The 57,671-nt window shown below is 44.7% G+C and carries 54 protein-coding genes (2 of these 54 cut by a window edge); 25 read left to right on the top strand and 29 right to left on the bottom strand.

The features are described 5' to 3' along the window. Positions 1 to 182 carry the 3' portion of a phosphatidylserine decarboxylase family protein gene (locus AC5WJX_RS02505; RefSeq protein WP_440428689.1) on the top strand. The gene continues 478 nt to the left of window position 1, outside the view, so the window shows 182 of its 660 coding nt (coding positions 479-660); the start codon falls outside the window, past its left edge; it ends in the stop codon at positions 180 to 182. 158 nt (positions 183 to 340) lie between these two features. Here the strand turns inward: AC5WJX_RS02505 and AC5WJX_RS02500 are convergent, their stop codons facing one another. From AC5WJX_RS02500 to AC5WJX_RS02480, 5 genes are all read right to left on the bottom strand, one after another. After that, entirely contained in the window at positions 341 to 1,567 is a 1,227-nt protein-coding gene (locus tag AC5WJX_RS02500; RefSeq protein WP_494483214.1) for a Glu/Leu/Phe/Val dehydrogenase dimerization domain-containing protein, read from the bottom strand. A gap of 87 nt (positions 1,568 to 1,654) precedes the next feature. Continuing rightward, a complete protein-coding gene (rplS, locus tag AC5WJX_RS02495) occupies positions 1,655 to 2,002 on the bottom strand; it encodes a 50S ribosomal protein L19 (RefSeq protein ID WP_440428691.1) in 348 nt (115 codons plus the stop codon). Between the two features lie 170 nt (positions 2,003 to 2,172). Next, on the bottom strand, positions 2,173 to 2,853 hold the full coding sequence (gene trmD / locus AC5WJX_RS02490; protein ID WP_440428692.1) for a tRNA (guanosine(37)-N1)-methyltransferase TrmD: 681 nt from the start codon (positions 2,851 to 2,853) through the stop codon (positions 2,173 to 2,175). A 1-nt stretch (position 2,854) separates the two neighbouring features. Then, positions 2,855 to 3,382, bottom strand: a complete 528-nt coding sequence (rimM, locus tag AC5WJX_RS02485; protein ID WP_440428693.1) for a ribosome maturation factor RimM — start codon at positions 3,380 to 3,382, stop codon at positions 2,855 to 2,857. A gap of 68 nt (positions 3,383 to 3,450) precedes the next feature. After that, positions 3,451 to 3,999 (bottom strand): 30S ribosomal protein S16, encoded by a 549-nt coding sequence (locus tag AC5WJX_RS02480; protein ID WP_494483213.1) that lies wholly within the window; start codon positions 3,997 to 3,999, stop codon positions 3,451 to 3,453. A 176-nt stretch (positions 4,000 to 4,175) separates the two neighbouring features. Here AC5WJX_RS02480 and AC5WJX_RS02475 point away from each other — a divergent pair, with 176 nt between their 5' ends. Continuing rightward, complete coding sequence (locus AC5WJX_RS02475) at positions 4,176 to 4,694, top strand: 5' nucleotidase, NT5C type (protein ID WP_494483212.1); 519 nt, start codon at positions 4,176 to 4,178, stop codon at positions 4,692 to 4,694. A gap of 295 nt (positions 4,695 to 4,989) precedes the next feature. Here the strand turns inward: AC5WJX_RS02475 and pfkA are convergent, their stop codons facing one another. The 4 genes from pfkA to AC5WJX_RS02455 form a co-directional block, all read right to left on the bottom strand. Beyond that, positions 4,990 to 5,973, bottom strand: coding sequence for a 6-phosphofructokinase (gene pfkA / locus AC5WJX_RS02470; protein WP_494483211.1), 984 nt, complete (start codon positions 5,971 to 5,973; stop codon positions 4,990 to 4,992). Beyond that, the gene (locus tag AC5WJX_RS02465) at positions 5,966 to 7,693 is read right to left on the bottom strand and encodes a protein-disulfide reductase DsbD family protein (RefSeq protein ID WP_494483210.1); all 1,728 of its coding nucleotides are present in this window, start codon (positions 7,691 to 7,693) and stop codon (positions 5,966 to 5,968) included. The genes pfkA and AC5WJX_RS02465 overlap by 8 nt, the downstream gene beginning before the upstream one ends. A gap of 144 nt (positions 7,694 to 7,837) precedes the next feature. Further along, positions 7,838 to 8,287 (bottom strand): protein-disulfide reductase DsbD domain-containing protein, encoded by a 450-nt coding sequence (locus AC5WJX_RS02460; protein WP_440428700.1) that lies wholly within the window; start codon positions 8,285 to 8,287, stop codon positions 7,838 to 7,840. Further along, positions 8,284 to 9,063 (bottom strand): biotin--[acetyl-CoA-carboxylase] ligase, encoded by a 780-nt coding sequence (locus tag AC5WJX_RS02455; protein WP_494483209.1) that lies wholly within the window; start codon positions 9,061 to 9,063, stop codon positions 8,284 to 8,286. Before AC5WJX_RS02455 ends, AC5WJX_RS02460 begins: the two co-directional genes overlap by 4 nt. 42 nt (positions 9,064 to 9,105) lie before the next feature. Between AC5WJX_RS02455 and rsfS the strand changes: the two genes are divergently transcribed. The 4 genes from rsfS to AC5WJX_RS02435 all read left to right on the top strand — a co-directional run bounded on the left by rsfS (position 9,106) and on the right by AC5WJX_RS02435 (position 13,436). Beyond that, positions 9,106 to 9,480 (top strand): ribosome silencing factor, encoded by a 375-nt coding sequence (gene rsfS, locus AC5WJX_RS02450; protein ID WP_440428702.1) that lies wholly within the window; start codon positions 9,106 to 9,108, stop codon positions 9,478 to 9,480. Between the two features lie 23 nt (positions 9,481 to 9,503). Beyond that, positions 9,504 to 11,600 carry an ATP-dependent zinc metalloprotease FtsH gene (ftsH, locus tag AC5WJX_RS02445; RefSeq protein ID WP_494483208.1) on the top strand — a complete coding sequence of 699 codons (2,097 nt, stop codon included), beginning with the start codon at positions 9,504 to 9,506 and terminating at the stop codon, positions 11,598 to 11,600. Between the two features lie 32 nt (positions 11,601 to 11,632). Next, positions 11,633 to 12,277 carry a LutC/YkgG family protein gene (locus AC5WJX_RS02440; protein WP_494483207.1) on the top strand — a complete coding sequence of 215 codons (645 nt, stop codon included), beginning with the start codon at positions 11,633 to 11,635 and terminating at the stop codon, positions 12,275 to 12,277. 76 nt (positions 12,278 to 12,353) lie between these two features. Continuing rightward, on the top strand, positions 12,354 to 13,436 hold the full coding sequence (locus tag AC5WJX_RS02435) for a 3-oxoacyl-ACP synthase III family protein (protein WP_494483206.1): 1,083 nt from the start codon (positions 12,354 to 12,356) through the stop codon (positions 13,434 to 13,436). Positions 13,437 to 13,541: 105 nt separating this feature from the next. Here the strand turns inward: AC5WJX_RS02435 and AC5WJX_RS02430 are convergent, their stop codons facing one another. Genes AC5WJX_RS02430 through AC5WJX_RS02415 form a run of 4 tightly spaced genes read right to left on the bottom strand, consistent with a single transcriptional unit; the run spans position 13,542 to position 16,060 of the window. Next, positions 13,542 to 14,285, bottom strand: coding sequence for a zinc ribbon domain-containing protein (locus AC5WJX_RS02430; RefSeq protein ID WP_440428706.1), 744 nt, complete (start codon positions 14,283 to 14,285; stop codon positions 13,542 to 13,544). Continuing rightward, on the bottom strand, positions 14,285 to 15,382 hold the full coding sequence (locus AC5WJX_RS02425; protein WP_494483205.1) for a Nif3-like dinuclear metal center hexameric protein: 1,098 nt from the start codon (positions 15,380 to 15,382) through the stop codon (positions 14,285 to 14,287). The genes AC5WJX_RS02430 and AC5WJX_RS02425 overlap by 1 nt, the downstream gene beginning before the upstream one ends. Before the next feature lie 2 nt (positions 15,383 to 15,384). Further along, entirely contained in the window at positions 15,385 to 15,744 is a 360-nt protein-coding gene (locus AC5WJX_RS02420; RefSeq protein ID WP_494483204.1) for a TM2 domain-containing protein, read from the bottom strand. Beyond that, a complete protein-coding gene (locus AC5WJX_RS02415; protein WP_440428711.1) occupies positions 15,737 to 16,060 on the bottom strand; it encodes a DUF2752 domain-containing protein in 324 nt (107 codons plus the stop codon). The genes AC5WJX_RS02420 and AC5WJX_RS02415 overlap by 8 nt, the downstream gene beginning before the upstream one ends. A 73-nt stretch (positions 16,061 to 16,133) precedes the next feature. On the opposite strand from AC5WJX_RS02415, the gene mfd reads away from it, so the two are divergent. Both mfd and AC5WJX_RS02405 read left to right on the top strand, forming a co-directional pair. Further along, positions 16,134 to 19,475 (top strand): transcription-repair coupling factor, encoded by a 3,342-nt coding sequence (gene mfd, locus AC5WJX_RS02410; RefSeq protein ID WP_440428987.1) that lies wholly within the window; start codon positions 16,134 to 16,136, stop codon positions 19,473 to 19,475. 47 nt (positions 19,476 to 19,522) lie between these two features. Further along, positions 19,523 to 19,750 carry a DUF3820 family protein gene (locus AC5WJX_RS02405; RefSeq protein ID WP_494483203.1) on the top strand — a complete coding sequence of 76 codons (228 nt, stop codon included), beginning with the start codon at positions 19,523 to 19,525 and terminating at the stop codon, positions 19,748 to 19,750. A 69-nt stretch (positions 19,751 to 19,819) separates the two neighbouring features. Here the strand turns inward: AC5WJX_RS02405 and AC5WJX_RS02400 are convergent, their stop codons facing one another. The 3 genes from AC5WJX_RS02400 to AC5WJX_RS02390 are packed head-to-tail and all read right to left on the bottom strand — an operon-like array spanning position 19,820 to position 21,741. Beyond that, complete coding sequence (locus AC5WJX_RS02400; RefSeq protein WP_494483202.1) at positions 19,820 to 20,626, bottom strand: phosphatidate cytidylyltransferase; 807 nt, start codon at positions 20,624 to 20,626, stop codon at positions 19,820 to 19,822. Then, positions 20,616 to 20,831, bottom strand: a complete 216-nt coding sequence (locus tag AC5WJX_RS02395; RefSeq protein ID WP_440428714.1) for a putative signal transducing protein — start codon at positions 20,829 to 20,831, stop codon at positions 20,616 to 20,618. The genes AC5WJX_RS02400 and AC5WJX_RS02395 overlap by 11 nt, the downstream gene beginning before the upstream one ends. After that, complete coding sequence (locus AC5WJX_RS02390; RefSeq protein ID WP_494483201.1) at positions 20,770 to 21,741, bottom strand: CPBP family intramembrane glutamic endopeptidase; 972 nt, start codon at positions 21,739 to 21,741, stop codon at positions 20,770 to 20,772. Before AC5WJX_RS02390 ends, AC5WJX_RS02395 begins: the two co-directional genes overlap by 62 nt. A 53-nt stretch (positions 21,742 to 21,794) precedes the next feature. On the opposite strand from AC5WJX_RS02390, the gene dusB reads away from it, so the two are divergent. Together dusB and apaG are read left to right on the top strand one after the other, a co-directional pair. Then, positions 21,795 to 22,802: a tRNA dihydrouridine synthase DusB gene (gene dusB / locus AC5WJX_RS02385; protein ID WP_440428717.1), complete on the top strand. Its 1,008-nt coding sequence runs from the start codon at positions 21,795 to 21,797 to the stop codon at positions 22,800 to 22,802. A 32-nt stretch (positions 22,803 to 22,834) separates the two neighbouring features. After that, complete coding sequence (gene apaG, locus AC5WJX_RS02380; RefSeq protein WP_494483200.1) at positions 22,835 to 23,221, top strand: Co2+/Mg2+ efflux facilitator ApaG/CorD; 387 nt, start codon at positions 22,835 to 22,837, stop codon at positions 23,219 to 23,221. A gap of 3 nt (positions 23,222 to 23,224) precedes the next feature. On the opposite strand, the gene AC5WJX_RS02375 is transcribed toward apaG, so the two are convergent. Beyond that, the gene (locus AC5WJX_RS02375; protein ID WP_494483199.1) at positions 23,225 to 23,920 is read right to left on the bottom strand and encodes a zinc metallopeptidase; all 696 of its coding nucleotides are present in this window, start codon (positions 23,918 to 23,920) and stop codon (positions 23,225 to 23,227) included. Between the two features lie 224 nt (positions 23,921 to 24,144). Between AC5WJX_RS02375 and AC5WJX_RS02370 the strand changes: the two genes are divergently transcribed. After that, positions 24,145 to 25,503 carry a DNA recombination protein RmuC gene (locus tag AC5WJX_RS02370; protein ID WP_494483198.1) on the top strand — a complete coding sequence of 453 codons (1,359 nt, stop codon included), beginning with the start codon at positions 24,145 to 24,147 and terminating at the stop codon, positions 25,501 to 25,503. 183 nt (positions 25,504 to 25,686) lie between these two features. Here the strand turns inward: AC5WJX_RS02370 and thiL are convergent, their stop codons facing one another. Together thiL and nadA are read right to left on the bottom strand one after the other, a co-directional pair. Further along, positions 25,687 to 26,727, bottom strand: a complete 1,041-nt coding sequence (thiL, locus tag AC5WJX_RS02365; RefSeq protein ID WP_440428724.1) for a thiamine-phosphate kinase — start codon at positions 26,725 to 26,727, stop codon at positions 25,687 to 25,689. 130 nt (positions 26,728 to 26,857) lie between these two features. Beyond that, entirely contained in the window at positions 26,858 to 27,850 is a 993-nt protein-coding gene (gene nadA / locus AC5WJX_RS02360) for a quinolinate synthase NadA (RefSeq protein WP_494483197.1), read from the bottom strand. Positions 27,851 to 28,248: 398 nt separating this feature from the next. Here nadA and nadB point away from each other — a divergent pair, with 398 nt between their 5' ends. Both nadB and AC5WJX_RS02350 read left to right on the top strand, forming a co-directional pair. Beyond that, complete coding sequence (gene nadB / locus AC5WJX_RS02355) at positions 28,249 to 29,835, top strand: L-aspartate oxidase (RefSeq protein WP_440428726.1); 1,587 nt, start codon at positions 28,249 to 28,251, stop codon at positions 29,833 to 29,835. Between the two features lie 12 nt (positions 29,836 to 29,847). Beyond that, positions 29,848 to 30,357: a gamma carbonic anhydrase family protein gene (locus AC5WJX_RS02350; protein WP_494483196.1), complete on the top strand. Its 510-nt coding sequence runs from the start codon at positions 29,848 to 29,850 to the stop codon at positions 30,355 to 30,357. On the opposite strand, the gene AC5WJX_RS02345 is transcribed toward AC5WJX_RS02350, so the two are convergent. The 5 genes from AC5WJX_RS02345 to cobA all read right to left on the bottom strand — a co-directional run bounded on the left by AC5WJX_RS02345 (position 30,332) and on the right by cobA (position 37,011). Beyond that, positions 30,332 to 31,984 (bottom strand): Ig-like domain-containing protein, encoded by a 1,653-nt coding sequence (locus AC5WJX_RS02345; RefSeq protein ID WP_494483195.1) that lies wholly within the window; start codon positions 31,982 to 31,984, stop codon positions 30,332 to 30,334. The genes AC5WJX_RS02350 and AC5WJX_RS02345 overlap by 26 nt on opposite strands. Before the next feature lie 147 nt (positions 31,985 to 32,131). Beyond that, a complete protein-coding gene (gene mnmG / locus AC5WJX_RS02340) occupies positions 32,132 to 33,994 on the bottom strand; it encodes a tRNA uridine-5-carboxymethylaminomethyl(34) synthesis enzyme MnmG (RefSeq protein ID WP_440428729.1) in 1,863 nt (620 codons plus the stop codon). Between the two features lie 72 nt (positions 33,995 to 34,066). Beyond that, positions 34,067 to 34,306: a CBU_0592 family membrane protein gene (locus AC5WJX_RS02335; protein WP_494483194.1), complete on the bottom strand. Its 240-nt coding sequence runs from the start codon at positions 34,304 to 34,306 to the stop codon at positions 34,067 to 34,069. 3 nt (positions 34,307 to 34,309) lie between these two features. Continuing rightward, complete coding sequence (locus AC5WJX_RS02330; protein ID WP_440428731.1) at positions 34,310 to 36,178, bottom strand: ABC-F family ATP-binding cassette domain-containing protein; 1,869 nt, start codon at positions 36,176 to 36,178, stop codon at positions 34,310 to 34,312. Between the two features lie 77 nt (positions 36,179 to 36,255). Next, the gene (gene cobA, locus AC5WJX_RS02325) at positions 36,256 to 37,011 is read right to left on the bottom strand and encodes a uroporphyrinogen-III C-methyltransferase (RefSeq protein WP_494483193.1); all 756 of its coding nucleotides are present in this window, start codon (positions 37,009 to 37,011) and stop codon (positions 36,256 to 36,258) included. Positions 37,012 to 37,355: 344 nt separating this feature from the next. Here cobA and nirB point away from each other — a divergent pair, with 344 nt between their 5' ends. Genes nirB through AC5WJX_RS02305 form a run of 4 tightly spaced genes read left to right on the top strand, consistent with a single transcriptional unit; the run spans position 37,356 to position 41,515 of the window. Next, positions 37,356 to 39,869 (top strand): nitrite reductase large subunit NirB, encoded by a 2,514-nt coding sequence (nirB, locus tag AC5WJX_RS02320; RefSeq protein WP_494483192.1) that lies wholly within the window; start codon positions 37,356 to 37,358, stop codon positions 39,867 to 39,869. A gap of 36 nt (positions 39,870 to 39,905) precedes the next feature. Continuing rightward, positions 39,906 to 40,262, top strand: coding sequence for a nitrite reductase small subunit NirD (nirD, locus tag AC5WJX_RS02315; RefSeq protein ID WP_440428734.1), 357 nt, complete (start codon positions 39,906 to 39,908; stop codon positions 40,260 to 40,262). A gap of 11 nt (positions 40,263 to 40,273) precedes the next feature. Beyond that, positions 40,274 to 41,101, top strand: coding sequence for a formate/nitrite transporter family protein (locus AC5WJX_RS02310; RefSeq protein WP_494483191.1), 828 nt, complete (start codon positions 40,274 to 40,276; stop codon positions 41,099 to 41,101). Positions 41,102 to 41,104: 3 nt separating this feature from the next. Further along, entirely contained in the window at positions 41,105 to 41,515 is a 411-nt protein-coding gene (locus AC5WJX_RS02305) for a hypothetical protein (protein ID WP_494483190.1), read from the top strand. Positions 41,516 to 41,525: 10 nt separating this feature from the next. Here AC5WJX_RS02305 and AC5WJX_RS02300 read toward each other — a convergent pair whose 3' ends face one another. Continuing rightward, positions 41,526 to 42,212: a Crp/Fnr family transcriptional regulator gene (locus AC5WJX_RS02300; RefSeq protein WP_494483189.1), complete on the bottom strand. Its 687-nt coding sequence runs from the start codon at positions 42,210 to 42,212 to the stop codon at positions 41,526 to 41,528. A gap of 498 nt (positions 42,213 to 42,710) precedes the next feature. Between AC5WJX_RS02300 and AC5WJX_RS02295 the strand changes: the two genes are divergently transcribed. After that, entirely contained in the window at positions 42,711 to 43,520 is an 810-nt protein-coding gene (locus AC5WJX_RS02295; RefSeq protein WP_494483188.1) for a putative outer membrane beta-barrel protein, read from the top strand. On the opposite strand, the gene ybeY is transcribed toward AC5WJX_RS02295, so the two are convergent. From ybeY to AC5WJX_RS02275, 4 genes are all read right to left on the bottom strand, one after another. Further along, a complete protein-coding gene (ybeY, locus tag AC5WJX_RS02290) occupies positions 43,513 to 43,956 on the bottom strand; it encodes an rRNA maturation RNase YbeY (protein ID WP_494483187.1) in 444 nt (147 codons plus the stop codon). The genes AC5WJX_RS02295 and ybeY overlap by 8 nt on opposite strands. A gap of 78 nt (positions 43,957 to 44,034) precedes the next feature. Beyond that, positions 44,035 to 44,226, bottom strand: coding sequence for a cold-shock protein (locus AC5WJX_RS02285; protein ID WP_188625455.1), 192 nt, complete (start codon positions 44,224 to 44,226; stop codon positions 44,035 to 44,037). 104 nt (positions 44,227 to 44,330) lie between these two features. Then, positions 44,331 to 45,278, bottom strand: a complete 948-nt coding sequence (locus tag AC5WJX_RS02280; protein WP_440428740.1) for a hypothetical protein — start codon at positions 45,276 to 45,278, stop codon at positions 44,331 to 44,333. 51 nt (positions 45,279 to 45,329) lie between these two features. After that, on the bottom strand, positions 45,330 to 46,679 hold the full coding sequence (locus tag AC5WJX_RS02275) for an aspartyl protease family protein (protein ID WP_494483186.1): 1,350 nt from the start codon (positions 46,677 to 46,679) through the stop codon (positions 45,330 to 45,332). A gap of 206 nt (positions 46,680 to 46,885) precedes the next feature. On the opposite strand from AC5WJX_RS02275, the gene AC5WJX_RS02270 reads away from it, so the two are divergent. The 7 genes from AC5WJX_RS02270 to glpT form a co-directional block, all read left to right on the top strand. Continuing rightward, positions 46,886 to 48,493 (top strand): glycerol-3-phosphate dehydrogenase/oxidase, encoded by a 1,608-nt coding sequence (locus tag AC5WJX_RS02270; protein WP_494483185.1) that lies wholly within the window; start codon positions 46,886 to 46,888, stop codon positions 48,491 to 48,493. Positions 48,494 to 48,607: 114 nt separating this feature from the next. Further along, positions 48,608 to 51,847, top strand: coding sequence for a SusC/RagA family TonB-linked outer membrane protein (locus AC5WJX_RS02265; RefSeq protein ID WP_494483184.1), 3,240 nt, complete (start codon positions 48,608 to 48,610; stop codon positions 51,845 to 51,847). A gap of 16 nt (positions 51,848 to 51,863) precedes the next feature. Then, positions 51,864 to 53,336: a SusD/RagB family nutrient-binding outer membrane lipoprotein gene (locus tag AC5WJX_RS02260; protein WP_494483183.1), complete on the top strand. Its 1,473-nt coding sequence runs from the start codon at positions 51,864 to 51,866 to the stop codon at positions 53,334 to 53,336. A 16-nt stretch (positions 53,337 to 53,352) separates the two neighbouring features. Beyond that, on the top strand, positions 53,353 to 54,633 hold the full coding sequence (locus AC5WJX_RS02255; RefSeq protein ID WP_494483182.1) for a DUF5689 domain-containing protein: 1,281 nt from the start codon (positions 53,353 to 53,355) through the stop codon (positions 54,631 to 54,633). Between the two features lie 7 nt (positions 54,634 to 54,640). Next, positions 54,641 to 56,053 carry a calcineurin-like phosphoesterase C-terminal domain-containing protein gene (locus AC5WJX_RS02250; RefSeq protein WP_494483181.1) on the top strand — a complete coding sequence of 471 codons (1,413 nt, stop codon included), beginning with the start codon at positions 54,641 to 54,643 and terminating at the stop codon, positions 56,051 to 56,053. 1 nt (position 56,054) lies between these two features. Beyond that, the gene (locus AC5WJX_RS02245) at positions 56,055 to 56,960 is read left to right on the top strand and encodes a glycerophosphodiester phosphodiesterase (protein WP_494483180.1); all 906 of its coding nucleotides are present in this window, start codon (positions 56,055 to 56,057) and stop codon (positions 56,958 to 56,960) included. Between the two features lie 16 nt (positions 56,961 to 56,976). Next, positions 56,977 to 57,671, top strand: partial view of a glycerol-3-phosphate transporter gene (gene glpT / locus AC5WJX_RS02240; protein ID WP_494483179.1) — the 5' portion only. The gene runs 649 nt beyond the window's last position; only the first 695 of its 1,344 coding nucleotides appear in the window; it begins with the start codon at positions 56,977 to 56,979; its stop codon lies beyond the right edge, outside the window.

Raw genomic sequence — 57,671 nt, 5'->3', positions numbered from 1 at the left:
CATTGGCCCGACGTATTGTATGGTACGTAAAAGAGGGTGATGTGGTAGAACAAACCAAGGAGTTTGGCTTTATCAAATTCGGATCCAGAGTGGATCTTTTCCTGCCAATCGGCACCAAGGTTGATTTGGAACTTAACCAGATCGTACGTGGCGGAATCACCGTATTAGGTGAGCTTCCATAAGCTTCAATGTGATCAGCGTTCAATAGTGCATCATCAGAAAAAATAAGAGATCAAACACGATCAGAACACAACATAACAAAAAAGCCTGCAATTCAACGTTGCAGGCTTTTTTGTTATGTTATTTCGCTGCTACTTACAAAGCAACAGCGAAACGATGTTTATATCAGCTGTTTTAAAGCGATCTCGAAGGCTGTTTTCGAAATACCTGTACGAGCTTCGGAAGCTACATAAACGGCTTTCAGTGCCTTCTCAATGGTCTGAGAAGCATCAGTAAAGATGGCCTCATCACTCATCTCCACGTTTTTCTCCATCAGGTAAGCAAAAACGCGGGCCATACCGCAGTTTGCAATGAAATCCGGGATCACGGAAACGTGCGCATCTGCATGCTCCATAATTGGTCCGAAGAAGATCTCTTTATCCGCAAAAGGCACGTTAGCACCGCAGGCAATCACTTCTAAACCTCCAGCGATCAGCTGGTCCACTTCCGCCTGTTTTACCAGCCTGGAAGCAGCAGCAGGCACGAAGATCTCCGCATTCAATTTCCAGATCTGTTCACTAGCCAGATCAAATGGAATTAAAGCATCCGCAACAAGCGTGTTTCCTGCACGGTTGTTAAACAGATCAGTGATCTCCTCCAATGAAAACCCCTCCGGTCTGATCAAACCACCCACCCGGTCGATGATACCAATTACTTTAACACCGTTTTTAGCCAGGTAATAACCTGCAGCAGCAGCCACATTACCCCAACCTTGTATAACCGCACGTTTCTGACTCAAATCGCCGCCCCAGATGTTATAATAATGGCGGATCGACTCAGATACCCCGTAACCGGTGATCATGTCTGCAACCACGTATTTACGCTTGATATTTGGCGTATATTCAAGATCTTCCAGCACTTTGGAAACGCCATAACGCAACTGGCCGATCTGATGGATCCTTTCATTCTCCCTTGCACGGTAATGACCGTTGATCACACCCTCTTGCGGGTGCCATAAACCATAATTCTCCGTGATTGGAATCACCTCGTGGATCTCATCAATATTCAGGTCGCCGCCAGTACCATAATAGCTTTTCAAAAGCGGCATTACTGCTTTATACCAACGTTGAAGCACTTCTTTCTTCCTGGGATCTGCAGGATCGAAGTTGATGCCCGATTTTGCACCACCGATCGGCGGACCGGACACGGTAAATTTAACTTCCATGGTTTTCGCCAGGGATTCTACTTCCCGTTTATCGAGGCCTTTGCGCATGCGGGTACCGCCACCGGCAGCACCACCGCGCAGTGAATTGATCACCACCCAGCCTTCGGCTTCAGACTCCTTGTCCTTCCATTCGAATACAATTTCCGGTTGTTTTTCTTCGTAAATCTTTAATAGCTCCTTCATTTGTGTGTTTGTTCTTTGGCGAATATGGAAAACAAAAAAACCCTCCCGAGGTGATCGGGAAGGTTTAAATATCTTGGTTGCGTGAAATTAAACTCTTCTGGATTTAATACGCGCAGCTTTACCAGTTAATGCACGTAGATAGTAAAGTTTAGATCTACGAACTTTACCGTAGCTGTTAACTTCAATTTTTTGAATGTTTGGAGAGTTGATTGGGAAAATACGTTCCACACCAACGCCGTTAGACATCTTACGAACAGTAAAGGTTTCGCTTGCACCAACGCTGTTACGTTGCAATACAACACCTTGGTAAATTTGAACACGTTCTTTATTACCTTCGCGAATTTTATAGTGTACACTCACTGTATCTCCTGATTTGAATGCAGGAACTTCATTTTTTGCGATTACCTGCTCTTCAACAAATTTTACTAAATCCATGATTTTAAGCTATTAAGCCGATCTTTTGTTGTATTAAAATCGGACTGCAATATTAAGAATAATTTTTAATTAATAAAAGCGATTTTTATTTTTTTCCACATTAGTTGATAATTCCACATTTGACGCTGTTGAAGCCGTTTTTTTGGTGGAAAGATCTGGCCATATGGTATTTACTCATCGCCAAGTAAATCGGGTCTGCGCTGCTGTGTCCGCAATAATGCCTGTTCATGGCGCCACTCGTTGATCTTTGCTTCATGTCCGCTTAACAGAATGTCTGGCACCTTATGTCCGTTCCAATCTGCCGGCCGGGTATACACAGGCGCATCCAGTAATTCGCCCTGAAAGCTATCCGATAAAGCCGAAGTTTCATCATTGAGCACACCGGGAATCAAGCGCACCACGCTATCCACAAGCACCGCTGCAGGAAGTTCCCCTCCAGACAATACATAATCTCCAATAGAGATCTCACGGGTTACATAAATGTCGCGAATACGCTGATCTATGCCCTTGTAGTGCCCACAAAGGATCATCACATTGCCCAGGCTCGAAAGCTCATTAGCCATGCTCTGATTCAACGTTGGGCCATCCGGTGTCATAAAGATGATCTCATCATAGCTACGTTCTGCTTTTAGCGCCTCTATACATTTCGCAAATGGCTCTATAGACATCACCATGCCACTGCCACCACCATAAGGATAATCATCTACGCTTTTCTGCTTGTTTGTAGCATAATCCCGTAGGTTGTGCACCACGATCTCCGCCTTGCCCTTCTTCTGTGCACGCTGTAAGATCGAATGTGCAAATGGACTCTCCAATAAACCCGGAAGTACGGTCAGAATGTCGAAACGCATCTTAGGAGTTTAAATAAAGGTCTAACAAGCCATCAGGCAAATCTACCAGGATGGTTTCCTCATCCAGATCAATCTCCAGGATCATGTCCTCATTCAAAGGGAAAAGCACTTCTTTTTCCTTGTAATTCATGGTGGCCACAAAATGCTGCGGATACTCATTCACATCCAGGATCTCTCCCAGCTCCCCAAGTGTTTCATCACTTACCATAAAGCCGATCAGGTCATTGTAATGAAAATCATCATCCGAACGGTCCGGCATCTTTTCTAAAGGCAGGTAGATCTTCTTTTTAACCAAGATCTGCGCCTTGTCGATATGATCGATGTCATCGAAGTAGATGTTCCCGGTCTGGTTGTTCTGAAGCTTGCAGGAGGATACGAAATATGGAACCATTTTGCCGTTAATTTCGGCAAAAACCACATCCAGGTCCAGTAATTCCGGACTATCGTATTCGAAGTACAGCTGCACTTCCCCTTTAAGTCCTTTGGTTTTGGTAATATACCCGATGTAAAATGCTTCTTCTAATTTCATAATGTCTGTAAATGAAAATAGCGAAGCGTTCTTTTACAGAAGCTTCGCTATTTTGCAGGATAACAATCTTAAGCGTTGTTTTCCGCTGTTTCTTCTGAAGTACCTTCAGCAGCAGTTTCAGCAGTTTCATCAGCAGCTGGTTCAGCTACTTCTTCAACCGGTGCATTTTTAATTGCTAAAGCAGCAGCACGGTCCTGGTTTTTCTTGCTCTCAGCAGCTAAAGCAAGTTTTCTTGCTTCTTCTTTCGAAGAAGTAAGGCTTTCTTTTTTGCCAGCAATCTTACCACCTTTTGCTTCTAACCATTCCGCAAATTTAGCATCAGCTTGTTCTGCAGTTAAAGCACCTTTTTTAACACCACCTTCTAAGTGCTTTTTGTATAAAACACCTTTGTAAGAAAGGATAGCGCGACAAGTATCAGTAGGTTCAGCACCTTTGTTTACCCAGTCTAAAGTTTTTTCGAAATCAATTTCGATGGTTGCAGGATTGGTGTTTGGGTTGTAAGAACCTAAACGCTCAATGAATTTACCATCTCTTGGTGCGCGAGAATCCGCTACTACCACGTGGAAAAAAGGCTTACCTTTTTTACCGAATCTTTGCAATCTGATTTTAGTTGCCATTTCGTTATTGGTTTATGTATTCAACATAGTTCCCGGAGCTACATGCTTGCGGGGATGCAAAAGTAAGTAAATTACTCATGATTAACAAGATGCAAATCAGGTAATCTACACAATTACATTGGCGAACGTTTTGATACCCACGATTATTCATGATATTAGGCAGCTAAATTCAGTATATGAGAATAGCAATAGATATGGATGAGGTCATTGCAGACCCGATAACTAAATTTATAAAACTCTACAACCGTGATTGCGGTGTCCCTTTAGACCTGGTGCTGGATCCCGGAAATGAAATTTACCATCATGTACCCGAAGCGGTGAACATGAAATGGTTCGATTACATCAATGAAAAGGGCTTTTTTAGAGATCTGCCGGTGATTCCCGGTGCGATAGAAGGCATTCAGAAACTGCAGGAACAACATGAGGTGTACATAGTATCAGCAGCTATGGAATTCCGTAACTCCTTGGAAGACAAATATGACTGGCTGGCAGAACATTTCCCCTTCATTTCCTGGAAGCAAATCATGTTTTGCGGCGACAAGATCATTGAAGCCGATATCCTGATTGATGACCGCATTAAAAACTTCAAAGATTTTAAAGGGCGTCCGCTCCTGTTTTCTTCCCCACATAACATGCTGATCACCGGTTACGAACGTGTGGATACCTGGGAACAGGTTTTGAAAGCCATTCTTTGATCAAACAATCAAACCGGGATAAACTGCAATAACATCATCCCAATGCGTGCCTGGTGCTAAATTTGATCCTGATTGGAATATAAATCGCCTTTCAAGCGGCTCTTAGTCGCGTTTCCTTCGGCTGGAGCCGAACAATAGGCGAACAATAGGCGGTGAAGAGGCGAAGAGAAGGCGGCCAAGAAGCAATACTGCCTGCCCGCCGAATTTAGCTTCAATGGGCTTAAAAACTTTGCAATAAAAAAGCGCCTGCAGCATTCAACATGCTACAGGCGCTCAATAATGATATGTTTTAGGCTTACATGGATAAAATATCCACCAGTTTCAGCCAGGTTGGTGTTATTTCCTCTGCGTCGATGTGTTTGATTGCGCTATCGAAAGGTGTAAAGACCACTTCACGGTTCACCTGTCCTGCCATTTCTCTTGTACGCCCATTTAACAGCCCCTCTACCGCAGCCACGCCTAGGCGGCTGGCAAGTACGCGGTCCATACAACTTGGCTTTCCGCCTCGTTGAATATGGCCCAGAACAGAGACGCGGATATCGTAAGTCGGGAATTTCTCTTTAAGCGCTTCGCCAACGTTAAACGCACCGCCAATTTCATCGCCTTCGGCAACGATGATAATCTTTGAAGACTTGTCGCGGCGGCCACCTTCTAACCTGGTTACCAGACCTTCCACACCAGAATTTGCCTCTGGAATTAGAATAGACTCCGCACCCACGCCAATACCGCTTCTTAAAGCGATTAGCCCGGAGTCACGACCCATCACCTCAACGATGAACAAACGGTCATGTGACTCCGCGGTATCCCGGATTTTATCTACAGCATCAATTACGGTATTGATTGCAGAATCATAACCGATGGTGAAATCCGTACCCCGAAGATCGTTATCAATAGTACCTGGTAAACCGATGATCGGGAAGTTGAACTCAGACGCGAAGAGATTAGCACCCGTAAATGTTCCATCACCACCGATAACCACCAAAGCATCTATGCCAGCTTTTACAAGTCTTTCGTGGGCAATTTTTCGGCCTTCAACGGTACGGAACTCTTTACTCCTTGCCGTTTTCAGGATGGTACCACCCCGCTGGATGATGTTGGCTACCGACTTCGCATTCATCTCGATAAAATCGCCATGAATTAAGCCTTCGTAACCTCTTAAAATACCAGTAACTTCTAAATTATAATATATTGCTGCCCGGACGACTGCCCTGATAGCAGCGTTCATCCCTGGCGCATCCCCACCCGATGTTAATACACCTATTTTTTTAATCTTACTCATTTGTGTTATTGCGTGCTTTATATATGTCAACCCCGCGCTGCAGGAATGCCGCATATTCCGCAGCATCAAAAATCGCACCCTGAGGCGTAACCATCGGCTCAAGGTCCTGTCCTGCCAGGACGTAAAAGGGTTGTGAATTTGATTGATATCTGGTGGCCTGGAAATCGCCGTTCCAGCTACCGAGATCTTTAGTTTCCTTTCTCAGTAATTTCGAGTAGTGAACCTTTTCTGCCGGCATTTTCACGGAACGTTCATCTACATATAACTGAATTAATACATATTCTTCCCTGATGATGCGACCAACTTCCGGATCTACCCAGACCTTGTCTTCCATCTTACGACAGTTTACGCAGGCATGGCCGGTAAAATCGATCAATACAGGTTTATTTACTTTCTTCGCGTAAGCCATACCTTCATCCAGATCGAAAAAGGCATTGAAATTACGTGGCGGATGCAATATATCATCGTACTTTACCGAAGCTGGAAATCCAGTGTCCGAAGCCGGTGCAGCTGTTACGCCTCCACCAAGAATGAAGTCCTGCGTGTTCATTGGCGGAGCAATACCACTCAGGATATTCACCGGCGCACCCCATAAACCAGGTACCAGGTACATGGCAAAGGAGAAAGAGAAGATCGCAAAGAACAATCGTGGTACGCTTACATAGGCCACATCACTATCATGCGAGAACTTGATTTTGCCAAGCAGGTAAATCCCCATCAATACGAAGATCACGATCCAAAGGGAAAGGAAAATCTCCCTGTCGAACCATTCCCAGTGCCATACCAGGTCGGCGGCCGACAAGAACTTGAGCGCTAAAGCCAGCTCCAGGAAACCCAGGCAGACTTTAACCGAGTTTAACCAACCGCCGGATTTAGGCATGCTGTTCAGGAATCCCGGGAATACCGCAGATAAGGTAAAAGGTAGCGCTAAAGCCAGTGCAAAGCCCGACATCCCGATGGCCGGTGCAAGGATTTCCCCTTTAGCACTTGCCTGCACCAGGAGCGTTCCGATAATTGGCCCGGTACAGGAGAAAGATACCAACGCCAGGGAGGCTGCCATGAAGAAAATGCCGCCTAGTCCTTTGCCGGAATCTGCTTTTGCATCAATTTTATTGACGAAGGAACTTGGAAGTGTAATCTCGAAGGTTCCAAAGAAGGATATGGCAAATACCACCAGCAACAGGAAAAATGCAATGTTGAACCATCCGCTGCTGCTTAATTCGTTAAGCTTTGCAGAACCGAATAAAAGCGTGATCAATAAACCAAAAGCCACATAAATCACGATAATGGAAGCACCATAGATCAGCGCCTGGAAGATTCCACGTTGTCTGCTGCCGGCACGTTTGGTGAAATAACTCACCGTAAGTGGCACCATCGGAAAGATACAAGGCATTAGAAAGGCAATAAAACCACCTACAAGTCCTTCAATGAAGGTTTGCCATAAGGTTTTACTTGAATCCGCTGAGCTGTTTAAACCTGAAGCAGCATCTGAACCTGCGCCGATAGCCGTTGGAGCCGGGCTTTTTGGAAGGGAATCTTGCAAACTTGAATCCTGAATAGCAGCATTGTTAAGGCTGTCTTCAGCGGATCCGATTTCCGTAAATTGAAGATCATCAATTAATTCTGTAGAATCCTGCAAGGTGTTGCTTGCATAAGTATTCTGGCCTTGCAAGGCGAAAAAGCTTAGCATGATTCCAAGAATTATCACAAATTTTCTCATTGGCGCGGTTTAAAGGGCGTGAAATTAATGAATATTTTTTTATTCTGCTTTTTGAAGCAGGTGGGTTATGGCTTGGAGCGCGTGTGGAGCATAAAAAAAGAGCGCCTCGAAAATCGTGCGCTCTTAAAATACCTGTGTAGAGGGTTATTTTACCTGAACGCTGAAAGCGACTTCATTAGGCGGCAAACATTTACGGTCATTACAAACCATGAATTCTACGGTACCTTTAACTACGGTTGCGCCTTTAGCAAGCTTCACACGTTGCTGAAAGATCACGTCGTTTTCAAAATAACTTACATCCATGTTGAAGGTGTCTTCAAACTTGGTGATCGGCTTTGGTTCCAGTGTTTTGCCCACTTTGGTGTAACTTGCTGAAGGTTCAAACTTGATGGTGGTTTTGATCGGGCCACCTGGTTTAACATTCTGAGAATAGATGTGCCAGCCTTTTTCCATGGAGGCTTTAAGGTAAACCACGGCTTCTGTTGCGCTTACTTTTTTAGCGGCATACGACCAGGTAACCGGATCTTCAATCTGAGCAAAGGCGCCCATTGCTGTGAAAAACAAGAGGCTTAGGATTAAGGTTAGTTTTTTCATGTTCTGTTGGTTATAAATTCGATCTCTTTTAAGTTGAACTGTAGCTGCTTACCTTCTTTTTCCATGACCAACTGGCCACTGGAGGTAACGCCGGTAATTTTGGCTTCAAAAACAACATCGCCTTGTTTGTACCAGGCAATTTCATCATATTTGTAGAGCCCTGTCAAATACTGCGCCTGAAGGTCGGCATAAGCACCAGACTTCAATCTGAGGTACCCACTTTCAATCTGACTGCAAATTTCCGCTAATAGTTGAACTAAATTAACATCTTCTTGTAAAATTTGGGCTATAGAGGTGGCTTTACCTGCTAACAGCGGACTGAATTCCAGCTGGTTTACGTTAATGCCAATACCAACGATTGCAGACTTATACTTATTTCCAGCAAGCAGGTTCTCGATGAGGATCCCACCGAGTTTCTGATCGTTGTAGTATAGGTCATTGGGCCATTTAAAGACGATGTTTTTACCCGTAAAGTTGCCCAAGGCTGTTTTTAAAGCATTACAGATCACCATGTTCAGTTTAAACTGATCGTTAATGGGCAGGAAAAGCGGATGTAGTAATAAACTGAAAGTTAAATTTTTCCCTGGTGCAGCGATCCAGGTAGAATTTTGCTGCCCGCGACCTGCAAATTGGTCATCTGCCATAATTACAGTCCCTTCGGCTAATGGCTCGGATTTTGACACCAGGATCTTTAAATAATTATTCGTCGAGTCGACCGTTGTTAATTTGATAAGATTTTGACCAACAAATAATGTCGAAAAAGTGTTATTTTGCAATGGTTGATTATATATTGTTGTTTATCAAACATAAAACATTTAATGATTAAAAAGAAAATCGGAAATCTCTCTACATACCTCTCAGAAATAGCCGTGCATGGCATCCAGGAAAAGAAAGGAAATGATATCGTTCGTTTAGATTTAAGAGCACTAAACAGCTCGGTATCAGACTATTTTGTGGTTTGCAATGCTGATTCAGCAACCCAGGTTAAAGCTATCGCAGATAGCGTTGAAGAGGAAATATTTAAAAGTACCCAAACACATCCATGGCGGAAAGAGGGTTTAGAAGCCGCCGAATGGATCATCCTAGACTATTTCGATATCGTAGTGCACATCTTTAAAACAGAAAAACGCAACTTCTACGGAATAGAGGACCTATGGGGCGATGCGCAGACGACATCATATCAAAGCGCCTAATTTGTTAAATCCAGCAGACTAAAATGAAAGAAAAAGATAATAATAATAGCAAACCCAAGTTGATCAAGCGGATCCCGAATATACCTAAGAAGCCACAGAAGGGGTCTAAATTCAATATCTTCTGGGTTTATGCGGCAATCATCATCGGGTTGATCCTGGTTCAGTTCCTGATCAGCTCGGATTCAAGCAAGCCTATTGCTTACCGTACCTTCGAAACAGAGATGCTGCTTCCTGGTGACGTAGAAAAAATCGTTGCCTACAAGTATGAGGACCTGGTTCGTGCAGATGTTTTCATTAAAAAAGACCGGCTAAAGGACCCTAAATACGCAGCTTACAAGAACAAAAATAACTTTGGAGCTGCAGACGGGCCAACCGTTTACTTCAATTCAGGTTCTATGGATGGGCTTGATAATCAGCTGAAGGAATCCCAAAAGGACCTTCCTGAGGATCAGCGTATCGCAGCCATCAAAGAAACCAGACAGAGCACTTTAAATTCCTGGTTCTTTACGATCATTGTACCAGTATTGCTCTTCATCGGCTTCTGGATTTTCATCATGCGCCGAATGGGCGGTGGTGCAGGCGGTGGCGGTGGCCAGATCTTCAACATTGGAAAGTCTAAAGCCACACTTTTTGATAAGGAAAGCCAGGTAAATGTGACGTTTAATGATGTTGCAGGCCTTGAGGAAGCAAAACAAGAGGTTATGGAGATCGTGGATTTCCTTAAAAATCCTAAAAAATACACCAACCTGGGGGGTAAAATCCCTAAAGGAGCACTCTTAGTGGGTTCTCCTGGTACCGGTAAAACCTTGCTTGCCAAGGCCGTTGCCGGTGAAGCACAAGTACCTTTCTTCTCGCTTTCAGGTTCTGATTTCGTGGAGATGTTCGTGGGTGTAGGTGCATCCAGGGTGCGTGACTTGTTTAAACAGGCTAAAGATAAAGCGCCATGTATCATCTTTATCGATGAGGTGGATGCCATTGGTCGTGCCCGTGGTAAAAACAGCATGATGGGAGGCAACGATGAGCGTGAAAACACCTTGAATCAGTTGCTTGTTGAGATGGATGGTTTTGGTACCGACTCGGGTATCATTATCCTTGCAGCAACCAACAGACCTGATGTTTTGGATTCGGCATTGCTTCGTCCCGGACGTTTTGACAGGCAGATCTCGATCGATAAGCCAGATTTGGTAGGTCGTGAACAAATTTTTAAAGTTCACTTGAAGCCAATTAAAACGGCTGAAGTGGTCGATGCTAAAAAGCTTTCTGCACAGACACCAGGCTTTGCCGGTGCTGAAATTGCCAACGTATGTAACGAGGCAGCGCTTATTGCAGCAAGACGCAACAAAGAAAACGTTGACATGCAGGACTTCCAGGATGCGATTGATCGTGTGATTGGTGGTTTAGAAAAGAAAAACAAGATTATTTCTCCTGAAGAAAAAAGGATCGTGGCTTACCATGAGGCTGGTCACGCGATTGCGGGCTGGTTCCTGGAGCATGCAGATCCATTGGTGAAGGTGTCTATCGTTCCACGTGGTGTTGCAGCCCTGGGCTATGCGCAGTACTTGCCTAAGGAGCAGTTCCTGTATACCACCGAGCAACTACTTGATGGCATGTGTATGACCCTTGGTGGCCGTGTAGCGGAAGATATTGTATTCGGTAAGATCTCTACAGGTGCTCAGAACGACCTGGAAAGAATCACCAAACTGTCTTATGCAATGGTGACGATCTATGGTATGAACACCAATATTGGTAACGTTTCTTTCCATGATCCACAGAATGAATACAACTTCAGTAAACCTTACTCGGACAAAACTGCTGAAATGATCGATGAGGAAGTACGTGCAATTATTGCAAATGCTTACGAAACGACTAAAAAGCTATTGACCGATAAACGTGAAGGCCTTGAAAAGCTGGCGCAAAAGCTCCTTGAAAAAGAGATCTTGTTCCAGACCGATTTGGAAGAGATCCTTGGTAAACGTCCTTTTGACAACCGTACCACTTACGACGAGTTTGTGAACGGTACTGGTGATCAAACACCTGCAGCAGAAGGTCTGATTCATGAAGGCGTTGGAGAAACCACAGATCCAACTGCGATTATTAATCCTGCAAAATCGGAGTCCTAACAGACGAATTCCGAAAGAATAAAGACGGTTATATGCAGGAAAGCATCTCTTCAAAAGAGTTAATGTTAAAGAAGATAAGGAAGGCCCTTTTGGAAAAAAGGGACATTCCTTATCTTAATGTTGAGGATTCTCCCTTGTATAATGCGACGGAAGAAATCCCTGAAATATTGTTTGCAGAAGAACTTACCGCCGTTGGCGGTAATTTCATTTTCTGCGAAAATGGGATCGATTTTATCGAGAACATGCTCGACCTTGCAGCCAGATTTAAGTGGCGCAAGATCTATTGCTGGGAGCCTGAACTCCAGGAGCTCCTGAATCACTATGAATTTCCATTTTACGAGACCGACAAAGACTTTGAGATGGCCGAGGTAGGTATAACCTTGTGTGAAGCCTTAATTGCCCGTAATGGCTCTGTAATGGTATCTAATAAGAATGCTGCCGGTCGCCGGTTAAGCATTTACCCCAATCATCATATCGTAATTGCCCGTACCGGGCAGCTGGTCATGGACCTGAAAGATGGATTTCAGCTTATAAAAACTAAATACGGCAGTAATATACCTTCTTTGGTTAGTACGATAACCGGCCCAAGCCGCACGGCAGACATCGAAAAGACGCTTGTTCTTGGTGCCCACGGGCCAAAAGAACTTTTCGTATTTCTTATTGACGATTTCGCTTAGTATTTTTCCGGGATTTGTATATTTAGCTAAATAACGTTAGATTTATACTTTATACCAAAACAGTATACGGTTCAAAATGGACAAAAACAGCCCTTTATACTCAACCATTACAGGTACCGGGAGTTACATTCCCAATAACGTCGTACACGGCAACTCGTTCCTGGAATCGGCATTTTATGAAAATGGTTTAAAGATTGAGAAAGACATCAAGGAGATCATAAGTAAATTTTCTGAAATCACGGAGATTACGGAGCGCCGCTATGCGGATGCCGATCAGGTGAGCAGTGATATCGCTACAGTTGCTGCGCAAAATGCGATTGCAGATAGTGGTATTGATCAGGAGAGCCTGGACTGCATCATCTTTTGTCATAATTTCGGAGACGTTAAACTTGGGTCCAACCGGATGGATATGATTCCTTCCTTGGCAGCCAAAGTGAAACAGCGTTTGCAGATTGCCAATCCAGATTGTGTGGCTTATGATCTGATCTTCGGTTGTCCGGGCTGGGTACAGGGTTGTATTCAGGCGGATTACATGATCAAAAGTGGTGATGCGAAGAAAGTTATGGTTATTGGCTCGGAAACCCTTTCCAGGGTGATTGATCCGCATGATCGTGACAGTATGATCTTCTCTGACGGTGCAGGTGCGGTAATTATGGAAGCTATTGCTTCAGCAACACCGACCGGCATCATCGCACATAAAACGCAGTCCTATACGCTTCAACACGCATCCTTGCTGACGATGGGCAAGAGCAATAATCCAGGCCATAATGCCGAAAATACCTACTTGAAAATGAATGGTAGAAAACTGTATGAATTTGCAGTGATCAACGTGCCGCAGGTGGTAAAAAAGGCAATAGACAAGGCTGGACTATCCATTGAAGACATCAAAACGGTATTTATTCACCAGGCTAACGGCAAGATGGATCATGCGATCATGAAGCGCCTGTTTAAGCTATATGAGGTAGATTGCATCCCGGAAAAACTTGTACCGATGACCATCTCCTGGTTGGGCAATAGCTCGGTTGCAACGATACCGACTTTACTGGATCTGGTTAAGAAGGGGAAGGTAGAAGGTTATGCGGTAAGAAAGGGTGAATATGCAGTGTTTGCATCGGTGGGTGCAGGTATGCACATCAATGCCTTTGTTTATCAATTTTAAGCCTATTGGTTGAACGATCTCTTACTTTACAACTAAGATTACATCAGACATAAAAAAAGCGATTAGAGGATTCTAATCGCTTTTTCTTTATCTAAGCTTTTATGACTAAGATGCTGCTTGTTCTAATGTTAAAGCCTCATCTACCAGAATTCTACCACAGTGTTCGCAAACGATGATCTTTTTGCGCTGACGGATATCTAATTGTCTTTGAGGAGGGATCTGATTGAAACATCCTGAACATGAATCACGGTCGATGGTAACTACAGCAAGGCCGTTATTTGCATTCTTTCTCAAACGTTTGTAAGCCGTTAACAAGCGCTCTTCGATGGAAGTTTCTGCAGTTTGTGCTCTTACGTTTAAAGTTTGTTCATCTTTTTCCGTTTCAGCAGTGATGGTTTCCAGTTCGCCCCTTTTAATTTCTAAATCTTTCTTTCTTGATTCCAGATCAGCTAATGCTTTCTCATAGATTTCGGTTTTTGAAGCGATGTCAAAGCCAAACTCTCTGATCTTTTTCTCGCAAACCTGGATCTCCAGGTTTTGGATCTCAACTTCCTTGGTTAAAGCATCATACTCACGATTATTTTTAACTTCTTTAAGTTGGGTCTCGTATTTCTTGATCAGGCTTTGCGCCTCTTTAATCATATTTTTACGGCTTACGATGGAATCTTCAGTATCATCCAGTTCACCTTTTAATTTTTGAATACGGGTTTCTAAACCTGCAACCTCATCTTCCAAATCCGCAACTTCCATTGGTAACTCACCACGGATCTGACGGATTTTATCGATTTTAGTATGAAGGGTTTGTAATTCGTATAAAGCTTTTAGCTTTTGCTCTACAGTTTGTTCCATTAAAAGAAGTAATTTATGGGGTTTGTATTTTGCGCTGTTAAACGGATCGCAAAGTTAGGAAATTTTTCTCTAATAATATTCAACAACAAATTCGACGTAAACTGTTCACTTTCAAAGTGTCCAATATCTGCAATCATCAGTTTTTGCTCTGCATCAAAAAACTCGTGATACTTAAAATCTGCGGTTACAAAAGCGTCTGCACCAGCAGCTATAGCGTCCTTCAGCAGGAAGCTTCCTGAACCACCACACACGGCAACTTTGCGGATGGACTTCGGCAATATTTCGGTATGCCGCACTACGCTGGCCTTCATTTGTGTTTTAACCAGCTGCAGGAATTCAGTGCCTTCCAGGGCTTCATTTAAAAAGCCAACCATGCCTGCACCAACCTCCTGATTCTTATTATCGAGCAGGTAAACATCGTAGGCAACTTCTTCATACGGATGGCTTTCCAGTAATGCCAGTAATACTTTCCGTTCATCTTGCGCCCGGAAAATGGTTTCTATACGCATTTCCTGCTCCTGATGGCGGATGCCAGGGGTACCCACAAAAGGATTGGTGTCTTCGTTACCGTTGAAAGTTCCGGTACCCCGGGTATTAAAGCTGCATTCGCTGTAATTGCCAATGTTGCCAGCGCCGGCAGCGAACAAAGCCTCACGTACCGTATCCGCTTCATCAACGGGACAGTAGGTGACCAGCTTTTTCAATTGTCCCTTTTTCGGGCTCAGTATCACCGGATCTTTGATGCCCAGCTTATCGCAGATCACTTTGTTTACCCCATGTTGTACACTGTCCAGATTGGTGTGGATGGCATACAGGGCAATATCGTGTTTGATCGCTTTGAGGATCACACGCTCGATGTAGTTTTTGCCGTTTAGCTTTTTTAATCCCTTGAAGATGATGGGATGATGGGTGATGATCAGATCACAGTTGTGCAGGATCGCCTCGTCGACAATCGCCTCCGTACAATCCAGGGCTACTAGTGCGGAATTTACCTCTTTGGAAGCTGCGCCGACCAGCAGTCCTGAATTGTCGTAGTCTTCCTGGTAGGCTAGTGGTGCTATGCTTTCCAGGTGTTGTATTAACTCATTTAACTTCATTCTCAAATTGGGTTGCCCATTCGTACCATCTGAAGGCTCTCAAAAACCATGCGCTGATTGTATTCGAAGGCAAGACTTTTATAATTGATCAAATCTATGATGGTTCCGATGAAACAAAGTCCCAAAGTAAAGAAATAAAGCACGCCCATACCGATCTGGTTGATCAGGAATCTGGATAAACCTGGCACAAAGAAGCCCAGGATGCAGTAAAGCAGCATATCATCGGGGTTCCTTCTTTTGCCCCCGTAGATCATCAGGAAGCCACGTAACTGGTTCTCACTGAAACCGGTAGTAGCGGTTTGCAGGTAAGAAAACTCCTGCGGGGTAATACCCGGCAGGGACATAAATGGTGAATTAAACATAATATTTCTCCCTTCCTATTAAACTTCTTTTAGTGAACAGCTGTTTGAACAATATGAAAATGCGGGACAACAGGATCAGCAATGCGGGTATTCCAAACCAGTGCATTCTAAAACTTTCCTGAATATGCCCATGCAGCAGCTGGCTTAAAGAACGGCCGATGCCGCAACCGGGACACCAGGTAATACCCAGATTTGCCAGAGGGCAAAGGCTGAAATCCTGATGTGCTGTCGCGTCCGGCTGACTGGTTGTTGCCAGCAGGAGCAAGGCAGCAATCCAGAAGAGCAGTTCGAACGACAGGTATAACGGCGCTTTCATTTTCGTTTTATTTTTAGAGCCAGAAATGCCCTTTATGTTACATTATACACAATCTTAAATCTTACATTTGTCTGTGAACATTCGCGAAATTATCAATCAATATAAAACAGATGAGCGCATTGTAGCATTGGCAAAGGCCCTTAATATGGGCAAAGGCAGCAAGATCCAGCTTAAAGGGCTGGTAGGTTCTGCTGATGCTATGGCCGCTGTTGCCACTTACTTTCTACTCCATAAACCGCAGCTTTTTATCTTGCCAGACCGCGAAGAAGCGGCCTATTTTTTAGGTGACCTGGAAAGCATTCTCGATAAAGCCGTGCTGCTGTTTCCTTCTTCTTACCGCAAGGGTTTCGATTTTACACAGATCGATACGGCCAACGTGCTGGGCAGGGCAGAGGTGCTGAATGAGCTGAACCATGATTCGGAGTTTGGAAAGATCGTTGTTACTTATCCGGAGGCATTGTCTGAGAAGGTGATCGACCGCTCGGTACTGGAGAAAAACACGCTGGAAATTACTGTAAATACGAAGCTGAGCATTGAATTCATTAATGAGTTTCTGTTTGAATACGAATTTGAAAGAACGGATTTCGTCTATGAACCCGGACAGTTTTCGATTCGCGGTGGTATCGTAGACATCTTTTCCTTCTCCCACGATCTGCCTTACCGGATCGAGTTCTTCGGCGATGTGGTAGAGAGCATCCGGACCTTTGAAATTGAAAGCCAGCTTTCGGTAGATGATGTAAAAACACTGACCATCATCCCCAATGTGCAATCGAAATACCTGACAGAAAGCAACATTAACCTGCTGGATTATATCGATAAAGACACGCAGGTCTGGATCAAAGACGTAGAATTTACGCTGGATATCATCAAAGCGGGGCACAAGAAGGCGGTTGAGCTGTGGAAGGCTTTGCCTGCACAGGAGAAGCAGGAAAATCAGAACTGGATAGACCCGAAATACAGCTTCTCCGATGAGAAAATGATTGCGGACATCCTGCAGGAATTCCCCTTGGTGGAATTTGGAAAGCAGTTCTTCTACAGAACGGATCACATCTTCAATTTCGACACCAAGCCGCAGCCATCGTTCAATAAGGATTTCAACCTGCTGATCCATAACATCAAGGAGAATGAGAAAGCGGGTATATTCAACTTTATTTTCTCCTCTTCGGCCAAACAAACAGAACGTTTATACGCCATTCTGGATGATATCGATAAAACCGCCAAATTTACTCCCGTAAATATTTCTCTTAGGGAAGGTTATATTGATCCGGTACGCAAATTTGCCTGTTATACCGATCATCAGATCTTCGACAGGTTTTATAAATACAAGCTTAAAAGAGGCTATCAACGCAGTCAGGCAATAACCCTGAAAGAACTCCGTGACCTTAAACCGGGCGATTACGTAACCCACATTGACCATGGTATCGGTAAATACGCCGGACTGGAGAAGGTGGAAGTGAACGGGAAAACGCAGGAAATGATCCGTCTGGTTTATGCGGATAATGACCTGCTGTACGTAAACATCAACTCGCTGAACCGTATTGCGAAATACAGCGGCAAGGATGGTACGCCACCAAAAATGAACAAGCTGGGTACAGAGGCCTGGGATAAGCTTAAGAAAACAACAAAAAAAAAAGTTAAAGACATTGCCAGGGACCTGATCAAGCTTTACGCCATGCGGAAGGCACAGGTGGGTACGGCGATGGCCCCCGATGGTTATATGGAGACCGAACTCGAGGCTTCTTTCATCTATGAAGACACCCCGGACCAGGAAAAGGCTACGTTAGACGTGAAAAAGGATATGGAAGCACCATATCCGATGGACCGTCTGGTTTGTGGTGACGTCGGGTTCGGAAAAACGGAGATAGCGGTGCGTGCGGCATTCAAAGCAGTGGCCAATGGTAAACAGGCAGCCGTATTGGTGCCAACAACCATCCTCGCATTGCAGCACTACAAGACCTTTGCAGGCCGTTTAAAGGAGTTTCCTTGTACCATTGACTATATCAATCGTTTCAAGACCAATAAACAGATTAAAGACACCCTGGCGCGTTTGGCAGAGGGTAAGGTGGACATCGTTATTGGTACGCACAGGCTATTGAGTAAAGATGTTAAGTTTAAAGATCTTGGCCTGATGATCATTGATGAGGAGCAGAAATTTGGAGTAAGCTCTAAAGAAAAGCTTCGTGCACTACGCGTAAACGTGGATACACTGACTCTAACAGCTACGCCAATCCCCAGAACCCTTCACTTCTCTTTGATGGGTGCAAGGGATTTGTCGATCATCAATACGCCACCACCAAACCGGCAGGCGGTAAATACAGAACTTCATGTTTTCAATGATAAACTGATCCAGGAAGCCGTGCAGTTTGAGCTGGACCGCGGTGGACAGGTGTTCTTCATCCATAACCGGGTGAATGACCTTACACAACTCGGGGGACTGATCCAGACCTTAGTACCGAAAGCACGGATTGGAATTGCCCACGGTCAGCTGGACGGAGATGCACTGGAAGACGTGATGTTAGACTTCATTAATGGGGATAAGGATGTTCTTGTAGCCACCACGATCATTGAAGCCGGACTGGACATTCCGAATGCCAATACGATCATCATCAACCACGCTCATATGTTCGGGTTAAGTGACCTGCACCAGATGCGCGGCAGGGTAGGTCGCTCCAATAAAAAGGCCTTCTGCTACCTGCTGAGCCCGCCATTATCTACTTTAACGAACGAGGCCAGAAAGCGCTTAAGTGCCATTGAAGAGTTCTCAGACCTCGGCAGCGGCTTTAATATTGCCATGCGGGATTTGGACATTCGTGGTTCTGGAAACCTGCTTGGAGCGGAGCAAAGTGGCTTTATCGCGGAAATAGGCTTCGATATGTACCACAAGATCCTGGATGAAGCCATTCAGGAGATTAAAAGCGATGAGTTTAAGGAGCTTTTCAAAGATGAGCCAGCCAGGCCATTCGTTACCTTCACGCAGGTGGATACGGACGTGGAGTTATACATCCCCGATGATTACGTAACCAACATTACCGAGCGCTATAACCTATACACCGAGCTATCCAAGATAGAGAACGAAACGGAACTGAAAGCCTTTGAAAAGTCATTACGAGATCGCTTCGGACCAATTCCTAGGCCTGTTACAACCATGATGAAGGTGTTACGGCTACAGTGGGTAGGAAAACGGCTTGGATTTGAGAAACTAAGCTTTAAAAAAGGCATTCTCCGGGGGTATTTCATTGCGGATAAACAGTCGGCATACTTCGATTCGGCTACTTTTGAGCGGATCATCAATTTTGCGCAGCAGCACCCAAGATTGTGCAACCTGAAAGAAGTAAAAAACAGTCTTCGAATTGCTTTCGAAAACCTGAATACCATCGATGAAGCAGTGGAAATGCTGGAGCTCGTAGCACATTAACAATAAAAGAACCTGTGCAGCAGTTTAGCTGCCACCATATGCATCATATGAATCCTCAACTGTTAAAAGACCTGGTTACCATGAAAATGCCGTTTGGCAAGTATAAAGGGCGTACCATGTGCGACCTGCCTGAATCTTACCTGGTTTGGTTCCATGGGGAAGGCTATCCTCCTGGCAAACTTGGTGAGCTCCTGGCCACCTTGTACGAGATCAAGTTAAATGGCCTGGATTACCTGTTACAGCCGATAAAGGCACAGTACGGAACCAGAAGCTAGTAAAACTCCGTAACGCTGTTTAAACAACATTACGGGGCTGCTTTATGATGGGCTTAATTCCCTCTCAACTTAGTTGAAAATCAGGTACAAGTAGACATAAACGATCGGCGCAGCAACAAGCAAGCCGTCGAAACGGTCAAGCAGCCCACCATGTCCTGGCAGCAGATTACCCGAATCCTTAACATCCAGGCTTCGCTTAAGCATAGACTCCACCAAATCACCCAGGGTACCGAAACTTACGATCAGCACGGCCATTCCCGCCCAGACTAAGATCGATATCTCGGTAAAAAACAGGGATACAATCCCGGCAACCAACACACTCATCAGGATCCCACCAGCAAAACCTTCCCAGGTCTTTTTCGGTGAATGCCGCTCAAAAAGCTTGGTTTTACCAAGTTTACGCCCAAAAAGATAGGCGCCGGTATCACTTGCCCACAGCATCAGCATAAAGGCAAGCGGTAGATGGAAGTTAAACTGCTCATCTCGCACATAGCCCAACGCGTAAAAGAAGCAGAATGGGACCACTACAAAGAGTAATCCGAGGAAAGTATAGGCAATGTTGTTAAAAGGGTTCTTAGCGGTCCTATAAAGCTCAAAGAGGAACACAGAAACGGCTATTGGAATACCTAAAAGCAGGTATTTGGTGTCAAATGGAAAAAAGGGGAAGGCTGCAACAGCGCCAAACAGCAGAAATCCAGTCACCATACCAAGGATTTTGTGTGGTAGAATGCCTGCGGTATTAACCAGGGTATAGAACTCGTACAGGCCTGCAAGGCTCAGTAAAAGGTAGAAAATGGTAAATACTTCAGCACCCAAAAAGAAGGAGCCAAGCATTACAATGGCAAAGAAAAATGCGGTTATTGCTCTAGTCTTCATTCAGGTTATTCTCTATGATGTAAGCTAAAGCCTGGTCAAAGTTCTCTGGCTGCACGAGGATGTTTACGACGCCAAAGGCTTTATATGATGAATCCTGCTTGTTCATCACCACTGCAGGAATATCGTGCTCCACGAGAGCCTGCTTAATGATCTCCGCTGTAATGGGGTTCGTGGTGGTGTACACTTTGGTCCAGTTGTTTTCCATTTTCAATGTATCTTTTTCTAAGGTAAATGAGGAGCAATACGGTTAAAACCAGCCCTAAGACATAGCCCATCCAGTTGAATGCCGGCTGTTCATCTACGTTTTCCAAAGGTAGGTTATGAATTTGAAAGTACAAGGCCATACATACCGCATAAGCATTGTTCAGGAAGTGTGCTAACATTGGATACCACAGGCTTTTGGTCCAAACATAAATGTAGCCGAACAGTGCACCAAGCAACAACCGTGGTATAAAACCGAAAAACTGTACATGTATGGCACTGAAAATGAAAGCAGTGATCCATATCGCTACATGCGGATTACCAAACATTCTGGAGAAAGCCCGCTGTACGCCACCCCTAAACATGAGTTCCTCTGCTACTGCAGGTAAGAAGGCAATCATGAACAGGTTTAAGAGGAAGTCCCCGGCAGTGTCCATCTTCAGCAGTGCTACCACCATCTTGGAAGCTTCCTCTTCTTTGTCCCGCATCCAGTTCTCCAGTGGCTTAAGCGCCTCTGGTAGTGTCATTTTCTGGTTAATTAATCCTGACAATTCCGTTATCGGCAGCGATACCATCATCAGCAAGAAGATGACGCCCAGCATGGCTAAGGTTGGCTTTTGCCAGTTGTAAAATTGACTGATCTTACGTCCTTCGGTAACAGCCAGAAATATTGGTGGCAAGAGAAAAAGCCCAATAGAGCTCAAAATCTGCACGATTTTTAGGGAATTGATGCTGTTTGGATCCTCTATGGACAGATTCGTAAGCGCTGCTATCCTCTGATGATCAGAGAACACGAGCAATACGATCAGGCTTAAAATACTACAAATGATGAGGCCTGCAAGTGCATATCCGGTGAGGATAAGTAACTGAACATAAGCACTACTTTCTGATCGGTGTTTCTGCAGGAAATCCATTGTATGTATGATTTTGTACCTTTGTGCCTGTAATTTGCGTTGAAGATAGAAAAATGTCCGTAAAAATAGGAAATATTGATCTGGGAGAGTTCCCGTTATTGCTTGCTCCCATGGAAGATGTGAGTGATCCGCCATTTCGTTACGTGTGTAAACAGAGTGGGGTGGATATGATGTACACGGAGTTTATCTCTTCGGAAGGATTGATCCGTGATGCCGCGAAAAGCAGGCAAAAGCTTGATATCTTTGAATATGAACGTCCTATTGGCATTCAGATCTTCGGCAGTGAGATCGACCACATGCGGGAAGCCACGGAAATCGCCACGATGGCAGGTCCTGATCTGATGGACATCAACTATGGCTGTCCGGTTAAAAACGTGGCCTGCAGAGGTGCTGGTGCCAGCCTTTTGCAAGACATTGACAAGATGGTTAAGATGACCGAAGCGGTGGTTAAGGCCACACACCTGCCTGTTACTGTTAAAACAAGATTGGGCTGGGATGATAATACGAAAAACGTAGAAGAAGTGGCAGAGCGCCTGCAAGATATCGGCATTCAGGCACTGACCATCCATGGTCGTACCCGGGCGCAGCTGTATAAGGGGCAGGCAGACTGGACACTGATCCGCGAAATCAAACGCAATCCAAGAATTAAGATCCCGATTTTCGGTAATGGTGATGTAGACAGCCCAAGAAAAGCGGCCGACTGGCGCCTGGAATATGAAGTAGATGGCATTATGATCGGTCGTGCGGCAATCGGTTACCCATGGATCTTCCGTGAAGTAAGACATTTCTTCAATACCGGAGAATTCCTTGCCGGCCCAACCGTAGAAGAACGTGTAAACGTCTGCAGGACGCATTTTGAAAAGTCTATAGAATGGAAAGGACCAAGGGTGGGTATCTTTGAGATGAGAAGACATTATGCCAATTATTTTAAAGGTTTGCCCGATTTTAAACCATACAGAATGCTATTGGTAAAGGAAGAGAACATCCAGACCATTCACGAAATATTGGACGAAGTGGCAGATAAGTTCCGGAACGTGGAGCCTGTAACAGAAATGGCTTAATTTTTGAAAATAACACCATTTACAACAGCAATATGGTAACAGCAATTACGCAGGGAATCAAAATATCAGTTGAAACCATGTACCAGGATGAATATTCTAATCCTGCCAATGAACAATTTATGTTCGCTTACCGGATTGAAATTGAAAATCTTTCTGATTATACGATCCAACTGCTGCGCAGACAATGGTTTATCTTCGATTCTGCAGGCACCATAAAGGAAGTTGAAGGCGCCGGAGTAGTGGGTGTACAACCCATTCTGGAGCCTGGACAGGTTCATGCTTATGTATCCGGATGTCAGATCACAACAGATATCGGCAGTATGCGTGGCAACTATTCCATGATCCGGGTGGCCACAGACACCCCATTTCAGGTAGATATTCCAGAATTTGCTTTGATTGTCCCTTACCGTCTAAACTAAGATTTAGCGGGTTCCCTTGCCGAAAAGCATACCCACATAATAGATCAGGTTACCTAACGCGCCTATAGCCGCAATAATGTAGGTCATGGCTGCCCACCAGAGTGCGTCTTTGGCTTGCTGGCGTTCCACCGTAGAAAACGATACCGAACGGTTATTACTAATCCACAATAACGCCCTTCTACTGGCGTCAAACTCCACTGGAAGCGTAACCAGGCTGAAAATAGTTACCAATGCAAGTCCAAAGACCCCGATGCTTAACACCACCGGATTACCGGTGAAACCGATCAGGAGGAAGCCAAAAATAAGGATCCATTGAAGCAGGTTAGAGGTTAATGATACCACAGGTACCATTTCCGACCGCAAATACAGCCATTTATACGCTTTACTATCCTGAATGGCATGCCCACATTCATGAGCCGCGACCGCCGCTGCGGCTACACTACGCCCATGATAAACGTCAGTACTCAGGTTTACAGTTCTGTTCTGGGGGTTGTAGTGATCTGAAAGCTGACCATCAGTACTCATCACCTGCACGTCGTAAATGCCATGATCCTGAAGCATCTTCTGTGCGACCTCCTTACCCGATAAACCTGAACCCAATTGCATTTCCGAATAGCTGGATAATTTGCTTCGGAACCGCCATTGCACAATCATGCTGATCATCAGCACCGGAATAATGAATATGATATAGGTAAGCATCTTAGCCAGTATGAGTTGTAGAGATCAAATCAAAAAGCGTTCCCTAAATCTGTAAAGTCCAAAAAATTAACAACTTAACAATTCTAAATCACCGCTTCGGGTGGTTTATTACAGGATTTTACCTTTATAATCCCACTATCCTACGATTAGGAATCCCAGTTTTTTACTAATATCTTTGTTATAAACAATAGAAAATTGTTAGAAATTATAAAAATATTAGCAAGATGGAATATCTAATTATCGCACTGCTGCTACTCATCTGTTTCCTGATGTTTCTCTTTTTAAAAAGACCAGCAGGCGACCAACACAAGGCCTTATTGGAAATCAAAGAATTGGAACACCAGAAGCAACTCGAACGGCACCATGCCGATAAATCTCGAATAGAGGATGAGTTGCGGGATCTGCGTGAAAGTTTCATGATGGAGCGTAGCAGGGCCATAAAGGCCGAAGAAGCCTTGAAAGCCCAATTAAACCGTCAATTGGAGCAAGAACAGTATATCCAGGAACTGCAACATAAATTCAAGCTGGAATTTGAGCATCTGGCTACTAAAATCCTGGAAGAAAAGACCAGTAAATTTACCGAAAGCAACCGCATCAACCTGGATCAGATCTTAAATCCGCTAAAGGAAAACATCAAAGCATTTGAACAGAAGGTGGAAAAGGTCTATAAAGACGAATCTGACGAGCGGAATATGCTTAAAGGCGTAATATCCCAGCTCATGTTGCAAAGTAAACAGATACAGGAAGATGCGAACAATCTCACCAAGGCACTTAAGGGCGACAATAAAAAACAGGGCAACTGGGGCGAGATCATCCTGGAAAAGGTACTTGAACGTTCAGGATTGATCAAAGGACGGGAGTACCGGGTACAGGCTTCATTAAACCACGCTGAGGGCAACAGATTACAACCCGACGTCCTGATAGACCTTCCAGACGAGAAACACGTTGTAATCGACTCTAAAGTGTCTCTCATTGCATACGAGCGTTTGCTTAATGCGGAGTCTGAAGAGGAGCGTACCATTTTCATCAAACAACACGTAAGTTCGATCAAAGGACATATTCAAAATCTTTCCGGTAAAAACTACCAGGATCTTTACCAGATCAACTCCCCGGATTTTGTGTTACTTTTCATTCCAATAGAATCATCCTTTGGCATTGCAGTGCAGGAAGACGCGGAGTTGTTCAATTATGCCTGGGACCGTAAGGTGGTGATCGTAAGCCCTTCAACGCTGCTCGCCACACTACGTACCATCGCCAGCATCTGGAAACAAGAACGTCAGAACCGGAATGTACTTGAAATTGCAAGGCTTAGCGGTAGCCTGTACGAGAAATACATTGGCTTCCTGAACGATATGGAAGGTTTGGGTAAAAACCTGAAGAACAGCCAGGATTGCTATGATAAAGCTTTGAATAAACTGTCCAATGGCGCCGGAAACCTGACCACCACGGCCGAGAAGATCAAACGTCTGGGTGCAAAAACAAACAAACAGATCGACAGCAAGTTCCTCGACCACAGTTTGACCGGAGAGGAGCCAGCCGATGAAATTTCCAGTGAACTGCCTATGAACAATACAGGCAGCTAGCCCAAGCAAAGATTAAAAACAAAATTAAAAGCCTGATTTAAACTTTTCCAAATGGATCTGTTTAAATCAGGCTTTTACATTATCAATCTACTGGTCAGTTATTTATCCAACTACAGTTTAGCATTGGTAGATTAAATCAGCTAATTTGCTGCTTAAATCAGACCAAACAATTACAGCGGCCTGTTATAACTTGAAAGCGTTCCAGCCCTGAGCCTTAAGCTCATGTACCATATCTGATTTGGAGATCATTTTACAACCCGAATTCTTATCGGTGATATGCCCGATAACGCTGATGTCTACATCATGTTTCAACTTTGTGTAGTCAGATTGTTTGATCGTGAACAACAACTCATAATCTTCACCACCATTTAGCGCACAAACTGTGGGATCCAATCCTAATTCACGAGCAGTTTCATACGTCAAGGGGTCAATTGGAATTTTCTCCTCATACAGCGTTACGCCTTTTTCCGATTGCTGGCAGATGTGCAGGATTTCCGATGCTAAACCATCAGAAACATCGATCATCGATGTCGGTACAATCTCCATCTGTGCCAGTAAATCAACGATATCCCTTCTGCCTTCGGGTTTAAGCTGGCGCTCAATGATGTAATCCTTGCCCTCCAGATCAGGCTGAATATTTGGATTCTCTAAGAAAATCAGCTTTTCACGCTCCAGGATCTGCAATCCGACATAAGCACCGCCTAAATCTCCGGAAACACAAACTAAATCACCTTCACCGGCCCCATTTCTATAGCAAACATCTTTTTTGTCGGCATAACCAATGCTCGTTACGCTGATTACCAGACCTTGTTTACTCGTTGAAGTATCGCCACCAACCAGATCAATGTTAAACTTATTGCAGGCAAGCTCAATGCCCTTATAGATCTCCTCTACAGCTTCCAGCGGAAATTTGCTCGATAAGCCGATGGAAACCGTGATCTGGGTTGCTATACCATTCATCGCGTAAATGTCGCTTAAATTCACTTGCACGGCCTTATAACCCAAATGCATCAAGGGTACATAAGCCAGATCAAAATGGATGCCCTCCAGCAGCAGGTCAGTGGAGATCAACACTTCCTTACCATCAAAATTCAGCACTGCAGCATCATCGCCGATGCCCTTGGTACTGCTTTCATGACGGATTTTGAAATTATCCGTAAGGTGTTTGATCAATCCAAACTCTCCTAATTGCGCAATATCTGTACGTTCCTTATTTTCAAACATAATTTTTCTTCTTTAGGGCTCTCCAGCCATTCTTAATCTTTAAACAGCGCGTATGCTGTACTAAAAAGCGTATTAATCAATGCAAATATCAGCGTAACACATTCCCAAATAGTGATACTTAAACACCAATTTACAAACCTAAACTGGCAGAGATTTCCAGCATTCTTTCAATTGGTTTTCTCGCCGCTACTATCGTTTCCATTGGTACAGTTACTTCAGGTGTTTCATTCTTTAAACACAAGTATAATTTCTCCAGCGTATTCCGTTTCATATACGGGCAATCATTGCAGGCACAATTGTTATTTGGTGGCGCAGGAATAAACGTTTTATCCGGACATGCTTTTTCCATTTGATGGATAATTCCACTCTCGGTTGCAACAATAAATTCTTTAGCATCACTGTTGATTGCGTACTTCAATAATCCGGTTGTTGAACCGATATAATCTGCCATTTGAAGTACCGCTTCCTCACACTCTGGATGGGCAATAAACTTTGCTGCAGGATGACGTTCTTTCAAGCGTGTAATTTTCTCTCTCGAGAAGATTTCATGCACCATACATGCACCATTCCAAAGCACCATTTCACGCCCGGTTTTCTTCGATACCCAGGCACCTAGATTCTTGTCGGGACCGAAGATAATCTTCGTATCTTTTGGTAAGCTTTCAACGATCTGCACAGCGTTGGTAGAAGTACAAACAATATCACTCAAAGCCTTCAATTCTGCACTGCAGTTTACGTAGGTAATCACAACGTGATCCGGGTATTTTTCCTTGAACTTTTTAAACAAGTGCGGCGGACAGCTATCCGCCAGGGAACAGCCAGCTTTCAAATCGGGTAAAAGCACCCGTTTTCCAGGCGAAAGGATTTTGGCAGTCTCTGCCATAAAATGAACCCCTGCAAAAACGATGATGTCAGCTTCTGTTTTGGCAGCCTCCTGCGATAAACCTAAACTGTCGCCAATGTAGTCGGCGATGTCCTGGATATCCGGCTCCTGATAGTAATGCGCCAGAATGATCGCATTCTTCTCCTTTTTCAGTTTTTCGATTTCTTCAAACAGATCCAAGGTCGGATCAATCTTTTCATCTGCAAAACCTTTAATATTTATTTCCTCTAAGGTATCCATTTTCAACAGTTCAATAAATTATAATTATTTAATATAAATAGGTTTCTATTGTTTATTAGTGTGTTAGTAATGTTTATAATCTCCAGAAAATTCTTTCGATTATTTGAGTTATTACAAAGTTATTAACAATTTATATAGGTTTTTATTTAATCTTTAGCCTGATTTTGAACGATATAAAAAACAACACCTAAACTTATCAATAGCTGAATGTGTATTATTTTTACGTTAAAAAAACGTTAATAACCCTGGCAAAGTTGCGCATAAATACTTTATAAAATTGTGTCAAATTGCCATTTTACCTTAGCTTTAAACAATCAAGAATAGTTGTTCTTTTTATTTATACAAATAATTAACAATGTTATCAACGTTGTTAACAATAGCCCGAATTACCATAAAGAATGAGAAAAGTAGATTTTTTAGTCATCGGATCAGGTATCGCGGGTTTGAGCTTCGCTTTGAAAGCTGCCCAACATGGAAAAGTACTGATCATTACCAAATCAAATGAAGATGAATCCAACACCAAATATGCCCAGGGAGGCGTGGCAGTGGTTGTAAATGAGGATGATTCGTTTGAAAAACACATTAAAGACACCCTGATTGCCGGTGATGGCTTATGTGATCCGGAAATTGTGGAAATCGTTGTTTCTGAGGGGCCTCAGCGGATTCAGGAGATTATCGACTACGGAACGCAATTTGACCGTGATCATCATGGTGTATACGATCTGGCGAAGGAAGGTGGGCACTCCGAGCATCGTGTACTACATTATAAAGATGTAACCGGCTATGAGATCGAGCGTGTACTCTTAAAACAAATTCACGAGAATAACAACATCGAAATATTAACACATTACTTCTGTTTGGAGTTAATAACTCAACATCACCTCGGTGAATTTGTGGACAAGAGCACAAAAGTTATTAACTGTTTCGGTGTATATGCCTTTAATACAGAGCGTAACGATGTGGAAAAGATCTTAGCAAGTGTAACGGTCATGGCTTCGGGCGGCGCTGGACATATTTATTCAAGTACAACAAATCCGGTGATCGCTACCGGCGATGGCATGGCCATGGTGTACCGCGCAAAGGGAAAATTGCGGAATATGGAGTTCATACAGTTCCATCCAACGGCACTTTACCACCCCGGAGAGTACCCTGCATTTTTAATTTCAGAAGCTGTTCGGGGCTTCGGCGGTGTGCTGCGGCGTAAGAACGGCGAGGAGTTTATGTATGAATATGACCCACGCGGATCGCTCGCTTCGCGTGATATTGTAGCCCGCGCAATCGATGCCGAGATGAAAAAATCCGGTGAAGACTTCGTCTACCTGGACATCACCCATCGCTCTAAAGATGACATTCTGGCACACTTTCCAAACATCTATGCGAAGTGTTTATCCATCGGAATAGACATGACCAAGGACTATATTCCGGTTACTCCAGCTGCACATTATATGTGTGGAGGTATATATGTAGATGCCTATGGGCGTTCTTCGATCAACAATTTATACGCCTGCGGCGAGACCTCATCAACAGGTTTACATGGTGCAAACCGCCTGGCTTCGAACAGTCTTTTAGAGGCACCCGTATTCGCCCATCGGATCTATTTAGATGCCATTCAGAAGTTCCAAAATAATGTGATTCCAGATAATATTCCGGAGTGGAATGACGAAGGGGTTACCCAATCAAATGAGGATATTTTAGTCACACATAATCTACGTGAAACACAAAAATTGATGAGCGATTATGTCGGTATTGTACGTTCGGATTTCAGATTAGATCGAGCAATGCGGCGATTATTTTTACTCTATGAAGAGACTGAAGAATTCTATAAAGCGAACAAAGTTTCCGTTAAACTTTGTGAATTAAGAAACGTTATTCAGGTAGCATTTTTAGTCATTAAATCTGCGAAGGCACGCAAAGAAAGTCGTGGTTTACATTATACGACAGACTATCCTTATCATGCCGAAACCATTCAAGATACCATCTTTTAAAAGACCACATTTATGCCAGTAATACTTCCCGTAGAAGACAAGAACCCCATCTGGGGAAACAACTGTTTTATTGCTCAAAATGCAACCATTGTAGGCGATGTAAAAATGGGTGATAACTGTTCAGTATGGTTCAATGCGGTGATCCGTGGTGATGTAAATTCCATTACGATTGGTCATGATACCAATATACAGGATGGCGCCGTGATCCACGCCACTTACCAGAAGGCTGCCACCGTAATTGGTAACCGCGTGTCTGTTGGCCACAACGCCATTGTACATGGCTGTACGCTTGAGGATAACATCCTCATCGGAATGGGCGCTATCGTAATGGATAATGCCGTTGTAGAGCCTTATTGCATCATTGCCGCAGGTGCAGTAGTCCTGGAGCATACACGTTGTGAGAGCGGCTTCTTATATGCCGGTATGCCTGCTAAAAAGATAAAGCCCATTACAGAGATGCAACGGGCTTTATTAGATAAATTACCTGATAACTATATTATGTACTCGGACTGGTTCCGCTAGCCGGCTCCTTAGGAATGGTCACCGTGGCCTTTCGATCCCAGTTGGCACGGATAGAAAGCTCCTGCGGTTCATTGTAGATCTGCTCCGGTAATTGTTTTAAACTTACCCTGCCGGTGTCCCAGATGCCATTTCCATTATTGTCGTACACCACGCGTAGAAAGTACTTGCCGGCACGGTAATTCGTGAAATTCAGCGTAGTGTCACGACGAATAACATGTTCTGATATCGTCTCTTTCTTTTCATTCGTAACCTGCACAACGTAACTTTTGTTGGCTTCCGGTACCTTTATGCTTAAACCAAGGCTTCCATAATCATCTGCACTGGCCAGCTCGAAGGCCTTGGTAAACTCCTTGTTCTTGGAATCAAACATTCCTGCAATCGCACCTGGATTAAACTTCATTTCATACTCCGTGCCTCGGTCCCAGGGAAACTGAACATAGTAGCTCAGGAAGTCTGCCGAATCCTTCAGCAGCTGGAAATTGGTTACCGCTACAGAGTCTTCCAGAAGTTGAATTTTAGTTCTGTCTATAGCTAACACCGGGGTAGGGAAGGTGAGGCGCAACCTTTTATTGGGGTTCAGTTGCCCGCCTTCAAGGTTATCTGCCGGCATCAGCGCCCGGGTATAAGTATCCTTTTTACCCCTGGTTAGCTTTACCGTTTGAAGCAGTTTACCGGCTTCTATGATCGAAACTTTGGTCGAATCAAAGCTTAAATCATTTAACCACACGCGCACAGAATCGTTAGTCTTGCTGAACTGGAACTGCTTTGAAGCATCCAGATTTGAAGGCTCTGTGACCACCACGGATGGCTGCCGGAGCTTTTGGTTCCAGGTGATCAGAATTGTTCCGTCAGGCGCAATTTTGCGGTCTATGATCCGGAATTCCTGTGGATCTTCTTTAAAGACTTTAATTTTAAGATCGCTGACATTTGCTTTCAAGACGATGGAGTCCGGCAAAAATCCGATCTCATCAGATACCTGCTGGTAGATTTTATCACTTGTTTTTTCCTTCAACGCGTATACTTTATAAGTATTCTCCCGCAGGTTATTCAGTTGGAACCTGCCCGAACTATCCGTCGTTGCGTAGATTGAAGGTTTGGCTTTTCCGATGATGGTGTCACGATCTATCGGGACAATAAAAGCAAGTGCATCTAAAATCGGTTCACCGGTAAGTGCATCCATAACTTGTCCGCTGATGGATAAAGAATCCAGTTTCGGCCCGGTCGCGAAAACGTAAGTGAAATTTTTGAGTACGTTGTTCTCATTGATGTCTGCAATAGACTTTCCAAAATTCAAGGTATAAGTAGTGTTTTTTTCCAGTGTGTCCTGAAAGCTGATCTCTAAGGCACGTTTCTTTATTTTCAACTGTGGCAAGCGTTCCATATCAGGGGAGACACTGAATTCCCGAAATTGATCGTTCAGCTTGAAATATTCGTCGAACTGAATGGTGATCGTTTTCGCATTGAAATTTGTGGTCAGATTTTCAGGGAGCATTTTCAAAACCTTCGGTGCGATGCTGTCGCGGGGCCCACCTTGTATGGTTTTCTGACTTGCACAGCCTCCAACCAGGAAAATTTGGTAAAAACCATATATAAAAATCAAGAGGAACTGCCAGGTTTTAAATTTCATTGTTTTTAGCTGTTTTAAGACGTTTTTAGTTGCTAGAATATAATCTGTTTAAAAATTTCAGAAAGTGGCGTATATCGAATAAAAATAGGTTGATTTCCAAGCACTACAAAATACGTTGTAGGTTACTGAAAATCAAGCTGTTAGGATTTATCTGCTGATGTGGACCATCAAAACAGAGATATCTGAAGGAGAAACACCGGAAATTCTGGATGCCTGACCCAGCGTTCTTGGTTTAATCTTCAATAATTTCTCTCTTGCTTCCTTCGAAAGGGAATTTAACTGCGAATAATCAAAGTCAGGATTGATGTCCTTGTCTTCCATCTTCTGCATTTTCGCTACGATCTCCTGTTCTTTCTCAAAGTAGCTGTCGTATTTAATTTTGATCTCAGCTTGTTCAACCGTCTCCTGGTCAAACTTGCTTAGCAACTCATTTAATGGTGCACTGACTTTTCTTACATCTTCAATAGAAACCTGTGGGCGGCTTAGGAGGCTGAAAAGTTTCACATTCTGGCTAATTGGACTCGTACCCAGCTCCTGCAACATGTCATTCGCTTGCGACATTTCAATGCCTTGCTTCCGACTGAAGGCAACGATCTCGTCCGAGTTCGCAACTTTTTGCTTTACAATATCCAAACGCTCATCACTGATCAAGCCAAGTTCGTGGCCAATAGGGGAGAGACGGATATCCGCATTATCCTGTCTTAGTAACAAACGGTGTTCTGCTCTGGAAGTGAACATACGGTATGGTTCTTCGGTACCTTTTGTGACCAGGTCATCTATCAATACACCGATGTACGACTCCGAACGCTTCATGATCAGCTCATGTTTGTCATTTACCTTCTGATGTGCGTTAATTCCAGCGATAAATCCCTGACTTGCAGCCTCTTCATAGCCAGTGGTACCATTAATTTGCCCGGCAAAGAACAAATTCTTGATTTTTTTGGTCTCTAAGGTTAAATCCAGCTGGGTAGGTGGAAAATAATCGTATTCAATCGCATATCCCGGGCGGAACATCTTGGCATTTTCAAACCCCGGGATTTGCGTCAATGCCCGGTATTGTACGTCTTCAGGCAGCGAGGTGGAAAATCCATTCACATAGATTTCTACGGTATTCCATCCCTCAGGTTCTACGAAGATCTGGTGACGGTCACGCTCTGCGAAGCGGTTTATTTTATCTTCAATGGATGGACAATACCTTGGACCAAGTCCTTTGATACGGCCGGTAAACATCGGTGATTTTTCGAATCCTTCTTTTAAGGTTTCGTGTACCTTGGAGTTGGTATAAGTGATCCAGCAGCAGCGTTGTTCTTTGGAACGTTCTACTTTTGTATAGGAGAATCTGCCCGGATTTTCATCACCCCATTGTTCTTCCATCACAGAATAATTCAGGGATCTGCCATCCACACGGGGAGGGGTTCCGGTTTTCATTCGACCCGCTTCGAAGCCCAATGAGGTAAGTTGTTCCGTTAAGCCTGTAGCTGATTTTTCACCAGTACGGCCACCGCCGAATTTCTTTTCGCCAATATGGATCAGACCATTCAGGAAAGTCCCATTGGTGAGCACTACGGATTTACCATGGATCTCTACGCCAATGGAGGTTTTTACACCACAAACAACATTATCTTTAATGATGAGGCTGCTCACCATATCCTGCCAGAAATCTACATTCGGTGTGCGCTCCAGTGCCAGTCGCCATTCCTCTGCAAAGCGCTTGCGATCATTCTGCGCACGCGGGCTCCACATGGCTGGACCTTTAGAAAGATTAAGCATTCTGAACTGTAGGGTAGTCTTATCAGCGATGATTCCGGAGTATCCGCCCATGGCATCAATCTCACGAACGATCTGTCCTTTTGCTACACCACCCATTGCCGGATTACAACTCATCTGTGCAATGGTCTCCATATTCATCGTTATTAAGAGCACTGAAGAGCCTAAATTTGCTGCGGCGGCCGCGGCCTCACAGCCCGCGTGTCCAGCGCCTACAACGATGACATCATACGTTTTAAACATGGTTTTTTGGGTTATGTTTCACGTGGAACTTAGGTGGAAGTACATGCTTTTTAAGCCCTTGTTCCACGTGCATTATTTCGATTTTAAATTCTTTAATAGGTTAAACAGGGATACTACAACCCAGACACTTTCCAAAATTACAAAGGGCATGAAGTTTATCATCCAGGCTGATATACCCGCTAATGCGGCACCAACGAGATTCATTAAACTATACCAGTTGCTCTCTACTTTAATGACCTTTAAGATCTGTAGCAGAAAGGCGACCAACAGAATGGTTACACCTGCAGTGGCTAAAATGTCTGATATGCTCATATCCTAGTTGTTTTTTTCTGATAGCTCGAGCCAGCGCTCCATCACCTGATCCAACTCGTTATTTAAGGACTGGATCTCTGCAGAAACGTTTTCAATTTCCTTGTAGTTGCTGCTGTCTATATCAGAAAGGGTGCTGGTAAGACTTACAATCTTATCTTCCAGCTTAGCGATCTTTGCCTCGGACTCTTCCAGTTCTTTCTGTTCTTTATAGCTCAGCTTCTTTGTATTTTCTTTAACTGCAGGAGTGGAGAGCGTAGCAGCAGCTTTCTTTTCCGTTTTCTCCTTCAGCTGCTCCAAACTTAAGCGGTATTCAGAGTAGTTCCCATTGTAGATATTAACCTCACCATTGCCTTCCATAATGAATAATTGCTCGCTCATTTTGTCCAGTAAATACCTGTCGTGTGATACCAGGATCAGTACGCCCGGGAAATTCTCCAGGAACTCTTCCAATACATTCAGCGTATCAATATCCAGATCGTTCGTAGGCTCATCCAGAATCAGGAAGTTTGGATTCTGCATCAATACCTTCATCAGGTGCAAACGCTTTTTCTCGCCACCGCTCAATTTCTCTACCATGCCGTGCTGCTTCTTCGGTGGAAACAAAAACAGGGTCAGCAACTGAGAAGCAGAGATCGTCTGACCATCGGCCATCTTGATGTATTCCGCATCAGATTTTACAATGTCAATTACCCGTTCCTTTTCGTTGAAGGCTAAACCACCTTGTTTATAATAACCATAAACAGTTGTTTCACCCACGCTAACTTTACCTTTTTCCGGCTGAAGAAATCCGGTGATGATATTCAGTAGGGTAGACTTACCAGTACCGTTTTTACCAGCTAAACCAATGCGGTCTGCACGCTTAAAAGTATAGGAGAAATCATTGATGATCTTCTTTTCATCAAAACTTTGCCCAATGTGTTCCAGCTCAAGAATCTTATTGCCCTGGCGAGCCATTTTAACATTTAACGTAATACTTTGATTTTCAGTATTCTGTTTCGTTCTGCTTTCCAGATCATAAAATGCATCTATTCTGGCTTGTGATTTTGTACCACGAGCCTGCGGCATTCTGCGCATCCACTCCAGTTCTTTTTTCAGGAGATTTTTATTCTTCTGGAAAGTAGCTTCATCAGAAGCTTCACGTTCAGATTTTTTCTCCAGGAAGTAGGCATAGTTACCATTGTAGGTAAAGGTTTTCCCTTTATCTAACTCTACAATCGTGTTGCAAACGTTATCCAGGAAATATCTATCGTGCGTAACCAGCAAAATGGTCTTGTTTCCAGAGGTCAGCAATTTTTCAAGCCATTCAATGGTATCAATATCCAGGTGGTTAGTTGGCTCATCGAGAATATAGAAGTCCGGATCTTCAATCAGCAGTTTCGCCAAAGCAAGACGCTTTTTTTGTCCACCGGAAAGGGTAGAGATCTGCTGCTGGAGATGCGTGATGCCCATACGACTGAGGATGGTCTTGATTTCATGTTCGTATTCCCAGGCATTATGCTCGCTTAGTTCTCCATACAAACGATTCAGATGATCTTCATCAGGATTTTCCTGCTCAATCAATTCCTCGTATTCTTTGATAAGCTGCTGTTGTTTGTTCTCCAGTGAGAAGATGAAATCACTGATTGAGAAACCTTCCGGGAAGGTCGGCTCCTGATCCAGGAATCCAATACGAACGGATTTATTCTTTACGATTTTTCCTTCCAGTGGAAGAAAGCGCTCGGCAAGCAATTTTAGCAGGGTGCTCTTACCTGCGCCATTTATTCCAACCAGCGCAACACGTTGCCCGGTCTGGATTCCTAAAGTTAATTTTTTAAATAGCCATTCATCATGATAAGCATGACCCAGGCCTTCAGCTGCAATTAATGTACTCAATGTGTGTTCTTAACGAAGTTTATATGCGAAATTACTACAAAAGTACACATTAAATTTTTGCATTCAGTTTCAGGCATTTAAGCAGAATGTAATTTTACTTCTGTCGCTTGTTGACCGACCTGTACCACCGCGCCAATAACCAAAATTGCGGGGTAACTGAGTCCTGCATTCTTCGCGGCTAACTCCAGCTTTCCAGCAGTGCAGATCACCTTCCTTTCCTGTGGCAAGGAGCCATGTTGAATAATCGCCGCAGGCATTTCTGAAAGTCCTGCCGAACGATAGACCTCAGCGATTTCACGCAATTTTTTCATGCCCATATAAATGACCACTGTAGCCTTGCTATTGATGGCACAGCTTAGGTCAGCAGATAAACAACCATCTTTTTTTGTACCGGTAATGACCCAGATGCTTTCACTTACCCCTCGATGGGTTAAGGGAATACCATGCAATCCCGTGGTCTGCATACTGCTGATCCCGGGCACGTAAAAACTTTTAATACCAAGGGCTGCCGCATATAGAACTTCCTCATAGCCCCGTCCAAAAATGTAGGGATCTCCACCTTTCAAGCGAACCACAACGCGATCCTGCAGACAATATGTGGCTATAAGTTGATGTATCTCTTCCTGCGGCATGTAATTTCCATAAGGTTGCTTACCTACATAGACCTTTTTACAGCTTTCTTTCGCAATTTCAAGTAAATCCCGGTTAATTAAGTTGTCAAACAAGATCACATCAGCATTTTTCAGTACTCTTTGTGCCTTAACCGTAATCAATTCAGGGTCTCCTGGACCTCCGCCAATTAAATATAAGCCATTTTCTAATTTTTTATGCATGATATTCAAAGTTTATCGGTTTTATAATTTGTGTTACCCTAAAACTATGTGTTTAAATTTGTAAAACATGATTTATATCATATTATTTCGGGTAAATGTTAAAAATAATTTGTTTTTATGCTTGTTAATGTCATAACTTACATTTAAAATCAATGGATTTTAAATTGTTAGATGCTTTTTACCGCCTTTTATCGGTTTAAAACTGATCGAGTAATGGATTTTAGGTGTAAATAACTGTGCTAAACCAAATATTTTCCTAATTCATGAACCAAAAGCCTGAAATATAAGGTCGGGTGAGAGAAATGTTATCATGAATGCTTTTTCAATTAAAAAATACTAATCAGATGAAAAAGGAAACTATAGTAGTTATCGGAAATGGCATGGTAGGCCATAAATTTTGCGAGAAGTTAATTGCAAAAACAACAGCTTTTAACATCATTGTATTTGCTGAAGAGTCCCGTCGTGCTTACGACCGTGTACATTTAAGCGAATTCTTCAATGGAAAATCTGCCGATGACTTAGCGCTTTGCAGTGCAGACTGGTATGCAGAAAATGGAATCACACTGTTTCTGAATGATGCGGTCAAGCAAATCGAACGGACACAGAAAATAATTCATTCCCGTTCGGGCATGATCATCCACTATGACAAACTGGTTATCGCCAGCGGTTCTGCGGCTTTCGTTCCCAATATCCCTGGCTTATCTAAGCCGGGCGTATTTGTATATCGGAATCTGGACGATTTAGAATTGATTCGAAGTTATGCGGAGAATACCAAAAATGCAGCTGTTATGGGAGGCGGTTTGCTAGGGCTGGAGGCTGCCAAAGCCCTGATTGATCTGGGCGTCCAAAAAACCAATGTCATTGAATTTGCCCCTCGTTTGATGCCCAGACAAATTGATGCCGCCGGCAGTGAGATGCTGGTTGCTAAGCTAAACGACTTAGGTCTTTCCATTCATCTTAATAAAAGCACGGTTGCTGTACTTGGTGAGCATCACATCACCGGACTACAGTTTAGTGATGATACTACGCTGGAAGTTGATATGCTGGTGATCTCGGCCGGCATCAAGCCAAGAGATGAACTTGCCAGACAATGTGGGTTGGAGGTAAGCAGTAGAGGAGGAATCATTGTTGATGATAAAATGCAAACCAGTGATCCGGACATCTTTGCCATAGGCGAATGTGCCATTTACCAACAGATGATCTATGGTCTGGTTGCTCCTGGATACGAAATGGCGGAAGTGCTTGCCGAAAATCTTAGCAGCGGTCATAAAACCTTCCATGGTTTTGATATGAGCACAAAACTTAAACTCATTGGAATTGACGTTGCAAGTTTCGGTGATCCAGCCATCAAAGAACCTGCATGCAGAACCATCATTTTTGAAGATACCCATAGGGGTACCTACAAACGCATCAACATCAGCAACGACGGAAAGTACCTCCTGGGCGGTATCCTGATCGGTGATGCCAGCGCCTATAACCTGCTGCTGCAAACGGTAAACAACAAGATTCTCTTGCCACCAAATCCAGAGGACCTGATTCTTGGGGCCAGGGGTGCAGGAGCTGCAGATCAAGCGCATGCAGGTATTGCTGCTTTGCCAGATGAAGCACTGATCTGTAGCTGTGAAGGCATCACCAAACTTCAAATCTGTGATGCCGTAACCACAAATTCATGTGAATCGGTAGATGCCTTAAAAAAATGTACCAAGGCTGGTACCGGTTGTGGTGGCTGTATTCCGATGGTAAAAGACTTATTGCTCCATACCATGAAAGCCAATGGTAAGTACGTCCGCAACATCATCTGTGAGCATTTCAGCTATAGCAGACAGGAATTGTATGATCTGATTCATATTCATGAGATCAAATCCTACAATGAAGTGCTTGACCATCTGGGTACCGGCGATGGCTGTGAAGTTTGCAAACCGCTGGTCGCATCGATCTTAGCAAGCTTATGGAAAGAAATGATCCTGGAGCGGGGTAATGATACTGCGCAGGACAGCAACGACCGCTTCCTCGCTAATATTCAAAAAGGAGGCTCATACTCTGTGGTGCCTAGAATTCCTGCGGGGGAAGTCACGCCGGAAAAACTAATCGTTATCGGGCAGGTGGCACAAAAATATAACCTCTACACTAAAATCACCGGAGGACAAAGAATCGATCTCTTCGGAGCACACCTTACGGATCTGCCGCTGATTTGGGAGGAATTGATCGCTGCAGGATTTGAAAGCGGACATGCCTATGGCAAGGGGCTGCGAACCGTCAAAAGCTGCGTTGGCAGCACCTGGTGCCGCTTTGGACTGCACGACAGTGTGAGCTTTGCCGTCAGAATTGAAGAACGTTACAAAGGGCTGCGAACCCCTCATAAGTTCAAAGGGGGTGTGAGTGGCTGCATCCGGGAATGTGCAGAAGCACAGGGTAAGGATTTTGGAATTATTGCGACCGAGAAAGGCTGGAATTTGTATGTCTGCGGTAACGGCGGCAGTAAACCACAGCATGCCAAGCTGCTCGCAACCGATCTGGACAGCGATACCTGTGTTCGATACCTGGACCGCTTCCTGATGTTTTACATGCGCACCGCAGATCCACTGGCCCGCACTGCCACCTGGCTCAACAAGATGGAAGGTGGTATCGACTATCTCCGTAATGTCATCGTGAACGACAGCATCGGCATGGCCGAGGTCTGGGAAAAGGAGATGGAGCAACAAGTGCAGCTATACAAATGCGAATGGAAGGAAGCGGTAGAAAATCCGGCCATCCGTAAAAGATTTAACCACTTCGTTAACGCACCGGGAGAGAAAGACCCATCCATAGCCTTCACTGAAATGCGGGGGCAGAAAAAAGCAGAATGGACCAAAGCCTAAAATCAACTTCATTTTTCAAACCTAAAAAACAGTATTATGAATGTAGCATGTGCCGAAGAAACCTATACCTGGATTGCAGCTTGCCAGGTAGATGATGCCGCCGAAAATGGTGGTGTATGTGTCAAATTTGGACAGGAGCAGATTGCGCTTTTCTATTTCACCCGCCGCCAGGAATGGTATGCGACACAGAACCAGTGTCCGCATAAGCAGCAGATGGCTTTAAGCCGGGGCATGATCGGCACCATGGGCGATCATCCCAAAGTTGCCTGTCCTTTTCATAAGAAAACTTTTTCCTTGGAAACGGGTGAATGCCTGAATGGCGATTGCGGTACCTTGAAGACCTATCCGGTAAGGGTTGAAGATGGTTTGGTTTACATCGGATTTACAAATTAGAACGACACCAGATGGATTATGTATCACCAAAAGAAGTGGCAGGCAACATGATGGCTGCTGCTGTATCGAAATCAGCACTTTCTATAAAAGACCTGCTGATCCGCGGAAGCATGTCAGGTGCCTTGCTGGGCATATCCGTGACGCTGGCAAATCTTGCAGCATCTCAAACCAAACTGCCTATGGCCGGCGCACTGGTTTTTCCAGTAGGGTTTGTCATCATTATTATCCTGGGTATGGAACTCGTAACCGGTAGTTTTTCGCTGATTCCACTCGCCTGGTTTGAGCAGAAGATTACGGCGAAAACGATGTTGAGCAACCTGTTCTGGGTCTTTACCGGCAATTTGCTGGGCAGCCTGGTATTTGCATTATTGTTCTGGAGCGCTTCTTCAGAAACTGGAACACTGACGGTTCTCGGTCCGATAGATAAAATGCTGGTTGCCGCCGCGGAACGGAAAACCACCGGCTATGCCAGCCATGGGGCCGCGGGATTGCTTACCGCATTTGTGAAAGCCGTATTGTGCAACTGGATGGTCTGCATGGGTGTGGTGATGGCCATGACTTCCAAGTCGACCTCCGGAAAAATCATTGCGGCAAGCATACCAATATTCATATTCTTCGCGCTGGGTTATGAGCACGCGGTAGTCAACATGTTTGTTATTCCTGCAGGAATGTTATTTGGCGCCAAGGTAAGCCTGGCAAGCTGGTGGCTGGACAATCAACTCATCGTTACCCTCGGGAACATCGTAGGTGGGCTGCTTTTCACAGGTATGGCAATCTACTATACGCATGGTAAGCCTGAGCAGAAAACAGTTCAAACACCATTAAACTTAAACTCCTGATAGATGAAGATTTTTACCCGGACGAGTGTTTTTGCTTTGCTGATCCTGTGTCCCGCGATAAGGCTGAAAGCGCAGTCTGCTGAAGGCATCAAGGCTAAAGCGCAACTATTCGATGGCTTGTTGGTAGCCGGATATCTGGATCATGGAGCCTTCATAAACTGCACAGGCCCCGCAATTAAGTTTAGCAAAAAGCCATATTGCGTAATGTTAGGTTTATTACCGGGCTTGCGGATAAAGGAGGACCAGGCTCCAGCTGAGGTTCCGAAAAATTCGGTGATCACGCCTTCTCTGGGCTTTGGATTAACAGCTTCCTTTAAACACCTTGCTTTGCAGTTGCCGTTGTATTACAACAGTAAAACTACCACCAAAGACGGTGTTTGGAAGGCAGGGCTAGGTTTAGGTTATAAGTTTTAAGGACCACTAATTAACTGGCTTTGCTAAGCAGTTGCAGTCCGTCGGTATTGATAATGCGGATTTTTTTACCAGACAGTTCAATCAGGTTTTCCTGGATCAGTTCATTCATGGTACGAAATACAGTTTCATAACTAGCACCGGTGAATGCGGCAAGATCCTGTCGACTCATATCAATGCTGATGCAGCCGTCCTCATCGACATCAAAGATGGATTGCAATTGAAGGAAAGCAGCCGCTAACCGGCCCTTCACAGACATGAGTGCCAGGTTTCGCATTTTCTCTTCCGATTCCCGAAGCTCTTCTGCATAGAACATCATGAGCTTAAAGGCAAAATCATGGTTTACACGCAGGGTAGACAGGAAAAAGTCTTTATCAATAAAACAGATGGTGCTGGCTTCAATTGCAGTAGCTGATATGGGGTAAACAGAAGCGCTTTCGCCCAGCGCCCGGTGCCCAAAGATCTTGCCTTTGGTTGCGAAACGGATGATAATGTCTTTGTCGCCCCACTGCTTATGTACTTTTACGCTGCCATCATAAACGAAATATACGCCGGTAACGGGATCACCTTCTTGAAAAATCGTTTCCCCTTTTCTAACCAAATAGTTTTTCTTATGGGCTTGGATTGCCGGTTGCCATGCCGGCAGTGCAAGTTGGCACATCAAACAGCGCTTCATATCACAAGGTGGGCTCTTTTTCATTTCTTTTCGTTAAACCGATGATGTCTCAGGGCGCATTACAGCGCATGCCAAGCTAAAATAAAAATTTGTAAAGCGCGAGCGTTGCCTCTAATAATTTGAGCCCTCCTGCAACGCTGACTCAGGAAAAAACAAGCAATGATACTGGCAGGTACCAGGTGGGAGGTCGAGCCGCCCTCAATCCGGCATCGAACCGGCCTCCAACCGGGGTTGATACGCCCTGATACCGGATCGATGCCGGGTGGAACCCAGATGGACACGGAATCAGCTATAATCCCTGTACTTAGCGATAATGAATTTTGCAATGCCGGCATCTAAGACTTACATTTAGAGGTAAACCGCTTAATTTATGCCAATCAATACGCTCCCAAACCCTCATCTAACAATGCTCCTTCATGGCGAACCCTGCTGTAACTATCGCATGATCATTAAACGAGATAAGCAGAACCTATGAATGCAGGATCATTCAGGATGTGTGCTCTACGAACAGTACGGCATATCATGAAATCACTTTTATGCACCTTGCTGATGCTCTTGCCGGCCGTAACCCATGCGCAGCAGGATAGTACGACAAACAAGAAAGGGGGAACCGTTGGACTTAAAAACCCTTTGGAAACTGGGAATGATGCACTTGTAAATGCGCCGAAATCGAAAACCGTTGACAAAATTGACGATGGTCAGAAAGGTTACTTTTATGCTGCTTTTAAGCTATCTGTTGAAGACCTTGCAACCTACGCTTTTGCCGATGAAGCCGAGGCACAGGATTATGAAACGAAAGAAGGCTTGATTTTAGATTTTGGTTACGGAAAGCAAATTAATAAACTCATGGGCATTGAAGCTGGCCTTGGAGCGTACTTTTTAAACCCACTTAATTTGTTCTATGATCACGAGGAAGATGAAGGATATGATGCCCTTGATATACAAAGCAGAGCCTTCTCTTTGCAGGTCAGGCCTTTTCTGACGTTTGATGTAGGGGCCGGTGCAAGCTTAAAACTTGGTGCAGGGCTGCTTTACCAGCAGTTGAATTCCTCAGGAAAATACTACCCCGATCAAGGGCAGGATAACACAAGCACGGCTTCGGGGCAGTCAAAGTCCAGTTATCGGTCCAGGTTCTTCCTGAATTACGAACCTTTCACCGGATTGGACTTCAAAATTAGCGATAAATGGGCAATAGGGCTTAACTTAACCTATGTGCGGATCAACTGGAACAGATCACTGGATGGTTTGCGGTTCAGCAATCAACCGGGTATTCAGCTTCCAGAACATCGTACCTCTATGGTATTCCTGGGGGCAAAGGTGGCTTTTAAGTAGTAGGCTTCAGTACCAGTTTCGCCAGGTAGAGATCTTCTTTCTCCGTCATGATCTTTTTGGCCACTTTACCCTTGTCGGGGTAACCCAGCAGATGCAATGTTCCATGAACCATCACACGGCAAAGTTCATCCATAAAATCATGCTTAAATTCCTTCGCATTTTCTTTGATCCTATCAATGCTGATAAATATATCGCCTACGATCGTTTTCAGGGCCTCTGAGTTATCAAAAGTGATCACGTCGGTATAAGTGTCATGATCGAGGTATTGTTGGTTTATACCCAATAAATATTCGTCAGAGCAGAAGATGAAGTTTAGTTCTTCCAGTACATAACCTTCCGCACTGATCGTTTCCCGAAGCCAGTTACGGATGATGGTCTTGTTTTTCAAGGTGAAGGAGATCTCTTCCGTAAAGAAGTGTATGGCAGCTTTGCTCATGGTATGCTAAAAATGCAAAGATAAAAAAAAAGCTCCCCGGAATTTCCGGGAAGCTTGTACGAATATGTTTAATGAAATCTAGATTACTTTAACATTGATCGCGTTCAAACCTTTTTTACCGCTTTCTACATCGTATTCTACTTTGTCGTTTTCACGGATTTCGTCGATAAGGCCTGTTGAATGTACAAAGATTTCGCTATCTCCGTTTGTTGGAATGATGAATCCGAATCCTTTTGTTACATTAAAAAATTTTACTGTTCCTTCTTGCATTGTATTATGTATTAAAAAATTAAGTGTGCAAGGTAGTCATTATTTGTTATAAACAAGTAAATGCTTGAATTTTTGAGGAATATAGAAATTATGTGACTTTTTTCCTACTTTTTCCCACTCACATTTAGGGTGATTTCAGAAGAATGTGGGATGCCCAGCGTGCTGCCAGGTTTCACGATCAGCAGGTTCTGTAAGTACACGTCAATGATGCCCTCCAATACCTTTTTTCTTTGCTCATGATATTCAGGCATATCATCCCGGAAGCTGTTCAGGTAGATCTTACCATGCTTGTCGACCACCGCCGTAAATGAGTAGCCAAAATCCTGATAAGCTTTTTCTATTTTAATGCGGTACTCGGGGAACAAATAGTCGTAAGACTCCGTTCTGCCGACCAATCGATCTACTGTACTTAGCTTCTTTACGCTGATGATCTTACTTTTTGGAGTGAACTGCACAGGAATGCGGCCCGCAAAAGCGCTATCGGCATTTGCCGGATTGCGGTCGGCCCGCGCAACAAGCTTGCGGATGAAAGCCGTATCAGCCGCGGTAGGCTTACGCAGTTCTTCAGGGGTTTTGTTGATCTTCTTAAGGTAATCTTCCGAATAATAGGTCATGAAAACATCCGAGCGGATGTCTTTCTCAATCACCCGGTTGGTGAGTTGCAGACGCTGCATGCGGATGCTGTCTTTGCTGAACCCTTTGATCCGGAACCACTCACCGGCGAAATTATAGACATCCCCGTGATCGTACATGAAGTAGAAGGACTGCATGATCTGCTTTTGCGGACTCCAGGCTTTCACTGTATCATTCGAGGCAAACTGTATGATCCAGCTGGGTTCCTGCTGAAAGCCGATATCAGAAAAGGAAAGCCCGTTACTGAAGCGACGCGTCACCTCATGGTATTTTATGCCAACGATCGGCGTAAAATCCAGTCTTTTTATGTCTTCTTTTTTCTTCTTTTCTTTCTTTGCATTTTTTTCAGGTGTGGAGTTACACGCACTAATTACCAATCCAACAGCTAAAAAATAAATCAGCGTTTTGAAATTTAACATTCTCTATAAACGGATTACACGTAAAAATAATGCCCGCAAGCGGGCAGGAGCTCAGATTCTCTTTTTTAAAGTTAGGACTTTATAAACGATTTCGTCATTTTGGAATAGTTTAAGGACTACATTTTTACCGTCTCCGGCTTTAAGCAGCTGCACAATGGTCTGCAGGTCCAGGCTGGTAACGGACTTGAAATTGATCTCCAGCAACTCGGTACCAGGACGTATACCCTGCTTTTCTGCAGGTGAATTTTCTTCAATGCGTTCGATGAAAAAGCGGTTTGACTTACCTTCTTCCATATAGACTTCCATGCCTGACATATCATGATCAAACGCGTTTTTCAATGCGCTATTTGGTTTAAGGTAAACCACACTGTTCCGGTAATCGTAAGTGATGTGAAAACGCCGCAGCAGCTCCGCTCCGATACTGCCATTTCGCCCGGTGGACATTACCTTTGCCGCACCATCGGCATAATCCGGGTAATTTGTTAATACGTCACTTAAGGTCACCCGGCCGATACTCAAATTATGAACGCGACCGATGTGTCCGCTGATCAAACCACCGAAGCCCATACCTAAGTTTGCAGTAATGTTGCTGTCGGGCAGGGGAAACTTCTGACCGGCTAAACTCTCCAGGGAAAGGGCGAAGCTGGCGCCACTGTCCATCAGGAGCCGGGCATTGAAGAGCCCCACGTTAGGTGCCATGACGGAGAGGTGCAGGTAAGGCTTGTTAAGGATCATCTCCATCGGTACCGCAAAACCTTTGATCTTCCGCTTCAGCTCGTGCCGGTAAAATTTCATCGTATGGCTGAAATAGTCTACATGGACCACAAAGCTGTTTAAAAAATAGTAGCCAATTAGACCATGTACATGTATACCCAGGAAGTTTGACAGGTTGAAGATATCGCTCTTTAGAATGGCCGTAGGCACATTATCCATCCTGGAGGCACCAACACTGACATCAATGGTGTTTGAAGAATAAGCTTCAATCATCTCACCCTGCCCGAGCCCGGAGATCTTCATCGGCCGTAGCTGCGAAAAATCCAGCGTGTCCAGAATGCTGGGGTCTGTGATGAGCAAAGGGGATACGCCGGTGTCGAGAATGAAGTTGAAGGGCCCTTTGTCATTGATGTAAACCGGGATCACAATCAGGTTTTTGATCAGCTGGAAGTTCATGGTTTGCTGCTTCCTTTTGCCTCTGAACTCAAATTGTTGTCCTTGTACTTCTGCAGGAGGCCATAAAAGCAGCAGCCAGATGACAAGCAGCCAATGGCAAATCCGAACAATAGCCAAAAATCCTAAAAGCATTAAGTAATTTAAGAATTTCAAAGGATACTTCATCTGCCGCTTTCCATAATTCTGCCACGCGGTTAATATCAGGCTCCATAGGATTTCCGGATCATCCATAAGCTTCCATGAAAAACTTGCCTTGATTTCAATTCATTTCCAGCCAGGCTATTTGCTGTGTAATAGGGTGTAAATGCCTGTAAACGTAGGCGGAAGAATCTTGTAAATCTTTTTCTTCTGCAAAACTTGGAATTGTTTATTGTTTCATTACTTTTGTTTTGAAAGCTAAAACGAAAGATAACGAAGCTTTTTATAAAAGAATCGAAATGATATTAGATCGGAATTCAGCAATAAGCAAGCTGGAAGAACAGCAGGATTGGGACATCATTATAATTGGTGGTGGTGCAACAGGCTTAGGCACAGCGCTGGATGCAGCAAGTCGTGGATACAAAACTTTGCTGCTGGAGCAGGACGACTTTGCAAAAGGTACATCAAGTAGAAGTACAAAGCTGGTACATGGCGGGGTGCGATATCTGGCACAGGGTGATATTGCGCTGGTTTATGAAGCTTTGCATGAGCGAAGCCTGTTGCTGACCAATGCACCGCATCTGGTTCATGATCAGGAGTTTATTATTCCTTGTTATTCCTGGAAAACAAAATACATGTACCTGGTCGGCTTGAAATTCTATGATCTGCTGGCTGGAAAGAATGATTTCCGCAAGTCCAGCTTTCTTTCTGCAGCGGAGGTTATGAAAGCCATTCCCGGCTTAAATCCGGAGGGATTGATCGGGGGTGTAAGTTATAGTGACGGGCAGTTTGATGATTCCAGATTGGCAATTAACCTGGCACAAACGGCTGCTGAACATGGTGGCGTATTGCTGAACTACGCGAAAGTTACCGGCTTAACTAAAAAGGGAGACAAAGTTTGCGGTCTAAGCCTGGAAGATCTGGAAAGTGGAAAGACTTATAACCTGGAGGCTTCGGTGGTGATCAATGCAACCGGCGTTTTTGTAGATGAGATCTTAAAAATGGATGTGCCGAAAGGTGATCCGTTAGTACGGCCAAGTCAGGGTGCCCATGTGGTACTGGACCAGTCCTTCCTGAAAGGCAATAGCGCGCTGATGATTCCGAAAACTTCTGATGGCAGGGTGTTATTTGCAGTGCCATGGCATGGAAAAGTACTGGTTGGTACAACAGATACGCCGCTGGATACACACAGTTCCGAACCTCGCCCTTTGGAGGAGGAAATAGCGTTTATTCTGAATACCGCAGGCAAGTATCTGTCGAAGGCCCCTACACGGAAAGACGTGCTTTCCGCTTTCGCTGGCTTACGCCCACTGGCCGCACCAGGTAAGGATACCAATAAAACGAAAGAGATCTCCAGAAGTCATAAGCTAATTGTAAGTAAATCAGGGCTGATTACCATCACTGGTGGAAAATGGACCACCTACCGGAAAATGGCCATGGACGTTGTTGACAAAGCCATTGCCTTGGGTAAACTTTCCCCGGCGGCTTGTGTAACGCGGACGACAAAAGTACACGGTTATACTGCGACGGCCTCCAATGATGCCCTTGCGGTATATGGCGCTGATGCGGAAGGTATTCGCAAATTGGTTACCACGCAACCGGAGCTGGGGCGTAAAATACATGAAAAGCATCCATACATCGCTGCGGAAGTGGTGTGGGTAGTGCGGAATGAGATGGCACGCAAGGTGGAAGATGTGCTGGCAAGAAGAATCCGCATCCTGTTCCTGGATGCAGCGGCAGCGATTGAACTCGCACCGGCTGTAGCACGCATCATGGCAGGGGAATTAAAACAAGATGAACAGTGGATTAATAATCAGGTGGAAGCGTTCAGCATGCTGGCAAATGACTATCTCCTGCGACCTGCGGGATCCGGCAGCATCGGTAAATCTTACGTTACGAAGGTTTAATTAATAATTCCTTAACATACAACTTGACTGCAATCAAGATCTTCGTGGCCTTTTAAAAAACGAAATAAATTGAAATGCCACAACAAAAACGAAACCAAGTATAATACCTATAGTATGAAAAAAAGATTTACTCAACGGCGCAAGGCTGGGCAGTATATTGCTGGCGTTGCTTTGTTTATGTACGCTGCGCAAATGCCGCTGGGGTCGTTTGCGGCTCCCAGTGTCGCACTGGAATATCGCCAGCAGATGCAGGAGCTGGTTACCGTAAGCGGAACCATCGTAGATGACCAGAGCGGACAGGCGCTCCCGGGTGTAACCATTATGGATGCACAACGAAAAGTTTATGGCACGAGCAATAGCACCGGTGCTTTTACCATTAAGGTTCCAAAAGGTTCTGTGCTCAGCTTTACCATGATTGGCTATACTGCCACAACCTTACCGATCAACGCTAACCAGCCTAAATTAGCGGTCAGGTTAAAGGAGTCATCGAGTGAGCTGAATGAAGTTGTTGTAACCGCCCTGGGCATTAAACGGGAAGAAAAAGCGCTGGGATATTCGGTTTCAACGCTCGACAATAAAGATGTGACGAATGCCATTTCCAACAACTGGACCAATGCACTTTCTGGTAAAGTTGCAGGTTTAAACATGGTTAAGTCAGGTGGTGGACCCGCAGGATCCAACAAAATTATTTTACGTGGTGAGAATTCGCTATCGGGTGAAAGTGAAGCCCTGATCGTTATTGACGGGGTAATCACCAGCGGCAGTAGCGGCAGATCCACGGGAACAGGATCCGGTGCCTACCTTTCCAGCGAATCGCCGGCAGATTTTGGAAACAGCCTTGCCGACATCAACCCTGATGATATCGAAAACATTTCTGTTTTGAAAGGACCTGCTGCAACAGCGCTTTACGGTTCAAGAGGTGGAAATGGTGCCGTGATCATTACCACCAAATCTGGCCGACAGGGACAGAAAGGTATCGGGATCAGCTTCAATTCAAATACCTCTATTGAGACCATTTCACGCTGGCCAGACTACCAGACAGAATACGGACAGGGTGATGTGGGTCAGGATCTATATTACTCCTACCTGGCAACTGCAGATGGTGCAAGTACCAGAAGTACCAGTTCCGCATGGGGACCTAAATTTGATGGCCAGAAGTTCTTTCAGTATGATCCTGTAACCCGGACCACAAGTGCGGAGCGTTTACCCTGGGTGGGCTATGAAAATAACCACCGGGACTTCTTTCAAACCGGAACAAACTTCATCAATAGCATAGCATTAGACGGCGCAAACGAGAAGTCCAGCGCGCGCTTGTCGATCACCAACCTGAAGAATAAATGGATCATACCAAATACCGGGTACACCAGGAATACGGTGGCACTATCTATTAGCCACAAGCTAACCGACAAGCTACAGATCACCAGTAAAGTAAACTACACCAATAAATATTCTGATAATTTGCCATCTACCGGGTATAACAATCAAACCATCATGTATTTCATGCGCGGCCTTACGCCTAACATGAATATGGACTGGTTCAGGGATTACTGGATGCCAGGGCAGGAGGGGCTCTTACAAAACCGCCCTTTCAGTAGTTTATTGGACAACCCATACCTTATCGCAAATGAAATGCTTAACAAGTCTGACCGTCATAATGTGGTTGGAAACGTTACAGCAACCTATAACTTCCTGCCAAACCTGAGTTTGATGGTTCGTACGTCGATGGATATGTCGTATGATGCCCGTTCGCAGCAACGTCCATTCAGTACCAACAAGTATGCAACAGGGATGTTCCGCACACAGAACATCTACAATCAGGAGGTAAACACAGACTTTTTGCTTCGTTATAATGATAAGATCGGATCAAAGTTTGAATATTCCATAACGGGTGGTGGAAGCAGGATGCACAACAAATATACCCGTGATGAACTTCGTGCGGAACAATTGTTGTATCCGGGCATTTACAATTTCTCCAACAGCAAAAATGTACTGGTTGCCTTGCCTAACCGGACACAGTATGCTGTAAACAGTTTCTATGCCTTAGGTTCATTGAGTTACGACAACTTCTTGTTCATGGACTTAACGGCAAGAAATGACTGGGCAAGTACCCTGGCAACACCTACCTCCACAGACAATGTTTCCTTCTTTTACCCATCAGCTAGTTTCAGTGCTGTTCTGTCGGAGAAGATTAAAATGCCGGAAATCATCTCTTTTATGAAACTGCGTGCATCGATTGCAGGCGCGGGTAGCGGTTCGACGACAGCCTACCAAACGGCTTATGCCTATTCGCCAACAACCTTCCCGGGGAGCCTTTTGAATCCTACAGTCATCGCTAACCCGGAACTCAGACCACTGGCAACGACCAGTTACGAACTTGGTTTAGATACCCGTTTCTTCAATAATCGTCTGGAAATTGATTTTACCGCATATAAGAACAACACCAGGGATCAGATCATTTCTTCACCGGTTGACCGGGCTTCTGGTTATAATGCCACCATTCTGAATGTCGGAGAAGTACAGAACCAAGGTCTGGAACTTCAGGTAAATGGTACCCCGATCAAATCAAAGAATGGTTTAAACATGAACGTTTTCGGTACCTTCTCTTACAACGAAAACAAGGTTGTGGAGCTCGCAGACAGCGTGGGTACCATCGTGATGTCTACTGGTCCGAGAGGAACGATAGAAGCCAGGGTAGGCGGATCTATGGGCGATATCTACGGCTTGGGTTATCTAAGATCCCCTGATGGGCAGATTGTTTATCGTGATGGCTATCCAGTGTTGGATCAGAATAGCAAATATCTGGGTAATTCCACTGCAAGATACAAAAGCAGCTTAGGTGCGGGCTTCAGCTTTAGAGGTTTCAGCCTGAACCTATTGTTTGATGCACAGTTTGGTGGACGTGCCTATTCTTTAACACATTCCGTACTTGCTGACGAAGGTAAATTGCAGAAAACCGTACCGGGAAGATACAACGGTATCATCGGAAAAGGGGTGGTGCAGAATGCAGACGGAACGTACAGCCCGAATACCGTAGTTGCAGCAAGCACAGCTACCTATTATAAAACCCATTTCCAGCGTGACAACGTAGAAGCGAATACTTTCAGTACCGACTTTATCAAGTTCCGGGAAGCCAGGTTTGATTATAGCCTACGACCGAACCTAGTTAAGAAGCTTGGTTTGCAACGCGCAACAATTGGTGTTTACGGTCGTGACCTGTTCATGTTTACCGATTGGCCGGTGTTTGATCCGGAATTTGGTACCATTGGAAGTTCCGGTGAGATCACTGCAGGCTTCGAAACCGGGCAGTTCCCATCTACCCGCACCTTCGGACTAAACATCAGTATAGGTATTTAATCTTTAGCCAGGAATCATGAAAACTACATACAAAACTTTTTGCCTGATCTTACTTTCAGGCCTGCTCCTAAATACTTCCTGTAAAAAGGACTTTAAAGAGATCAATACAGATCCCAACCGCAGTGCGGCGGCATTACCCGAAGCACTGCTGACGCCATCACTTTGGGACGTTGTTACGCGAAATAATAATCGTGCGCTTAGACTTACCCACGAGTTAATGCAGGACCATGTTGCCATTTCCGATGGCGATGAAATACACCGCTACGTGGTGCGCCCGGGAGAATCCGATTACATGTGGAACAACTGGTACTTGCAGTTAACCAATTTCAAAGACATGTACACCCGTGCGAATGACCTGAACAATAAGACCTTCATGGGTATTGCACTGATCTGTGAGGTATACGTAACCTCCCTGATTACTGATACTTACGGCGATGTACCTTACTCCGAAGCTGGAAAGGGCCGCGAAGGTTCTTATCAGCCAAAATTCGACCGCCAGGAAGACATCTATAAAGATCTTTTCCGCAAGTTGGAAGAAGCGAATACGCTGCTCGCAGAAGGTACCACCATGACCGCTGAGCAGTTGGCTTATGATCCGCTATATGGTCGCAATACCGGTGCAACTTCAGCAAGTACCATCACCAACTGGCGTAAATTTGGCAACTCTATGTACCTGCGCTTGCTGATGCGGGTGTCTGGAAAGCCAGAAACAAACGCTGCTGCAAAGATCAGAGAGATCGTGGAAAGCAATGCTGCAAACTATCCGATCATGAGCAGCAATGAAGAGTCTGCGGTGGTAAGATATACCATGACGCCGCCATACACCTCTTCTTTCTACGGCGGAAGACCGTTTGACTTCAGCGGGAACAATGGTCTGACAGAATTTTTCATCAACACTTTGAACCAGTGGAATGATCCGCGCAGAACCAGATGGGCAACCATCGACGGTGGAACCTATATCGGCGTGCCGAGTGGCTATGCCCGGGGACAAGTGCCGGAAAAGAGATCTACTTACCTTGATGCACTGATGAATGAGCCTTTATTAGGGAACATCATGAACTATGCAGAGTTACAGTTCTTATTGTCTGAAGCGGCTTTGAAAGGCTACATCAGCGCTGACGCGAAAACTTATTATGACAATGGGGTAATCAATGCCATCACTTTCTGGGGTGTTGAAGTGCCTGAGGGGCAGCTTGAAAATGAGTTCATCAAATGGAATCCGGAGGAGAGTATGGACAGGAAGATGGAGAAAATACACCTTCAGAAGTATTATACCTTGTTCTTTACCGACTTTCAGCAATGGTTTGAACACAGAAGAACCGGACATCCGGTGCTGCCAAAAGGTGCCGGGCTGGAGAATGGCGGACAGATGCCGTCAAGACTCAGGTATCCGGTCAATGTACAGTCGCTGAATTCGGCCAATTACGCTGCTGCGGTTGCTGCAATCGGGCCTGATGATATGAACACAAAGGTTTGGTGGAATAAGTAATCCTAATAGAAAGAACATGAAGAAGATTTATTCATTCATAACGGCGTTGACTTTATGCGCGCTGCTATTTAATGCCTGTAAAAAGGATGAAAGGCCTGCAGATGGAACCGTAAATTCCTTTGCTGCGCTATACGTAGTTAAAAATGCCTATAAAGGCAGTGATGTACAGTTAAACGCGGAGGCACTTGGGGGTGCAACACAGACCGGTGGTGTCGTGATTTCTAACTTGACGGGGAATAACTTTCCAAAGGGTGGCCTTATCATTCAGAATTCAAGCAGAGGGCAGGTAAGAGGATTACTTGTCGAGCTTGGAGATGCCGCATCGAACTACCTGCCAGGTGATTCCTTGCTGATCAATGTTGAAGGCAGTACGCTGTCGAAGGTTGGTGCGTCGCTTCAGCTAAAAGGTATTAGTCCTGCAAACATTACCAAGGTGAGTTCAGCTAATGTGGTATCGCCAAGAACGGTTGCATTGGGGGCATTATTGGGTAATTTCGAGCTGTATGAAAATACGCTGCTTAAGGTTACTGCAGATGCTAAGCCGGTGCCTCAAACAGGAGAAACCTATGCGGGCAATAAGATGCTGGATGATGGCTCGGGGAGTGCGGTTGCCTTGTATACCGCAGCGGAAGCCACTTTTGCAAGCAATAGCTTACCAGCGAGTGCAACCTACACCGTAATTCCATTGTTTGGTGACGAAGCCGGGAACTACGGGACAACCCCGCAGCTGCGGTTAAGAACTGCGGCTGACGTGGAAAATGCCAGCGGCCCGATTTATCCGAACTGGCCAGAGAGTTTTGAGAGTCCGGATCAATCTATGAAAGGTTCTTACAACATGAATACCGCCGAGGTGCCGGATAACAGCATCAACCTGAAAACAGGAAACTGGAAGTTGTATCAATCGATTCTGGCTGCAACCGCTGGCCGCGACCGCATCAATGCTCCTGGCCTACAAAGCATCCGGATGCAGCAGAACCTTAAAGAATCGGCCTTCTTACAGATGAACTTTGACCTTCCGAACGGGGCTTCAAAGGTTACATTTTGGGCAGGCGCTTATTACACCGATGCGGTGAGTACCTTGCGCTTAGAATATTCAACCGATGGTGGTCTGACCTGGCTTGCTGCCGGTCCTGATATTCAGTGTCAGAGTGGTGCATCCAGACAGGAGACCTTCCTGTTAGACATTAAGGGTAACGTACGTTTCCGGATCAATAAACTAGGTTTGGGTACGACCAGCGTTCCAAATATTTTAAACGGCAGGTTGAGTATCGAAGATATCGCTATCTATTCTAACTAAGCATAAGATGAACAGAAGGTCATTTATACAAAGATTATCCTTGATTGGCGGGGCACTGGTTTTCAGTATACCCGGCCAGTCTTTTTCCTTTTTTTCCGGGCAGAAGAAGCTGAAAGGCCGGGTTACCGATGGCACAAAGGGGATTGCAGGTGTTGTTGTCTCTGATGGTTATTCCGTGGTGAAGACCAATGCCGGAGGTTACTATTCCTTAAAGCCGCATGAACGTGCAAGCTCGGTTTGGCTGAGCACACCTGCAGGCTACGAGTTCCTGCACACGGATGGCATCTCCAGGCATTATCACCTGCTTGGCCGTGGTAAGAACCACGATTTCGTTTTGAAGCGACTATCCGGCACAGATTCGCGTCACCGGTTCATCGTATGGGCGGATCCGCAGGTGAAAACCAAAAATGATGTGAAGCAGATGATGGAAACGTCAGTTCCGGATGTGCAGCAGCTGGTACAGGGTATGGGTAGCGGCACGCTGGTTCATGGCATTTGCGTAGGCGATATCGTCTGGGATAAGCAGGAACTTTTTCAGGATTATAACCAGGCGGTTGCTAAAATGGGTATCCCGTTTTTTCAGGCCCTGGGTAACCATGATATGGACTACCGTAAAGGCGGTGATGAAACCTCGGATGTTACCTTTAAAGCGACTTACGGGCCAACGTATTACTCATTCAATCGGGGGCAGGCGCATTATGTGGTGTTAGAGAACGTACGCTATTTAGGTACGGATCGTGATTATGATGGCTTTCTGGTAGAGGAGCAGCTGTCATGGCTGGCAAAGGACCTGGAGCATGTTGCAAAAGATCAGCTCTTGATCATCAACCTCCATATTCCGGTACATAGCGGAGTGAAAAATAAGGCCGATTTGTACAAGGTACTGGAAGGTTATACGAACGTTCACATTATGTCAGGGCATACCCATTACAATAAAAATGTGATCAGCAACGGCATTTACGAGCACAACCACGGAACGGTGTGTGGTGCCTGGTGGACGGGGCCGGTATGCGAAGATGGTACCCCACGTGGTTATGGCGTTTATGAGGTTGATGGTGCCAATTTGAAGTGGTACTATAAGTCTACCGGGGAAGATCGGACAAAACAGCTGAGCGCCTACCTGGAGACTTTAGCGGGACAGAAAACCTTAACCTGTAACGTCTACAACTGGGATCCGGAATGGAAGGTGGAATATTTTCTAGATGGCCGGCCGATGGGCATTCTGGGGCAAAAGGTAGGCCTTGATCCCCTTGCAACCCGGTTATATAAAGGGCCTGAGCTTCCTGCAGGGCGTCATTTCCCGGAACCACGTCAAACAGACCACCTTTTTGTTGCCCGTATCGAAAACGATGTAAAGCGAATAAAAGTAATCGCTACAGATCGTTTTGGCGAACAGTTCAGCACAGAAATCGACGCTTAATATGAAAAGTTTAAAATACATGGTTGGCATTGCCCTGCTATTTGGAACCGCATGCAAGACCGTTAAAACCGATAATAGCAATAAGCCGGCTTTATTTCCAGCCTTCAGCACCGAGGCCCATCGTGGTGGCCGTGGTTTAATGCCTGAAAACACCATTATGGCGATGAAAAAAGCCATGGATCTGGGTGTGACCACACTGGAGATGGATACGCATATCACTGGTGATCACCAGGTTGTACTATCACATGATGAATATCTGAATCCCCTGTTTACGCTTAGCCCTGAAGGCCAGGAGATTACAAAGGAACAATCGAAGCAGTTGATCCTATACAAGATGCGGTATGAGGAGCTGAAAAAATACGATGTAGGCGCTAAATACTACAGTAAGTTTCCCGAGCAGCTGAAAGTGAAAGCACAAATTCCATTATTATCGGAATTGATTGACTCGGTGCAGCATTATGCCAAGGTAAAAGGCATCAAGCAGCCCTTTTACAACATTGAAACAAAGATGGGCAAGGATGGAGACAACGTGTTAAATCCTGCTCCAGCGCAGTTTGTGGACTTGCTGATGGCGGTTATACGCGCTAAAAAGATCAGTCCGTATGTTGTCATCCAATCTTTTGATGTAAGGACCATTCAGTATTTGCATGAAAAATATCCTGACATCCGCAGCTCCTATCTGGTGGACAAGGGTAATGTGGAAGACAATCTGAAAAAGCTTGGCTATACACCTTTCATTTACAGTCCTGCTTACAAACTGGTCGATGCTGAGCTGGTGAAAAAATGCCATGATCTGAATATGAAAGTCATTCCATGGACGCCAAATACAAAGGCAGAGATTGAACAACTGAAGCGCCTGGGCGTAGATGGTATCATCTCCGACTACCCGAACTTGCTTGTAGACTAACACCTAAGCCCTATAAATGAATTTTGACTTACTAAAGCCGGCAGCACATAAGCCGCTCTTACCACAGGAACGAATTGATCCTGAATACAAATCACAACGACTGAAAGTTTTTCTTGGCATTTTCCTGGGTTATGCAGGTTATTATCTGGTACGGAAGAACTTTTCCCTGGGTATGCCCGACCTGATTGCTCAGGGCTATTCCAAGACCGAACTTGGATTTGCGCTTTCGGGCGTTTCCATTGCTTATGGCCTCAGCAAATTTTTGATGGGCAACGTTTCCGACCGTAGTGATGCGAGGAAGTTCCTCACGGTTGGACTGGTGCTTTCGGCCTTTACCATGATCTTCATGGGGGTATTTCCCTTTGCCACCTCCTCCATTACGGTCATGTTTATCCTATTGTTTTTAAATGGCTGGTTCCAGGGAATGGGTTGGCCGCCATGCGGAAGGGTGGTGGTACACTGGTATTCCATTCGGGAGCGGGGTACAATGATGTCCATCTGGAATGTGGCGCATAACGTGGGTGGCGGCCTGGTTGGCCCGGTGACCATCCTGGCCATAGAGATCTTCGGAAACTGGCAGAGTAAGTTCTATTTCCCTGGTATGATCGCTTTGGTGTTTGCCTTAATTGCTTACATCCTGGTGCGTGATACGCCACAGGCCTGCGGACTGCCGCCAATTGAAGCCTACAAAAATGACTATCCAAAGAACTA

The sequence above is a fragment of the Pedobacter sp. NEAU-ZC8 genome, from assembly GCF_059278965.1.
The sequence above is the reverse complement of the archived record's forward strand: the minus strand, read 5'-3'. Positions and strand labels throughout refer to the sequence as shown.

What these genes read in the sequence shown, in the direction of transcription:
- ftsH (WP_494483208.1), top strand. Translation starts at nt 9,504, where the DNA reads ATGAAAGAAAAAGATAATAATAATAGCAAACCCAAGTTGATCAAGCGG.
- AC5WJX_RS02335 (WP_494483194.1), bottom strand. Translation starts at nt 34,306, where the DNA reads ATGAGCATATCAGACATTTTAGCCACTGCAGGTGTAACCATTCTGTTG.
- AC5WJX_RS02440 (WP_494483207.1), top strand. Translation starts at nt 11,633, where the DNA reads ATGCAGGAAAGCATCTCTTCAAAAGAGTTAATGTTAAAGAAGATAAGG.
- AC5WJX_RS02280 (WP_440428740.1), bottom strand. Translation starts at nt 45,278, where the DNA reads ATGTTAAATTTCAAAACGCTGATTTATTTTTTAGCTGTTGGATTGGTA.
- AC5WJX_RS02460 (WP_440428700.1), bottom strand. Translation starts at nt 8,287, where the DNA reads ATGAAAAAACTAACCTTAATCCTAAGCCTCTTGTTTTTCACAGCAATG.
- AC5WJX_RS02405 (WP_494483203.1), top strand. Translation starts at nt 19,523, where the DNA reads ATGAATCCTCAACTGTTAAAAGACCTGGTTACCATGAAAATGCCGTTT.
- rsfS (WP_440428702.1), top strand. Translation starts at nt 9,106, where the DNA reads ATGATTAAAAAGAAAATCGGAAATCTCTCTACATACCTCTCAGAAATA.
- AC5WJX_RS02310 (WP_494483191.1), top strand. Translation starts at nt 40,274, where the DNA reads ATGGATTATGTATCACCAAAAGAAGTGGCAGGCAACATGATGGCTGCT.
- nirD (WP_440428734.1), top strand. Translation starts at nt 39,906, where the DNA reads ATGAATGTAGCATGTGCCGAAGAAACCTATACCTGGATTGCAGCTTGC.
- AC5WJX_RS02305 (WP_494483190.1), top strand. Translation starts at nt 41,105, where the DNA reads ATGAAGATTTTTACCCGGACGAGTGTTTTTGCTTTGCTGATCCTGTGT.
- AC5WJX_RS02265 (WP_494483184.1), top strand. Translation starts at nt 48,608, where the DNA reads ATGAAAAAAAGATTTACTCAACGGCGCAAGGCTGGGCAGTATATTGCT.
- AC5WJX_RS02370 (WP_494483198.1), top strand. Translation starts at nt 24,145, where the DNA reads ATGGAATATCTAATTATCGCACTGCTGCTACTCATCTGTTTCCTGATG.
- AC5WJX_RS02480 (WP_494483213.1), bottom strand. Translation starts at nt 3,999, where the DNA reads ATGGCAACTAAAATCAGATTGCAAAGATTCGGTAAAAAAGGTAAGCCT.
- trmD (WP_440428692.1), bottom strand. Translation starts at nt 2,853, where the DNA reads ATGCGTTTCGACATTCTGACCGTACTTCCGGGTTTATTGGAGAGTCCA.
- AC5WJX_RS02395 (WP_440428714.1), bottom strand. Translation starts at nt 20,831, where the DNA reads ATGGAAAACAACTGGACCAAAGTGTACACCACCACGAACCCCATTACA.
- AC5WJX_RS02435 (WP_494483206.1), top strand. Translation starts at nt 12,354, where the DNA reads ATGGACAAAAACAGCCCTTTATACTCAACCATTACAGGTACCGGGAGT.
- AC5WJX_RS02285 (WP_188625455.1), bottom strand. Translation starts at nt 44,226, where the DNA reads ATGCAAGAAGGAACAGTAAAATTTTTTAATGTAACAAAAGGATTCGGA.
- AC5WJX_RS02270 (WP_494483185.1), top strand. Translation starts at nt 46,886, where the DNA reads ATGATATTAGATCGGAATTCAGCAATAAGCAAGCTGGAAGAACAGCAG.
- ybeY (WP_494483187.1), bottom strand. Translation starts at nt 43,956, where the DNA reads ATGAGCAAAGCTGCCATACACTTCTTTACGGAAGAGATCTCCTTCACC.
- AC5WJX_RS02345 (WP_494483195.1), bottom strand. Translation starts at nt 31,984, where the DNA reads ATGAAATTTAAAACCTGGCAGTTCCTCTTGATTTTTATATATGGTTTT.
- AC5WJX_RS02255 (WP_494483182.1), top strand. Translation starts at nt 53,353, where the DNA reads ATGAAGAAGATTTATTCATTCATAACGGCGTTGACTTTATGCGCGCTG.
- AC5WJX_RS02275 (WP_494483186.1), bottom strand. Translation starts at nt 46,679, where the DNA reads ATGGATGATCCGGAAATCCTATGGAGCCTGATATTAACCGCGTGGCAG.
- AC5WJX_RS02260 (WP_494483183.1), top strand. Translation starts at nt 51,864, where the DNA reads ATGAAAACTACATACAAAACTTTTTGCCTGATCTTACTTTCAGGCCTG.
- mnmG (WP_440428729.1), bottom strand. Translation starts at nt 33,994, where the DNA reads ATGTTTAAAACGTATGATGTCATCGTTGTAGGCGCTGGACACGCGGGC.
- AC5WJX_RS02475 (WP_494483212.1), top strand. Translation starts at nt 4,176, where the DNA reads ATGAGAATAGCAATAGATATGGATGAGGTCATTGCAGACCCGATAACT.
- nadB (WP_440428726.1), top strand. Translation starts at nt 28,249, where the DNA reads ATGAGAAAAGTAGATTTTTTAGTCATCGGATCAGGTATCGCGGGTTTG.
- pfkA (WP_494483211.1), bottom strand. Translation starts at nt 5,973, where the DNA reads ATGAGTAAGATTAAAAAAATAGGTGTATTAACATCGGGTGGGGATGCG.
- AC5WJX_RS02245 (WP_494483180.1), top strand. Translation starts at nt 56,055, where the DNA reads ATGAAAAGTTTAAAATACATGGTTGGCATTGCCCTGCTATTTGGAACC.
- AC5WJX_RS02295 (WP_494483188.1), top strand. Translation starts at nt 42,711, where the DNA reads ATGAAATCACTTTTATGCACCTTGCTGATGCTCTTGCCGGCCGTAACC.
- AC5WJX_RS02465 (WP_494483210.1), bottom strand. Translation starts at nt 7,693, where the DNA reads ATGAGAAAATTTGTGATAATTCTTGGAATCATGCTAAGCTTTTTCGCC.
- AC5WJX_RS02250 (WP_494483181.1), top strand. Translation starts at nt 54,641, where the DNA reads ATGAACAGAAGGTCATTTATACAAAGATTATCCTTGATTGGCGGGGCA.
- AC5WJX_RS02375 (WP_494483199.1), bottom strand. Translation starts at nt 23,920, where the DNA reads ATGCTTACCTATATCATATTCATTATTCCGGTGCTGATGATCAGCATG.
- AC5WJX_RS02400 (WP_494483202.1), bottom strand. Translation starts at nt 20,626, where the DNA reads ATGAAGACTAGAGCAATAACCGCATTTTTCTTTGCCATTGTAATGCTT.
- thiL (WP_440428724.1), bottom strand. Translation starts at nt 26,727, where the DNA reads ATGTTTGAAAATAAGGAACGTACAGATATTGCGCAATTAGGAGAGTTT.
- AC5WJX_RS02430 (WP_440428706.1), bottom strand. Translation starts at nt 14,285, where the DNA reads ATGGAACAAACTGTAGAGCAAAAGCTAAAAGCTTTATACGAATTACAA.
- dusB (WP_440428717.1), top strand. Translation starts at nt 21,795, where the DNA reads ATGTCCGTAAAAATAGGAAATATTGATCTGGGAGAGTTCCCGTTATTG.
- AC5WJX_RS02300 (WP_494483189.1), bottom strand. Translation starts at nt 42,212, where the DNA reads ATGAAAAAGAGCCCACCTTGTGATATGAAGCGCTGTTTGATGTGCCAA.
- rimM (WP_440428693.1), bottom strand. Translation starts at nt 3,382, where the DNA reads ATGAAATTAGAAGAAGCATTTTACATCGGGTATATTACCAAAACCAAA.
- cobA (WP_494483193.1), bottom strand. Translation starts at nt 37,011, where the DNA reads ATGCATAAAAAATTAGAAAATGGCTTATATTTAATTGGCGGAGGTCCA.
- AC5WJX_RS02425 (WP_494483205.1), bottom strand. Translation starts at nt 15,382, where the DNA reads ATGAAGTTAAATGAGTTAATACAACACCTGGAAAGCATAGCACCACTA.
- AC5WJX_RS02420 (WP_494483204.1), bottom strand. Translation starts at nt 15,744, where the DNA reads ATGTTTAATTCACCATTTATGTCCCTGCCGGGTATTACCCCGCAGGAG.
- AC5WJX_RS02415 (WP_440428711.1), bottom strand. Translation starts at nt 16,060, where the DNA reads ATGAAAGCGCCGTTATACCTGTCGTTCGAACTGCTCTTCTGGATTGCT.
- apaG (WP_494483200.1), top strand. Translation starts at nt 22,835, where the DNA reads ATGGTAACAGCAATTACGCAGGGAATCAAAATATCAGTTGAAACCATG.
- AC5WJX_RS02390 (WP_494483201.1), bottom strand. Translation starts at nt 21,741, where the DNA reads ATGGATTTCCTGCAGAAACACCGATCAGAAAGTAGTGCTTATGTTCAG.
- AC5WJX_RS02500 (WP_494483214.1), bottom strand. Translation starts at nt 1,567, where the DNA reads ATGAAGGAGCTATTAAAGATTTACGAAGAAAAACAACCGGAAATTGTA.
- nadA (WP_494483197.1), bottom strand. Translation starts at nt 27,850, where the DNA reads ATGGATACCTTAGAGGAAATAAATATTAAAGGTTTTGCAGATGAAAAG.
- AC5WJX_RS02350 (WP_494483196.1), top strand. Translation starts at nt 29,848, where the DNA reads ATGCCAGTAATACTTCCCGTAGAAGACAAGAACCCCATCTGGGGAAAC.
- rplS (WP_440428691.1), bottom strand. Translation starts at nt 2,002, where the DNA reads ATGGATTTAGTAAAATTTGTTGAAGAGCAGGTAATCGCAAAAAATGAA.
- nirB (WP_494483192.1), top strand. Translation starts at nt 37,356, where the DNA reads ATGAAAAAGGAAACTATAGTAGTTATCGGAAATGGCATGGTAGGCCAT.